The organism is Flagellimonas algicola, from assembly GCF_005937185.1.
In the GTDB taxonomy this organism is placed as follows: Bacteria; Bacteroidota; Bacteroidia; order Flavobacteriales; family Flavobacteriaceae; genus Flagellimonas; species Flagellimonas algicola.
The window spans coordinates 865070-922740 of the sequence record NZ_VCNI01000002.1 but is presented as its reverse complement, the minus strand read 5'-3'; the positions used below and the strand labels follow the sequence as shown (position 1 = coordinate 922740).

Here is a 57671-nt window from a genome sequence, read left to right as displayed (position 1 = left end):
TTGCCGGAGTTGGTGGTTTCCGATTGGGTTTGGAGGACACCGAGCACTTTAAAGTGGTCTGGAGCAACCAATGGGAGCCTTCAACAAAAATGCAGCATGCTTCCTTGGTGTATGAGGCCCGTTTTGGGGCCGAAAACCATTCCAACCAAAATATTGAAGAAGTGTCCACCGACGCGATTCCAGACCATGATGTTTTGGTAGGGGGCTTTCCGTGCCAAGACTATTCCGTGGCCACCACCCTAAAAAATTCCAAGGGACTTATTGGAAAAAAGGGTGTGCTTTGGTGGTCCATCCATCGTATTATATCCGAGAAAAAAACCAAACCCAAATACCTCTTTTTTGAAAATGTAGATAGGCTGTTGAAATCCCCATCCTCGCAACGCGGACGGGATTTTGGCATCATGTTGAAAAGTCTCAACGACTTGGGCTATGCAGTGGAGTGGCGCGTGATCAATGCAGCTGAGTATGGAATGCCCCAACGCCGAAGGCGCGTATTTTTTCTGGGTTACCACAAAACCTCCCCCCTTTTTGAATTTATGCGAAAAGTTCCAGTCAAGGACTGGATTTTGGAACAAGGAACCCTAGCTTCAGCTTTTTCCGTTGAAGCTACATCGCAACATGTCCAACGTTTTTCCATAGACCAAAGTTTGGTGGAGCTTTCCGAGCAATTTAATGCTGAAAAGGGGCTTTCCCCTTTTTTAAATTCAGGAGTGTGTGTTGACGGACAGGTGTCCACCTTAAAAACTGAACCGCTTCCGCAAAAAACGGGACAGGTGCTTGCCGATATTTTGGAAAACGGCAGTGCGGACGAGAGCTTGTTTATTGCTGAAGAAGAGCTGCCGAAATGGGAATATTTAAAAGGGGCCAAAAAAGAAATTCGAAGAACCAAAGCTGGTTTTGAATATAATTACAGTGAAGGCAGTATGGTTTTCCCAGATGCCCTTGATCAACCTTCCAGAACCATCATTACCGGAGAGGGCGGAAAGTCCCCATCCCGGTTTAAACATGTGGTACAAACATCAAAGGGATTGCGCAGGCTTTCCCCAGTTGAATTGGAACGGTTGAACATGTTTCCGGACAATCACACCCAACTAGCGGGCATTTCCGATGCCAAACGTGCTTTTTTTATGGGCAATGCTTTAGTTGTTGGTGTGGTGAAAGAAATTGGTGCCGCCCTGTTGCGGAAAATCCAGGAACTTGAAGAGTAATTTTGAAGACGACCTTGCCAAAGAGCGTTTGTTGTCCCAGTTTTTGGACATCCAATATCAAAAACATTTAAGGCGATATTTCTTTAAGCGCATTTCTGATACTGAAGCGCAGCTTCAGGGCATAGATTTGGTCTTTACACACAAACAAACAGGTCTCCTTTACCATATCGATGAAAAAGCCCAGCTCGATTACCCCAATGAAAACTTGCCCACTTTTGCCTTTGAACTTTGTTATGAAAAAGATGGGGAACCAAAAACGGGATGGTTTTTGGATGCCACCAAAAAAACTGATTTCTATTCCTTGATTACCGGGATTTATGCAGATGAAAAGGACAAATTTACCGCCTGCAACATCACTTTTGTAAACCGAGAAAAGCTATTGGATTTTCTTGCTTCGTGGAAACTAACCAAAGAGAAAATGGAACAATTGGCGCTTTCGCAACCCGATTACCATGGGAAAATGGAATTGAATATGCTGAATCCACAGACAGAAGGTTATCTTTTTTTCTCCAGAAAAAACAAAGTTGAAGAGCCGGTAAATCTCATTTTAAAATTAGAATTCTTAATCCGTATAGGAGTCGGAAAGCGGTTGGTTTAATTTGGCTAAGCCCAGACAAAAAAAATTTGCCTGTCAGCTGGTTTTAAGAATTATTCAGCCACCATATTGACTCCCTCGTGAACCTCCTTCTTCCATCTTGCGAGCTTTTCGGCAAGTGCTTTGACCAATTCAGGGTAATCAGCACTTCGGTCATGTTTCTCCTGCAAGTCGCTGGATAAATTGTACAGTTCCATTTTGTTTTCATTCCCCTGTTCTACACGAATCAACTTCCAGTCACCGCTTCGAACAAAGCTTTTGTTCGCATACTCAAAAAAGACATCGCGTTGCGGCAATTCTGTACCATGTAATAAACTTTCCTTTATGCTGATTCCATCTATGTTTGGGGAGCTCGGTTGCTCCCCGATTAAATCCAGGAGGGTGGGCAACCAGTCCATGGAGAGCACAAGCTGATGGTTGACCCTTCCCTGGTTAATTTTTTCAGGGTAGCTGAAAATTGCCGGCACACGACTCCCTCCTTCGTAAACACTTCCCTTAAAATCCCTTAAGCTGCCATTATTGCCATATCTATTCGCCCCATTATCCGACATAAAAACCACTATGGTATTTTCGTATTCCCCAATTTCCTTTAGCGCCTGGATGGTTTTGCCAATCCCTTCGTCCATAACTTCCACCATTTCTTTGTAGATGGATGGAATGCTGTCCTTATTCACCTGTTTGGTTCCTGCTGTGCCTACCTTCCTCAAAATGGAATCCACGCGTCTTTGATATGGCCCATGTGGCGCTTCATGGGGCAAATACAGAAAGAAGGGTTTTCCTGTCTCTTTTGGGTTGTTCGCTTTTATATATTTTATGCCATAGTCCGTGATCAAGTCCGTGGTATATCCTTTCTCGTTGTTGATTTCAGCCCCGTTCCACCAGTCCAGATATCCTTCTTGGTCTATGTGCGCATGATAATCCACATTCCCGCTTACAAAGCCCGTGAACTCATCAAACCCCTGCAAGGTGGGGTTGAACTCCTTCGCATAGCCCAAATGCCACTTTCCGAACATGCCGCAATTATAGCCGTGCTTCTTGAATTCTTCTGCCATGGTGGTTTCCCCCAGGCCCAAGCCCACATCTCTGTGGCTTTTAGCCGTGATAACTCCTCCAACACCGGTTCGCTGTTGATATTTGCCTGTTATAAAAGCAGCTCGTGTTGGACTGCACACTGCCCCGTTAGAATGAAAGTCAGTGAATTTTATTCCATTTGCAGCCAACATATCCAAATTTGGAGTTTGTACAATGGTGTCGCCATAGCTTGAAATACCGCCATAACCCAGATCATCCGCCATAATGACAACAACATTGGGGAGGTGCTTTTCAACCCTGTTGTTCTGTTTTTCTTTACAACTGCAAAGGAGAACGATCAAGCTGAAGTATATGAATTTATTCATGCTTCAATATATGGCGATATGTTTTACCTACTCATAAAAAACAGCGATTTCATCCAGTCTTTTCCTATGGATATCTGGCACATAGGCCGGGTTTTTGGGATAGCCCGCCGGAAGCAATAAAAAGGCCCTTTCATTGCTTGGTCTGTCCAGTATTTTGGTTAGAAAATTCATGGGGCTTGGGGTGTGGGTCAGGGTTACCAAACCAGCATTATGAATAGCCGAAATCAACATGCCACATGCGATTCCGATGGATTCGTTTACGTAGTAATTGTTGTATTTGTTCCCATTTTCATCAAACTCGTAGGCTTTTTTAAAAGCAATGATCAACCAGGGCGCAATTTCCAAAAAAGGTTTATGCATATCTGTGCCAAGGGGCTCCAAGTCCTTTTTCCAACGTTCACTCATCCGGTGTTCGTAGCTTTCCTTTTCCTCGGCTTCCGCAGCTTTCCTTATTTCAGATTTAAGGGTAGGGTTGGACACTGCACAAAAGGTCCAGGGTTGCTTGTGGGCTCCAGAAGGTGCCGTGGAAGCGCTTAAAATCAAATTATCAATGATTTCCTTGGGTACATCTTGGTCCGAAAATTCTCGAACGGATCTCCGTTTATCCAACCATTTATGAAAGGCCCTGCTTCGCTCAATGGATTCGGTGGCTGAATATGTCTCACCTTCATATAAAACATGTTTATAGCCGTTGAGGGTAATGTGGTCTGGTGTTGTCATTGTGCTTACCTTTTAATTGATTTCAGGTTCTGCTGATTTTTTCCAAAATATACTTTTGAACGGATTCTTTGTCCGCTTCGGTAATAGGCGGTTTTTTCTTTTTGTTCCAGAACATTATTGGTTGGTTCTATATGGGTCAAATGTTTGACTTATGTAAGTTGTACTTTTCCATTATTGTGCTGGTTAACTCTATTTGCAAAAACATCGGACTTCCGCCTCCATGTATTTCACTATTTTGATAGGTCTTCTCCCAATAGATTTGTTGTTCCTCATCCAAGTAAAGTGTATTCCACCCGGTATCATCTGAAGCAACTTTCTTTAAATTTTCGATGTTCAATTTCATGGATTTACTGCGAATATATTTTTGCTTCAGTCTTATTTGGACTCCAATTCCTCAAATGTTCAATTTCTTCTTCATTCAAACTCTCAATCATCACCCCAACACTTGGATAACCCTCAACAACTCTCATTCCGTCACCAATTCCCTTTATTTTGCGTTCAAGTGTTCGTCCATTAAAATCAAACTTGATAATATTTCCGATAACAAGCTTACCTTCTTGGATATGTCCTGCAAAAACAATTCCCCTTCCAGTAATCTTGAAAGTGTCATGTATTTGATATGTTGCAACATATTTCATTGCTTTCCCCCTATCTCCCCAATCTTCACCCCACAAATCTCCTCCGTTAACTGTTTGAGTTCATTCACCCGTTCCGCCAGATATTCCAGTTCGGCTTTGGTAATCTGGTATTCGTCCATTTTGTAGCGGGCATCTATATAGGCACGTTTTAGGAGTTCAAACAGGTGTTTTTCCTCGTCCGTGGTTTTGGGGAAGACGGCAAAACGAGCATCGCACATTTCTACTTTTATGCCCAAGGTCTCCAGATTGTGGTCTTTGGGGCGGTAATCCGTAAAAACCAGCAAAATAGTGGTGTAAAAACGCTCGGTGGCTTGGTGAAGTTCAAAGGCAGCCTTTGGAAATCTTTCTTTGCTCATTTCAAATTCAAAAGTTTCCAAAAACTCACTTGCACTAGTAAACCATTGGTCGAAATGATCTTGGGTCTTTTGGCGGTACTGCTCCGCAGTCAACTTTTTAGGGTTGGCGAGCTTAAACTTTTGGGAATCGTAGAGTACAATCCCCTCTTCTTTAATGTCCTTAAAAAAGTAGTTGCCTTGGGATAAAGAAGCGTTGAGTTGTTTTATGCCGTGGAAAATCAGGCTTACGGGCGTGGTCACCTTTCCGGTATCCACCAATTCCTGTTTTACCCTGCCCTCTATCCTGAATTTTTGTTTTAAATCTTCATGGGTTAGCACTACGAGAAGGTCAAAATCGCTGCGGTATTCGTAGGTGATGCCCTTTTCCACATATTTATCCTCCACCCAATTACCGCGGGCATGGCTGCCAAAGAGAATCACCATTTCCACCTCCTTAAAGGCGGAAAGCTGCTCGGTAAGCAGTTGCAGTTCTTCTTGTTTGGATTTGGGGAGATGGTTCACAAGGGGAATGTAAGGAATTATTTTGGGAGGGTGGGTTTCTCTTTAAATTCCACCGGTTTCGGTTTTGTGGACAACAAGTTTTCCTTCAACAAATTTGAAATAAGTAGAATGGAAATGGCTATACATTAAATCCATTTTTTTCTTTCCCTTTAATTTTGCCCTATACGGAACCAATGTAATATAGAAAAAGCCTTTTTCAATTGTCAATGGGGAAACTTCTACCAAGGTCAATTGGTTTTTGTTTTTCCTAAAATGGGCTTTACGATTTGCAAGACCCAGCTTGACAATTTCAGATCCACCTATTGTTTCTGGCACTCTCATCAGGTAATTCTCATTCTCGATATAAACGGTTTTTGACTCACTATCTTCTAATTGTTCAATGTAATTTTCTAATGCTTTAATGTATAAGGAATCGGTCTCTTTGGGTTGAAAAAAATCATTGACTTCATCAGATTGGCCAAAAGAAAAATATGCTAGAAAAAGAATCAAGTAAGAGGCTTTGGTTTTCATTTGTCCCTTTTTTTTTAATAGTAGTTAAATTGATATCCTACGCCCAAGTTTATTTCATTAAAGCCCCCTATCTTATTATATCGGATAAAAGTTGATAATCGTCTGAAGTTGCGTTTCACTTCCACCTGATATTCGCTCACGTTTCTGTAAATGCTCATTGTTGCCTTAAATTCAGCATAGAAAGGATCATGGAGCCATTTGCCGAAACCGACCAACGGCCCGTTGGACTTAACCATTTTGTTTTTATCCAATTCTACGTAATCTATAGTACTGAATCCAGCCAGAAGTTTTATTCCCCTAATATTTATGCTGCTTTCAAAGCTATAGCTCTGTGAGTCTATATTATTGTTGTGATTTACGTTTCTGAGGGATGCTTTTAGGTCCAAATCAAACCCACAATCCATAAATAAATGGACCAAACTAACGGAAGAATTTAAAAACCTATTTTCCTTCAGGTTGGTTTGATAAGCGAAATTTGTTTTTAACGTAGTGCCACCGAACATGGCGGGTGTTGAAAAATACAACTGGCCCCCAATAGGGTTATTTAATACCCCACTCATGGCATGAACACCAATATCTTGATAATCAAAATAACATATGTTACAATCTTCTTTGAGAAAGATTTCTAGTAACCGTGGTTTATCCAATTTTATTTCTTGTGTTTTGAATCCAATGTATGAAATGGTCAGCGTGTTCAAAGAATCTGGAACACTGATGTTAAAATTCCCGTCAAAGTCGGTTTGTGTCCCAATTTTTGTGCCTTTGACCAACACAATTGCTCCTGGCAAAGGTGTTTTATCACTTTTAGCTATGACCACGCCCGAATAGTCGGTTGTTTGTCCAAAGGCAAAATCAAAAATTAATAAGAATGCGAATAATATGAGATTTTTCACAATGGTTTGGTTAATCGTTCAAACCAAAAGTACCTGTTCGAGTCAATTTATAAAATCAAGAATGAGTGAAGTGGGTAATTGGTTGAGTAATCGATAAAAGTTAGAAAGATACTTTTATAATTCCTCCACCAACTGAATGTTATTCCCACAGGTGTCGTTTAAAACCGCAACTTTTAAAGTGCCCATTGCAGTGGGTTTTACGCTAAATTCCACGCCAAGTTCAACTAGCCGGTCGTATTCTTTTTGTACATCGTCCACATCAAACTGGGTATAGGGAATTCCAGCTTTCATAAGCTCTTCTTGGTATACTTTTGAGGGTTCAAAATGAAGGGGGGCGGGCTCCAAAAGCAGTTCGGGGCCATCTTGGGCATCTTTGGAGACCAAGGTCAACCAACGGTTACCGCCATCCAAGGGGATGTCACGTTTTTTGATAAACCCCAATTTTAGGGTATAGAATTGCAGTGCTTTTTCCTGGTCCAATACGGGTATGCTGATCACAGTAACTCTCATGTTTTTTCAATTTAGGTTAGAGCGGGCAAGGTGTGGAATAAAACTACTAAAAGCTTCTCGAAAGTTGCTCTTTTTGGTACTCGAACGGAGTTTTTCCTGTTTTCCTTTTAAAAAGGGTGCTAAAAGACCCCAAACTCTCGAATCCTACCGCAAAACAGGTTTGGGTTGCCGACATTCCGTTCTCCAGGTGTTGCTTGGACATTGCAATGCGTTTGTCCGTTACATACTTTGCGGGGGTAAGGCCGTAGTATTTTTTAAACAGGCGCAACAAATGAAATTTTGAAACAGCATGGGTTCTGGCCAATAGATTTAGGTTCACATTGGCTTCGTAATTCCGGTCCAAGTACTTTCGGGTCCGTATAACCGTGTCAATCTGAGATCGGTTGGCATAGATAATCCGGCCTACTCTATGTATTTCCTTCTCGTAAAAAGTCATACTTTACCTAGCTATAGACTCATAAAATTAGGCATTTCAGTGCTTTATTGGGTTCGCACCATCCTCACATGCGGAATTCCGTCCTCTAAATATTCCGCACCCGTTTCCTTAAAACCTAAACTGTTGTAGAATCTTAACAAATAGGTCTGTGCGGAAAGCTCTAGAGTCTTCTTGGGATATCGGGATTCCAAATCTTGGATGGAAGCTTCCATAATCACCTTGCCATATCCAAATTGCCGTTGGTCCTGAGCAACCACCACTCTTCCAATGCTTGGATTATCAAAGTAATCCCCAGGGCCAAACATTCGGGTGTAAGCTGCAAGTTTGCCTTCTTTTGTTCCCAAAACATGGATTGCTTTTTGATCCTTTCCGTCCACATCTTGATACACGCAATCTTGTTCCACCACAAAAACGGCACTGCGCAACTGCAAAAGCTGGTAGAGCTCATTGGTGGTTAATTGATCAAAGGTTTTAATCTGTATTTCCATCAATCCTGTACAATTACGCTTTTGGAATCACATTTATCAAACTCGGGTTGGATGTTTACATGGTTGATGCCATGTTTATGATATACATGCTCTTCAATATCCACCAATATTCTATCAAATTCCGATAGTTTAATGTCTTCCTTAAAATCGATATGCGCCTCCAAATGGATTTCCTCTTCGTTCAACTGCCAAATATGTACGTGGTGTACATTTTTTACCGGTTCCAAGGTACAAATGGACTCCACTATTTCCTTCACTTCAATGGTTGATGGGGTAAACAGCATCAAAACCTTGGTGGATTCCTTCAACAAATCGTATCCCATATAAATTAGATACAGGGCAATGGCCATGGTGAGCACGGCATCCACCCAGAAAATTTGGTAAAATTTCATCAATACACCTCCCAACAAAACCGCCACAGAGGCCATCATGTCCGTAAGTAAATGCAGATAGGCCGATTTCATGTTCATATTATCCTCAGAATCCTTTTTCAGCAGCAATACACTAAAGCCGTTACCCAAAATGGCAATCAAAGACAGCCAAATCACCAGGTTGGACTCAATTTCCTGTGGCTCAAAAAAGCGTTCCACGGCTTCAATCATCAATATTACAGCTACCACCATTAAGGTTGCGGCGTTGATGAAGGCTGCCAAGATTTCAGCACGTTTATAACCAAAAGTTTTATTTTTTGATGCCTTTTTTCGTCCCAACAAAGCAGCCACATAACTGATAATCAAGGAAAGGACATCACTAAAATTATGTAACGCATCAGACAAAAGTGCCAGACTGCCCGAAATAAGCCCGCCTATAACTTGCGAAACGGTAATCGCAATATTGAGAACTATGGATATAAGAAGATTTCTTCCCTTTAAGTCATTGTGGGAATGCGAATGCCCGTGATGGTGGTGGTGCCCCATTAATCCATCTTATCTGCAGGGAATTTTTTCTATGCGTCGCTCGTGTCGACCGCCTTCAAATTCGGTATTCAAAAAAGTTTCTACCATTTCCAAGGCTTGTGGTAGTGCTACAAAGCGAGCCGGAAGGCTTAAAATGTTGGCGTCGTTATGTTCACGGGCCAAAGCGGTAATCTCCTTGCTCCAACACAAGGCCCCTCTAACATTTTGATGTTTGTTGATAGTCATGCTGGCGCCATTTCCGCTACCGCAGATGACAATGCCCAGGTCTGCTTTACCCGCTTCAACATCATCGGCAACAGGGTGCACAAAGTCCGGATAATCTACGCTATCCGTACCATCGGTACCATAATTGGTGACTTCAATTCCTTTTGATTTTAACAGGCCAATAATTGCCAGTTTGTAGTCGGTACCGGCATGGTCATTTCCTATAGCTATTTTCATTGTTCAAGATTTAGATTGGTAAATACAAAGGTACGATTCTTTTGAAGTTGGGATGTTGATAAATATCAGCCATATTATACAGTTCCTTCATATTCAGAACTTTGAGAAAAATAGTCTTTTGTTGATCGTTGGTAAACAACTTGCGGGAATTAAATTTTTATTATTCAAAAAATAATGGCATTACATATTAAAATCGAAATTTCTGCGTTTAATCCATCAGAAAGTAATCAACCTTTAAGCAACAATTATTTCCGGTAGTCAACATAAAATTTGAATATAGTTTTCAAGAAATTCATGTTGAAAACACTTATCAAATTATGTTCATTAAAAATCTAATCCGTTGATTTTTAATTTTCTTTTCCATTGATAGTTTGTTCACAAACTTTCTTACCTGTTGAAGTCAATTTTTTTCAGATTTATTTATCCCACATTTCAACAAGCTATCATAATCATCATTTTTCTAAATTTTAAAAAAGAAAGAAAAAGGGAATATTAATATATGTTGATAAAACAACTGTGTGAAACGATTGTTTGCCATAAAATGATGCTGCCTTATTATAATTCGTAATTTTCAAAAAATTAAACTGTAGATGTCAAAGAAAAAGAAGAGAGCCAGTAGTCAACGCAAGAATGAGATTACCAAGGGCATTTTTACAGTACTGGAAAAAGAACCCTCTAAAAGCTTCAACTACAAACAGATAGCTTCTAAAATGGGTATATCAGATACCCGGGACCGGAACGCCTTAATCAAACGATTGGGGCAATTAAAGGCTACCAATAGAATCTTGGAAGTGGAAACGGGCAAGTTCAAGAAGAAACCTTCATTGCATACCTATTACACCGGAAAGGTGGATTTGACCACCAGCGGGAACGCGTATATCATTACTGAGGATTTTGATAATGACATATTTGTTCCATACAACAAACTCAACAAGGCCTTTCATGGCGATATGGTTGAGATATTTCTAAGACCCAGACGGAATGGAAAGAAGCCTGAAGGGGAGATTTCCAAAGTGCTGGAACGAAGAAAAAGCAGCTATGTTGGCATTGTGGATAAGCAAAAGACCTTTGCCTTTGTTAGACCTACCGATCCAAAAATGTATACTGATATTTTTGTTCCCCTGGATAAGCTGAAAAAGGCAAAAGATGGGGATAAGGTTGTGGTAGCTTTAGGTAATTGGCCAGATGATGCCGATTCTCCTTATGGTGAAGTTCTGGAAATTTTAGGAAAACCGGGGGAACACAATACTGAAATCCATTCCATTTTGGCAGAATATGGTCTGCCGTATGAATTTCCGTATGAAGTGGAGCAGTTTGCCAAAACCCTGGATACCTCCATCAAGGAATCCGAGATTGCCAAGCGAAGGGATATGCGGGATGTTTTGACCTTTACCATTGATCCCAAAGATGCCAAGGATTTTGATGATGCTCTTTCTTTCCAAAAGTTGGAAAATGGAAACTACGAAATCGGAATCCATATTGCGGATGTTTCACACTATTTGCAAACGGATACAGTTTTGGAAGATGAGGCGTACGAACGGGCTACTTCAGTCTATTTGGTGGACAGGGTGGTTCCCATGCTTCCTGAGGTGCTGTCTAATCTGGCTTGTTCCTTGAGACCCAATGAAGAAAAATATACATTTTCGGCCATTTTCGAGATAGATGAAAATGCCAGGTTGATCAATCAATGGTTTGGACGTACTGCTATTAATTCCAATGAACGTTTTGCTTATGAGGAAGCACAACATGTGATTGAAACCAAACAAGCTAAAATTCCAAAGGAGATTTCCATTAGGGAGGATGCATATACCGTTTCGGATGATGTAGTTGAGGCTATTTTGACTTTTGATAAGTTGGCCAAGATCATGCGTAAACAACGGATGGACGCTGGAGCTATTTCTTTTGATAAGATTGAAGTGCGATTTAATCTTAATGCGAAGAATGAACCGGAAGGCGTTTATTTCAAAGAATCCAAGGATGCCAACAAGCTCATAGAGGAATTTATGTTATTGGCCAATAAGAAGGTTGCCGAGTTTATTGGCAAACAAAAAAAGACCTTTGTTTATCGAATCCATGACGAACCGGATGAGGAAAAATTAATGGCTTTAAATGGGGTTATTTCAAGGTTTGGACATTCCATTAATCTCAAGGATAAAAAAAGCTTGAACAACTCCTTAAATCAGCTGCTGAAAGATGTAAAAGGGAAGAAGGAGCAGAACCTGGTGGATACTTTGACCATTAGAAGTATGAGCAAGGCCATTTACACCACAGAGAATATTGGCCATTACGGTTTGGGCTTTGAATACTATACCCATTTTACCTCCCCAATCCGAAGGTATCCTGATGTAATGGTGCATCGGTTGTTGCAACATTATTTGGATGGGGGCAAACCTCCAAAAGATACCTTGTACGAGGATAAATGCCGGCATTCCTCTGATATGGAGTTGTTGGCCGCCAGTGCGGAACGGGATTCCATCAAGTATATGCAGATCAAGTTTATGGAAGACCACAGGAACCAAAAGTTCCTTGGGGTAATTTCTGGTGTTACGGAATGGGGCATTTATGTGGAAATTATTGAGAACAAATGCGAGGGTATGGTTCGTATACGGGATATCAAAGATGATTATTATGTGTTTGATGAACGTAATTTTGCCATTGTGGGAGAGCGTACCAAACGAATGTACCAGTTAGGGGACGAGGTCTATGTGATGGTAAAGGAAACGGATTTAATAAAAAGACATTTGGATTTTTCCCTTGTGGGCAGGAAAAAGTGATTTTTTTGGAATACATTTTGTGAACCAATTGCGCATAATACTTTGAAACATGAAAGCTTTTAGAATACTGATGCTGTTCATTTCGTTTCAGCTGATGCAGGCACAGGAAGAGCAGCTTACTCAAGAACTGGAATCTTTTTCAGAGGTAAAGGGTTTTGATGGAATTTCCATCAATTTGATAAAGTCGGATGAAAATAAGGCCGTAATCAAAGGGGCTCATACACAAAAAGTGGCCATTGTCAATAACGATGGAGTGCTAAAAATTAGAATGGAAATTGACAAGATTTTTAGTGGCTACAGGACCTTTGTCGATTTATTCCATGCAGGAGAACTGGTGGTTATAGATGTCAATGAAGATGCTAAAATAAGCTCGCAGGAAACCATGGTTCAAAGTGTGTTGGATTTAAGGGCTCAGGAAGGGGGAGAATTGGAAATCAACTGTCAAACAGAACAGCTTTTGGTCAAGGCAATCACAGGTGGGCAAATAGCAGTAAAAGGTTTTGCGGACACCCAAGATGTGGTTATCAACACTGGCGGTGAATATAACGGAAAGGAATTCAAGACCAAATTTTCCACAATTACCGTGAATGCCGGTGGAAATGCCGCAATCTATGCTAAAGAATATGTAAAGGCTAATGTTAAAGCAGGTGGGGAGGTACTGGTGTATGGGGATCCTTTAAAGATGGATGAAAAAACAGTTTTTGGCGGGAAAGTAATTCGGATGGATTAGTATGGTAGAAGACATTCAAGCAGCAATACCCTTGGGGTTTTTATTGGCCTTTATGATTGGCCCCGTTTTTTTTGTGCTTTTGGAAACAAGTGCAACCAAAGGTTTTAGGGCCGGTATTAGCTTTGATTTTGGAGTGATTGTGGCTGATATTGTCTTTTTGGTGATAGCCTACTTTAGTAGTTTTCAGCTTTTGGAAAACCTGAGCAACCAACCAGGTCTTTTTGTCTTTGGAGGTATGATTTTGTTGGTATACGGTATCGTTATTTTTGCAAAGAAGGCTTCCAAAAAAGAAAATCTGAAAGCTTCAAAAGGCACTTACGCTGGGTTGATGATAAAGGGATTTCTTTTAAACTTCATCAATATAGGGGTGCTGGCATTTTGGTTGGGATTGATTGTGATTGTGGGGCCTAGTTTGGACAATAATCCAAACAGGATCTTGGTGTTCTTCAGCACTATGATTGTTGTTTATTTTATAACTGATGTCTTTAAGATTCTATTGGCCAAACAATTGAAAAAATATTTGACCAAGGAACGAATTGTATTGATCAAAAAAGTTCTTGGATTGGTAATCATTGTTTGTGGAATAGTCTTAATTATCAAGGGATTTTTACCCAAGGAAAAGTTTGATATCAAAGAGGGCATAGAACGCATTAGCGAATAAAAAAACCCAACCATTTGGTTGGGTTCTTGAGGCATCGAGCGGATTCGAACCGCTGTACAAGCTTTTGCAGAGCTGTGCCTAGCCACTCGGCCACGATGCCATTTTAGGGTGCAAATGTACTACTTTTTTTAGCTTACCCAAACCTTTAAGCAGGTCTTTCAGCCTTTAAAACCACGCTTACACTCTGTACATCTCCTCCTATGGGAGGATTGATTTTTGCGACCTCTATTTCCGCCTTGGAAACGGTGGACAATTCCAAAAAAACACGATCTAGAATTCGTTTGGCCACATGTTCCAAAAGATTGGAACGAACAGCCATTTCTTCCTTGACAATATTGTTGAGATAAACATAATCTGCTGTATCGCTTAACTTATCAGACGTAGAAGGTTCAGAAAGATTCACAAAAACTTCCAAATCTACCCGATAATCACTTCCAATAAGCATCTCCTCTTTTAAACACCCATGGTTGGAGTGTACCCTAATATTGTTAAGCTTTATTTTCCCCACAATTTTTGCTTTGGTGGGACAAAAATAAGCGAAAGCCCTTAATTAGTACATACACCTACAATTGCTGATGCCCTGGAAGAGATCCATACCAACGGTTACAACATGGGTACCTGTGCTATATCCCAAAATTTCATTGGTGATGACCTGATAGGAATAACCAAAGTAAAAATTGTTTTTTTTCAAACCAGCAATAGGGGCTATATACAAAGGTTTCCCCAACTGATCGTTCAAAAAACGATAGGTAACACCCACATAATAGTAATCTTCAAAATCATGAAAACGGAATTTGGCGTTTAGGTCAGTTACAGAACGACCATCACTTTCAAAATATTGATAAAAAACCGAGGGTTCAATCTCCAATTTGCTGTTTTTGTTTTTGGAAATACTATAACCCGCATAGGCGTAGTAGTTTCTCAAGGTGTTGGGTTCAAAAACAGGATTGAACTGTGCCAAATCCTTGGGCAAAATATTGGAAGCGTTCAAGCTTATGTAGAACTTGCTAAATCGATATAAGACACCTAAATCAAAATTGTGGTTAGTGGTAGCCTTGTCGTCGGTTGGAAGTTGACCATTAAAATCCGTAAAGTTTTCCACATCAATCCTAAACTGGTTAAAGTTATACGAAATACCGAAGGATAAAAAGACATCCTCGTATCTGTCCAAGGTCAAGTGGTGCGCAAAGGATATCCGAGCTCCTCGCTGCTTGGTTTCCCCATTACTATCATTGTACATAAGCATCCCAAGACCAGACCTGTTTCCTATTCTAGCATCTGCAGCCAAAGTTTGGGTATCTGGGGCATCCTCAATACCCACCCATTGCGTCAGACCGTTAAGTCTAACCTTGATATGATCCCCAATACCAGCGTAGGTGGGGGACATAAGAAAGGGGTTGTCCGCAATATATTGCGAAAGCTGCGGAATGGTCAATTCCTGTGCCACTGCCCCGAGGGAGAGCAGTAGGATGAAGATTGAGGTTATGCTTTTTCTTAACATGATGCTGTAGGTTAAAGGATCAATTTCGATATAGGGTAAAGTGTCCAACCAATTCACGGTCATCATTCTCGCCTTGGAGCTTGATGATGTACCAGTAATCTCCAGTTGGAAGCTCACTGTTATTGTAGATTCCGTTCCATCCGGCATCGCCATAACGCATACGATAGAGCTCTCTACCATAACGATCAAAAATGATCATTAGTACGTTAGGGAAGGCTTCAAGATTGTCTGGCAACCAGTTGTCGTTCATTCCATCACCATCCGGAGTAAAGAAGTCAGGCACCTCAATATCAATGAATTCCATATAAATTTCCATGGTCACCTCACATCCGTTTTGGTCAATAACCGTAACGGTATAGGTGTCTGTTCTATTGATAATGTAAGTGTTTTCCGTTCCATTATCCACACCATCAAAAATGAAGGTATAGTCTTCCAGACCTCCTTCGGCTACGGCCGTTATTTCATTAATGTTGTTGTTCTCCAACACCAAGGTCAATGGCTCAAATCCAGTAATGCTGAAATCGATGGTATTGATACATCCGTTCGCATGCGCGATGGTCAAGAAATGATCACCTGGCGCAATGTTCATAAAGTCGGATGTCAATTGTAAATCCGCAGGGTCCGTGGAATCAATGGCGTACATCACATCTGAAATGACGGAGGTATCCTCAAAGACAATATCCAAACGGTTTGTTGGCAGATTTCCATCACACTCATAAATTGGTGTAACTTCTGCGGCAAGGTTAACTCCAGGGTTGATTTCTACAATAATGTTGGTTTCACAACCTTGTGCATCTCTTACGAACACTACATGCATTCCCGCAGGAAGGTTCTGGAACAAGATTTGATCTTGAACATAATCCGTATCGGCATTCGAGTTCAAACTGGAGAAATAAGGAGCAGTACCTCCCGTGATGTCCAATTCAAAGGAACCGTCAGCACTGTTGAAGCAAACTTCGTGCATTACATTGATGGCCTGAGCCTGGATAGGTTCTGGTTGTAGGATTTCAAACTGGAAAGTTTCGAAACATCCATTTCTATCTTGTGCTATTACATCATAGATACCAGGTGCTAAATCTTCGAAAGTTCCTTCTGTATCAAATTGATCCAAGTTAGGGGTGATGGCATAGAAAATTTCACCGGTTCCACCAGATACTTCTACCGTAATTGTACCATCATCCAATCCAGAACAAGTTACGTCCGTGGATTCTTGTCGGTCAATCTGTAGGGGTGCAGGATCAGTAATATTGATAGCCGTACTGGTTACCTGACAATCCATGCTGATTACGTTCACAAAGTATGTTCCGGCAATCAATCCGCTGAATTCGCCATCATTTTGTGGTCCAGCTACAGAATTCGTCAGACCTGCATCAGTAAATAATTCATAGGAATAGTTACCAAGACCACCAATTGCCGTGGCCCTTATGGTTGCCGAGGCTTCTCCCGTACAGTTAATAGTCGCTGCACTGTCATCAATAACCACATCCAATGGAATGATAGGATCAACGGTCACTTGATTTGAAATCATGGCCTCACAGCCAAAGGCATCCCTAACGTAGTATTGGTATGCACCAGCGGGAACGGTAAATGTATGAGTGTTTCCTCCAGACATATTGGTATACAGCACCCCATCCGAACTGAACTCGTAAGGCCCTGTTCCTCCAGCAGCCGTTAGCTCAATTTGTGCTTGGGCAGTACATGTCAATTGTGAAAGCTGAATCAAATTGGCCATGACCTCGACAGGCTCGGAAATGGTAACCTGAACGGTCTCTACATCGCAACTCCATCCGTCAGAAACAGTAATGCTGTAGATTCCAGCTCCAAGGTTGTTGAAAACCGGATTCCCTTGCGCTCCAGTAGTTGAAACAATAGTAGTTCCTGTTGAGTCATAGGTGTTTAATTCGTACAGATAAACCCCTCTACCATTTAATACGTTTATAGCTGTTACAGTTGCATTAGTATCTCCGTAACACACTAATGTGGTTGGCGTGGCATCTATATCGGCCGTAATTGGCGTTGGCTGTGTCAATGTAATAGGCTCATTGATTGTACAACCAGCAGTATCGGTAATTTCTACATCGAAAAGACCGGCAGACAAGCCCTGGAACACAAAGCTGACTACATTGGACACATTGTATACCTGAGCGGTAGTAGTGTTGGTCAATTGGATATCATATGGGGCGAAACCTCCTGTAGGTGACACTTCTATTTCTCCTAAATTATTGGCACAGGTCACATTGGCCACCTCAATTGGTGTTGCGGCCAAGGCCATATCTGGAGATGCTATGGTTATTGTATTGGAATCCTCAACGCATAATGGATTGGCAGTTTGGGTAACACGCACATAATAGTTACCTCCTGGGAATCCTGCAATTGGCAATGGATTCGTACTTGTATTTGCTGATCCTGTTACCCCTGTTGTGGTTCCATCGGAGTTGAAAACTTCATAGTCATAAGCTCCAGTATATCCGGTCACATTGATTTCCAACGCACCGTTGGTGTCACCAAAACAAACGGCAGGCGCCGTTGGCGTAGCCACCACATCAATGGTATCGTATGGAGCGATATCATAAGGAACCGTATCCACGTAACAGCCTGTAGCATTGTCCGTAATTCTGAATGTATAACTACCAGGCTGTGTCAACTCGAAGGTTGCTGTTACATTGGTTGGAGTTGCCGTCAAAGTACCCGCTGGGTTTCCAACTGGCAACAACTCAAATGTATAAGTGTTAGCTGGATTTCCATCATCCGTAACGGTAACCAAAACCTCTTCAGGATTGGCACAGGTAATACCGATGTTTTGTGTAACCGCAGCTGTGAATACATTGATAGGCTGAATTGGAGCCACAACTGCTGTTTGGGCACAAGAGTTGGCATCGGTTACATAAGCTGTAATATTTTGGACAACTCCGGTATCCACAACATCAAAAGTGTTGGAAGCTTGGAAATTTACGTTATCTATACTATACAGATATGGACCTGTTCCACCAGAAGCTGTTACGGTAATTGTTGAGGTGTTAACTGCGTTGCTTGCGTTACACACAAATGCAGTAGCCGAAGCAGAAACATTTAGTACCGTAGGCTCGGTAACAGTCTGATCAAAGAAATCATCACAAGACCTACCAGAAATAACTCGGGCTCTATAATCACCTTGAGGCAGATTGTCAAAGACATTGCTTGCTTGTGCTACCCTGTATGGGACTGCCAAGTTTGTGATTTCGTATAGCTCATAGGTATATACAGGATTTGCCACCGTAGCAGGATCCAAAACCACGGTCAAGCTACCATCTGAACCTCCATTACAGCTCACTGGGGCCATAACCACATCGTCAATAATTGGTGTTACTGGAGCATCCAAATCCTGGGTCAATACTACAGTACAAGGGGTTACTGTATCCCCATCAGTAATGGTGAAAGTATATGTTCCGGCCTGGGTGAGGCCAGTAAATACACCTGTAGTATTGTTTGCTGTTGTTATTGCATCTGGGAACAGCACATCATACGTAAGGTTGGCGGAACCGCCAGTTACATTTATGGTGATATGACCACCCGGATCTACCGTACAATCCATTGGTTTAACCACTGTTGCCGTAGCAGACATGGTTTCGATTAAGACCTCTGGACCAATCGTGGTTGTACACGACCATTGATCGGCAATAAGTACTTCGTAGGAACCTTCTCCAAGACCAGAGAAAATTGGACTTGTTTGAGGCGAACCTACATTGCTGCCATTTCTGATTAATTGGTAGGTGTAGTTGTTTCCCTGTCCTCCAGCTGTTCCTACCACTTCAATTTCACCCTGAAGTGCAGTACAGTTTTCCTGGTTGATTTGTAAAGTCGCGGTTATTGGGAGTGGGTCTACCAGATTTACATTGGGCAATTGGAATTCGCACCCATTCACGTCAGCAACCCAAACCTGATAATCCGTTCCTGCTCCAGCACCACCGGCCAAGCCAGCGAACTGTGGAGAAACTTGATAACTACCAGGGAAGGTAGGCGCAGGGTTTGAAGCCAAGTCAACGAAATAGGTGTAGCCTCCCCAACCTCCGGCTGGATTTATAACTTCAATTATACCGTCGTTAAGCGCACAAGTAACTTCTGTGACCTGGGTGTTGGCGGAAATGCCCACGCTTGGTCCGGCAATTGTGAAAGACTCTGCATAAACACATACAGAACCAGGAGGATTGGTGTCCGTCACTTCAATATAGTAATTACCTGCGGCCAAACCTGTAATGTTGAAATTACCATCGGCATCGCCGCCAGCGGTAACAACATCATCTGCCAAATTACCTGGGGTATTGTTAATGTCGTAGTACAAGGTGTAGGTAGTGGCACTTGCATAGGTTACTGCCAATGCATCCTGCAAATCAAGTTCCACTGCTCCGTTGGTGTCTCCGAAGCAAGTAATGTTGGTGGTGCTTACGACAACCAAATCCAATATCTCTGGATCGGCTACCGTATGCGAAGTGGCCAAGACACATCCTGTAACCACATTTCTAACTTCAAAATTATGTGTGCCCACGGCCAAACCAGTGAAACTTCCTGAGGCTTGGAAAATTCCGGCAGGCAACAACCTGAACTCATAATTGGCAGGAGTTGTTCCAGAATTGGTTATGGATCCGTTGGCGGTGATGGTAATATCTTCGCCAGCTAAGCAAGTTGCGGCAGCATCTATGGCGATACTGGCGGAAACAAGTTCATCAAATGGAGCAATGTTTTCTGTCACCGTTCCAACACAACCATTGTCATCATAAACATTGATGATATAGCTACCACCAGCCGTATTGGTTTCGGTGTACACATTGCTTGGGCCCACTTGAACCACAACATCATCCCCTGTAGGAACGGTTCCCTGATCGTCAATGAACTCATAGGTCACATAATTTCCGCTACCTCCAGTTATAGACGCCGTATCAACAGTGATTGTGGCGTTGTTCATATTGTTTCCGGTTGTACAACCGAACTCTACCACAGTTGTGTTTATATTGGACAACACATCCGGTTGGGTAATGGTCTGAGTCTGCGTTGAGGCACACCCATTGGCCGCTGTGATTTCTATGGTATAGGTGATTCCAGCTGCAGTTCCCTCAAGCCCAGTGAAGGATGCCGTAGTGGCATTGCTAGTTGTTGGCGCCAATGGGAAGGTGGCCGAACTACCGGGTCCAGAAATAATTTCAAAAGTGAACGGACCAGTACCGTTATCAACGGCCGCAACATCTATGGTTCCATCATCATTTCCATTACAGCTAACATCTGCCGTTGAGGTAATGTTGAAGGAAGGCATCAAAGCTGGAGCAACCGGGATATTAAACACCCTGGTACAAGGTGTTGATGTTAGGTTGTCGAATACCGTTATTGTATAATTTTCAACTGTTGTTGTGCTAAACACAAACGGATTCGATGGAAGTGCCGTTCTTGCGACTACCGTACCAGTGCCATCCGTAATTTGATAGTCATAATCACCAGATCCCGCAAGGACCTCAATAGTTATTTCAGCATCCGGGCTAACGGAACAATCCAATAATTTGGTCAAGGCAACGTCTACCTCCAAAACAGGATGCACGGTCACCAAGTCAGTATCGGTACATCCGTTACTATCTAGAATTGAAATATTGTAGGTTCCGGCAGCAACGTTGTTGAAAATACCTCCATTATCCAAATACGTAGTTCCCCCATCCAAAGAATAGAATATCTGCGCAGCACCACTTGTCGCATTTATAGTGACCGTTGCTGGGTCAGAACAGTTATCCACATTGGTGGAATCAATGGTTGGGTCTGGGGTCAAGGTCAAGGCAACGTTACCCAAAGGAGTAGAACAACCATATTGATCTTCAATAGTAACATGATAGTTTCCAGCTGGAGAGTTGGCCGGTATCTCGATTGGATTATCTGAAGTAGATGTAATAGTTACAAATGGAACAGGCCCCGTTACCGTATAGGTGTAGGTTCCACCGCCACCAAGAGGGTTTTGAACCTGAATTAAACCGGGGTTGTCACAGCTAATGTTCTGCAAGACAACTGGGGTTCCAGTCAAAGGATCAAGCTCATCCAAAAGTTCATTTTCGGTTGCGCCCACACAACTGTCCAAACCACCGTCAACCTCAACTACCTCAATGAAGTAGTTTCCTGCGCCCAAACCAGTAACAGTTACATTTTGTGGCGATGTATAAGGAACATTTCCACCACTATTGGCCACCGCAACAGGAACACCTGTGGTCATATCATAAACCGTCCATCTAAATTCTGTTCCAAATGGAGCCTGGTTATCAGTTACTGTATATGTAATACTTCCATTATTGGCTCCGCTACAAGATGGAGTAATGGCGGAAGTAATTTCCAAAGGAATTGTGATCAAGTCATTAACGTTCACATTACTTTGTCTAACGCATCCACCACTATCCCTTACATAGAATAGATAAGTTCGTCCAGGCACTAGTCCAGTCCAAATGTATCTACCATGACCTGCGGTCACAGGATTACCAAGATTGTCCACACTGTCACCCGGGAACCATGTAGCGGTTCCAGGATTAAAATTGTTGGGATCGTCAGAATAGGCATATTCATAGCCTGGAGCACCCTCAGACCCTTGAACCGTAACCTGAAGTTCATTACAGTTTACGACCAAGGCCGAAATGGTAATATCCAAATCATCCAATGGATAAGGAATCAAAAATGGAGGGAAATCGGTTTGACAAACCGTATTGCCCAAACCATCCACGGTTCTCATGGAAGGATTAACAATATCTCCAGAATTATATCCAGTAATCACATCAGTGGTTCCGGGCACAGAGTTGTCACCTGCAGTCCACGTAGCACCTCCATCATCACTAAACTGAATAGTGCCCAAAGTAGTTGGGTATGCAGTAAATTGAAAACCAAAATCATTGGGATCTCCAGTACATGTGGCCGGAGTCACACCTGAAATCGTAGCAGTCAACTCATCAGGATTGGCAATATTTACGGGTGTATCTGTCACCAAACATCCTGTAGCATCTGTAACATTGATGGTATAGTCACCAGACAGCAAATTGAAATAAGTTCTGCTGGTTACCAACACATTGGTATCCGTTACGTTGCCCACACCGCCATTGTCCAAATCAATAATTTGGATAGTATAAGGGGCAATTCCTGAAGTTATATCAACTTGAATGGAACCAAAACCGTCATGACATTCTGGGTCGGTTGGGGTGCTGGTAATGGTTAGCGGAGTTGCTGGGTTAACGGTCACCGTTTCCATGAATTCACAGAAAGGCACTGTAGCCGAATTATCCCTAACATAAACATCGTAGTCACCATCATTGCCGACTGTTACCGTAAAGGTGTTGGTTGTGGTGAACAGACCTGTCGGACTGGTGGTGGTTGGCACGAATGCGTATTCCAAATTGGGAACTCCACCAGATGCAGTTACAGTAATACTACCATTTGCACAGGTACTGATATCAACCACATCAACAGTGGCTATCAGGGCATCGTTTATGGTAATATTTTGCAAGGTTCCTGTACACCCGAACCCATCCCTAACATTTATGGTATAGTTACCAGCAGCCAAAGTAGTAAAGGTGTGTGTTGTTGCATTGGCTGGTGTTGGGGTAATCCATGGCCCGCCATTTAGGCTAAACTGGTAATCTCCATTTCCAGCGGTAACATCTACTTGGATGGTTCCATCGTTGCTTCCACTATAACATGCCGTTGGTGTGGAGGTAAAGGTAATTGGTGTTGGAGTAACCACGGTTAAAGCTGCATCGATGGGGTCTTCACATAAATTTGTGTCCCTAGCCCTAACTATATAATCGCCCGCCGCAAGCCCAGTGAACACGTTGGAGCTTTGGTAAGCCGTCAAGATCGTTCCAATATTATCTTCCAACTGATACTCAAATGCTGGTGTTCCACCAGTAGCGGAGGCCGTAATTGTCGCCCCTCCGTTGGTACAAGTCAACACACTGGTAATGGAAGCTGTGGTAACTACGGAAGCGGGTTCGGATAAGTTTTGGTTGAGAGTTATGGTACAAGTGTTATCCAACACATCCCTTACTTCGATGGCATAGGCGCCAGCAGCAAGTCCATTAAGGGTAATTGGGCTTGTGGTCTGAGGAGCAGAAAAACCTCCACCATTTACTTGGTATTCAAAACCATTGACAGCATCAAAATTTTCTATTTCAAAAGTGATAGAACCGTCAGTTCCTGCATTACAGCTGATGTCAGAGAATGCAGTTATGTTTGCGGTAAAGGCGTTTCCTGGTTCCCCGGTTACCGCGGTCTGGGTAACACAATCACTACCATAATTTACATCAATGGTATGTGTCCCAACAGCTACCCCAGTAAACACATTGCTTGCTTGGGCAGTACCTCCGTTAAGGCTATAGCTGTACGTTGGGTCGTTGGGCAGAATGGTGATATCCCCCGTGCCATCACAGTTGTAAGCCACAGAAGTGGTCAACGTAGGTTCTACAGGGAGTGGAGCTATAATTACATCTGGAAGGGTAATAAAGCAGCCAATTTCATTGGCATCCCGCACCTGAATGGTATAGGTTCCGTCGGTTAAGCCAGTAAAGACATGACCTCCTGTCGTAGAAGCTGTCCAAGGCCCTCCATTAATATTATATTGGAAATCCCCAGAGCCACCAGTGGTAGGGGTAACGCTTCCTACGGAAATTTGCCCCAATTGTAAACAAGTATAGTTTTGGGTCTGTTGTGCCTCGGCCACCAATTGATTAGGCTCAGTAACGGTTACCGTACCCGTGGCTTCACAATTGTTCGCGTCTCTAATTCTTAAATTATATGTTCCCTGGGCTAGATTGATGAAGTTGCCAGAAACCTGGTAGTTGGTTCCGTTGTCAATACTATATAGGTAAGGAGCTTCTCCTCCAGAAGCAACCAATGATATGGTTCCGTCTGAACCGCCGAAACAGCTTACAGGCGTAAAACTTGGCGTAATTACCAAGGGCGCATCTTGGACAATGTTGATGTCGAATGAGGCTTCACAGAATCCAGCCGCACCATTATTATCGCGGACGTATACGTCGTAATCCCCCGCTCCAGTAACTGTCACTGGATTAGTAGCTGCAAAATCACCTGCTGTTGGAACTACACCATCGGCAACGACAGCATATACATAATTTCCATCTCCACCAGCAGCAACAATGTTTACATCAGTGTCCGTTGCACAAGCAGTAATATTGCTTGCGGTTGCAGTTACGCTCAATTCTGGGTTAATAGTTATGGATGCTGTGTCGGTACAGTTGTTCCCGTCCCTAACCTCAATGGTATAGGTTCCCGAGGTCAATCCGGCAAATACATTGCTTGCTTGTGCAGCACCCCCGTTTAAGCTATACTGATAATTACCATCGCCACCAGAAGTTACGTTAGCCGTTAATGTCAATCCAACAGCATCATCATAACAGGTGTCATTGGGAACAATGGCAAGAACTGGAGGAACGGCAGCGTTTAGTGTAAAGGTGGTATTGACCACACAACCATTTGCATCAGTTACTGTTGCGCTATAGGTTCCGGTTTGGGTTAGATTGTTAAATACTCCCGTGCTGTTTGTACCAAATGTTGATGTATCTGGATTGGTAAGCACAAATGTATTGCCCCCCCATCCGCCGGTAGAGGAAAGCGTCACATTTCCATCCGTAATACAGGTTGGTTGAACTTCTGAAGCGCTTAATGTCAAGGCTGCTGCAGGAGCGTTCACAGCAACATCTGTAGTAGCCGTACAATTTGTGAGATTGTCGGTTACAACTATTGTATACGTACCATCATCCAATCCTGTTAAGGAAATTGTTCCACCAGTTTGGTTAGTTCCAGAGAAATTTGCTGGGCCGGTTACAGAATAATCATAGTCAGTATTGAAATCGGAAACAATGAAATCGACTTCACCATCGGTATCGTTAATACAGGTAATGTTGCTCACCAAGTTCCCAACCACAGAGATTTGTGAAACAGGATCAATTGTAAAGGATTCGTCGTATACGCACCCTTTATTGTCTGTTACCCTGAAAGTGTAGGTGCCAGGAGCAAGCCCATCAAAATCTGCGGTGTTCCCAGAGATAGAGGTGGCCGCAATAGGTGCGGGCGCTGTAATCTCAAAAACGAAAGGCGTGTTTCCGTCAACAACGGTCACCGTCACATCAGACGTTAGTGCAGGACAGTTGGGAGTGCTAGCAGAAAAGGTTAAGTCCGAGGGAGGATTTAATGGGCCAAAAGTTATGGTGTTTGTAACAAATGTACAGTTGTTGGCATCTCTAATTGTAATGGCATAGTTTCCGTTGGTTAGGTTGGAGAATCGCTCTGCCCCAACTCCGCTAAAGAAATTGACCCCGTCAATGCTATATTCATAAGGAGCGGTTCCCCCAACTACATTTTGAGCTTCTATAATCCCGTCTTGTAGACAGGTGTAGTCTTGTATCAATACTGCATCGCCCGAAATACCGGAAGTTGGCCCGCCTATGGTGAAAGTTTCTGTAAAATCACAGGAAACAGCTCCTTGGGTTTGGGTAATGTCCAAAGAATAGGAACCTTGTGGTAAGCCAGTGAACAATCCAGAGGTGTTTGTTGCGGTAGAGGTATCCGGGTATGTCAAGGTATAGGATAAACTGTATCCATTTGAATTGGTTACGTTGACAGCGAAGGTTCCATCTTCGATTCCAAAACAAGTTTCATCGGTGGCTGCGGTTGTGTAAACCACTGAAGGTGCAATGACAATGGTTGCCGTATTTGAGATAAAAGAACAGTTGTTGCCATCAACAACCACAAATTTGTAATCGCCCTCTTCCCCGTTGACAAATGTAAAATCATTGGCTTGTTGATATGCGCTTCCAGGAATGTCCCCTATGCTAGCATACAAATCAACACCGTTATAACTCCATATGGCATAATTGTAATTTGGGTTTGGGAATCCACCTGAACCGGTTACGGTGATGACACCGGGAGTACAATCGATGTTTTTAGTGGTTACGGCCGTAAGGGCCAAATCGGTAACATCGTTGATGGTTACCTGTTCGTTATGCAGACAGCCATCGTCTGTTGTAACCTCGACATCATAAACCCCATCATTAAGGTTTAAGAAGGTGTAGTTATTGTCGTTGGAAGGACCAAAAGTGTCTACTATAGTTCCTCCTTGAGATATTTCGTAATAGTACTGTGCTTCGACGTTTAAGACGGAGATTTCAATTTCACCCAAACCATTACAATCGGTGTCTTTGGTTTCAATGTCCACTTGAAAATCGCGATCAAGGATTCCGATATTGTCCAGAACAAACACACAACCATCGGTAACACCCTGTTGTCTCATTTCAACCATGTAAGCACCATTTGAAGTAATGTCAAAACTTGGGTTGGAGCTGTAAGGAACCAATACCGTACTTGTGGATTGATCAATCAACCGATATTCATAATCGATGGGCATATTGGTCACCGTAATATTACCATCGGTATTACAAATGATGTCGCTAGAAGTATATTGAGGGTCTAACGGGTTTTTGTAAATATTAAAATGGAATCTTCTAAAACATCCATTTTGGTAGTTTACGACCAACCTATATTGTCCTGCATCGGCAGCCAAGAAATCATTTCCAGTTCCCACTGAATTCCAGGTACAAGAGTTGTCTGTGTTTGCACAATCTGGGGTTGAGGCGCCACAAGAGGTTGCGTCCAATTGTTCCCAATCAATACTATCCGCATCTGGGATGTTTACCTGAATTAGTTCTGTGTCGTTGAGTCCACAAAGAAAAACTTCTGGAAGTTCGGCACCATCGTTGGGACAGATAACAATTTCACCGTCAACGGTATTGGAAGTGTCATTGATCAATGTGGTAATGGGGTTGGTAAGTCCAGAACCTGCTGAAAACAATTCCACAATGATGATTTCGGCAAAATCCTTACAGGGATCTGCCACTTGCTTGTCCACCATATAGGTTCCCGGGGCATCTACTAAAAAGGTGCTGGGGTCTCCATCCGGATCCCCATCATTTATTACAGTATCGCCTGCATCAATAAGACTATTTCCATTTTCATCAAGATACCAGATATAGGCATCAAAGTTATCTCCAGCATCGAGAAGTACATCTGCACCACACAACTCTACCGTACGTGTAAAGTTACAGGCGGACAGGTCGTCCAAAAGAAAATTGGTGGCTCCTGGAGTGGTAAACCCACAATCATCAAAATCGGATACACTGGGGTCATCACTAATTTGATTGGCATTGATAACTCCTTCGTAGGTGGAGTAGGCTAGGTTCTCAATTATATCCGTACAAGCATCGATAAAGTCAAAACAGTTCTCCGCTACTTGGACCCGCATTCTTATTTCTGAAACAGGGTCGCCTTCTTCCACCAAATTATCAGGTATGCTGAACACCACCTCACGAGTAACATCATCATAGGTATATGTGACCCCGGCGGGTACTGTAACTGTGGTTTCATCCAAGGTAACGTTGGCCGGTAAAATATCTCTTATGGTGTAATTGGTGGCATCATCATTTCCTGTATTTACAAATGAAAGCACGTAATCCAAATACTGTCCAAGGTTAACACCTAAACCCGTGATGTCATTACCTCCTATATCTTCCACCTTCTTTTCCAAGACAATGGTAGGCTCAATGATTTCTACCGCAAACGTAACCAAGAACGAAGCAAACCAATCCCCGCTTGTCCCTAATCTAAGAGTGGCGCTTGTGTCTCCATTATCAATGATACTATTGCCTGGGTTGTTTAAATCAAAAACATCAGAATCAAATCCAATGGCATTGGTACTGCTTACATTCCTTGTAGTAACATTGGCTCCGTCTTCAGAAATTGTGGAGTTAAAAAAGTTGTTGTTGGGGTTAGCGGAGTCTGAGATATCCGTAAATGTGGCGCTGCTGTTGGAAACAATACCAAAAGTATCTCCGGAAAGCGAAGTTTCACCCTCCAAAGTACTCACACCGATACGGGCATTTACTGGTCCAACGGGAATGGTATTAAAACCAGCCACGGTGATATCCGCGGTTGAATTCCCAGATTGGGTGGTGATTCCTTCGTACCCATCAAAAACAGAAAGATATTTTCCGGGAAGCGTTGGGTTTTCATAAATAACAACCAAGGTCCATCCGGCACAACCATATGTGGTGGCACCCCTTGTGCCTCTAACATTACCTACAAAATAGTCACCTGTAGGGTCGGCAAGGCCTTGTAGAATGTTGGTTACGTTCTTGTAACACACATAGGGGTCGTTGGGTAAGATATTGTATCCGTTTACAATAATGTCATCTTCTTCCCCAACCGGATCGGCAGCTGTGTCGGCCTGTAGGTCTATGTAGGTGGCGCTTCCTGGCACCCTTAACTTTACTTGGGTAACATCATAATGGTTAGGGTCATCTGTATATCCGCTTTCATATCTACTGCGGTGGTCTCCGTCCCGCTCAACATCATAGTTTCCTGCCCAATACAGTCCTGCCCAATAAATTTGGGAACAAGCAGGAAGCGCAAGTGTGGAACTACTGGAGTTGAAGGTTGAGGGATCGGAATCGATATCAACATATTCTACGTGCAAGCTATTGTTACTCCCATTGCCGTTATAAGGCGTGTTCACGTCATGGCCATTGGAAACAGAGTTCATTACACTGTTGGACAAAAACGTATAATCCCCCTTAATGTTCAAATAGGTGTTTCCACCATCGTTAAGACGCGGTGTAAAAGGAACCTCTTGGGCTGCGGCGTTGAAACCTATGCCAACAAGACATAGGACACCTAGAAGTACTTTATAAAATCGATTGGTCATTTTAACTATGGGAGTTTGGTTTTACCCGCATGATCCACATTTCGTCATCATACGAGGCATTTAGTTTGGAATAGTATGAGGTAAGGGCATTGGTCCAGTTCTCATGTTTCTTGAGATAGACATACCTTAACTTGTTTTCTGGGTTGATAAAATAACTGGCATTTAGGCCACGGGAATTCAATTCCCTAACAAATCTCTTGGCGTTGGATGGCTTTTCGAAGACATTGGCTATAATGTAAAATCCAGACCCCAATCCATTTATTTTGTATGTTTTAAATGAAACCTGACCAGTTCCTGCGCCATTTGACTTGCTTACATTTTTGGTCAAGGTGTTATCTCCATATTTGGATGTTGAACTTTTGGAAGTTGAGGTCAAATGATCAATGGCACCTACGCCATTTACATTCATTACCCAAGCATCGCCTTGGTATGCGCCATTTAATTGGGAATGGTATGCGCCAAGCGCTTCTCCTTTGTTCTTGAATCCTTCCAGGTATACATAAATCATTCCGTTGCGTGGATTTACAAAGGAATCTGCGTTGATGTTTTGGCTTTGAAGCTGGGCAACAAATGCGTCGGCGTTATTTGGATTTTTAAACACATTGGCAATTAGATAATGCCCACTTTCCACATTGGGAATATTAAAAGGACGGAACCTTGTATTTTTCTTGACCGAAGTCCTAGTGGTCTTGTCTTTTTTAACTGTTGAGGTTCTGGCCACCGCCTGGTTTTTAGAATCGTTTAAACGAATGACTTTCTTTGCAGAGGTCGTGTTTGTAAGACCGTGATTGGCAAGAGGTTGTACTGTGCGCTTTGGGACGATATCCGCGCTGTCCATGTTGGCAAAGTAGACCTGTTTGGCCTTTTCTTCAAGGTCAGGTCGTTCTCCCCTGGTTTCTCTCCTTACCATTTTCATAACGGTTTCGAATCTTTTTTCAAGGTCGCCCACCCTAGCTTGTTCCATGGAATCTTGGCGGAGTAGCAGTTCGTCCAGAATGGCATCGTTTTCGGCCAGCTTGTTTTGTAGTCGGGCAATCTCCAAGTCTTTTTCCGTAAGGCTTAGATTTTCCTGTGGAATACTATCGGCTGAGACCAAATCAAGTTCGTCATCCAATAGCACGCGGTTTTCAGTTAGGTTGGGAGTAAAGGAATAAGCAAGGGAAACTTCATGACTTACCCCAAAGTTTTCAAAATTGCTGGACAATCCTTTTTCTACGGTGTAGCCAAGGGAAAGATTCTTGTTTAAATTGAAACCTAGACCAGCGGAAGCTCCATAGAAATCATCGTATCCTGCTTGGATCCATCCTAGTTTTGGAAGATCAAGGATTAGATTTCCACCAAGGGTTACATCATTTGGACCTGTTACCCGGGCTCTTGCCAAAGGCATTAAACGTCCCTGCTCAAGAATACCTGTGGCATTTTCAAACGTGTGGGTGTATTGCAAATGACCAGAGAAGGTCTTTTCGTCAAATTCGGTTACAGATTCACTGGATTTGAGGTTGTAATCGAATAGGTTTTCGGCATAACCCCCAAAATCAAAATTTCCGAAGGAAAGATTGAAACCGGGTTGAAACAAAACCAACGAACTACTTTCCAGGGAATTTAGGAAAGGGTCATTGTCCAGCGCATTGGCCCTATCCTGATTGAAAGAACTTTGATAATATGAAATATTTGCCCCAAAAGTGAAATTGCTTTTTTGGCTTAACCGAATTCCATAGGCGTAATTTGCATGCACACCAAAATTGTTGAAAAGCCCTTCCCTATTGGTAAAAAGGCTTACCCCTACACCACTTCTATCACTAACCCTTCCGCTATAACTCAGGAAGTATACCTGATTGTTGTCATCAAAAGATACCGATTGGTTTCTATGAAAAAGATTGACATAGGACTTATCCTCCCGAACGGTTGAAAATGTGGGGTTTATCAAAAACCTGTTGAATTTCAACAAGTTTTGTGACGGCACATCGTATACCACAAAAGGAGTCTCTTCCTGGGCGCGGACTCCAGAAAAAGCAAGCAGTAAGAAGGTTAGTATTAGTAGAGGTTTGTTGGTGCGCATTCGCTTTATCTAATGACTGTTATGGTTCCTTGTTTCAGACTTTCCCCTTCACGGGTTACCCGGTAGTAGAAAATCATGTTTAGTTTGTTGAATTGAGTGACGGACTGAGGCCAGTTGTTTTCATAATTGGTCTGGCTAAAGACCTCTTTGCCTCGTTCGTCATATATGGTCACAAGCACATCGTCTTGTCTTGAGTAGCTATTGGGCAATACCCATAAATCGTTGATTCCATCCCCATTGGCTGTAATAACATTTGGGATTGCAAATAGGTCTCTATAGGTTACGTTAATGACCCTGCTTACTGTACAGTTTCCAAAACTGGCTACCAATAGGTATTCACCTTCTTCTTGAAAGCCATAGGAATCTTGGGCTCCAAGAAGGTTGTTTTCAGCATCAAACCACTGATACGACTCAGCCCCGCTTGCAGTGATGGTTTCCGTATCGCCCTCAACAATAATAAGTTCCTCTGGACGATCTATACTCAATAGGGATTCGTCAAAAGCACGAACCTCAAGTTCATTGGAAACAATTGGACAATCATGGGTAAGAATTCGCAATTGATAAACTCCTACTTCAGTAGCCGTAATGTTTTCTGTTGTAGTATCTATAACCTCACCATCCCTTAACCATTCAAAAGTCTCACCTCCCAAGGTTTCGGACGTATCAAAGCGAATGGCATCTGCGCCTTCGCACAAAACGGTACCATTGGCAGATATGGACAAGGTGGTGCTGGCAGACATGGTAACAGCAAGCCCATTGGAGGCGGCATTGAAGCTGTCTACCGTACCTGTTAAGGAGTAACCCCCATTATTCTCAAAATTGGAAATGGTCATGGTTTTGGAGGTTTCGCCAGAAACAGGACTTCCATCATGCATCCATTGATAGGTAAAGGTGGATTCCAGTTCGGAAGTGACATCCGTCTTGGCCCCTGTATCGCTTACCGCATTGATGCGCAACAAGCTTAGGGTTACGTCTGCACTTTGACAAGAAGTATAGGCACCGGCATATTCCACCACAAATTCAAAGGATTCAGGAGCTTCAACCGTAGTTGTTGGAGAATCCACTGGGGATGCACTACACCCTCCTCCAGTTTCGATAACACGAACATGGTAGTCACCAATTTCACTGATTTCCAAACTTGAATTTGTAGCACTGGTGATGGGCGAACCATCTTTATACCATTGGTATGAAGGACTGGCCGCTGTAGATGAAGCCGAAAGTGTTGTTGTTTGAGAAGGCAACAGCACAATGTTGGCATCGTTTTCCCGTGTCACCTCAAAATCTCCTAAGTTTCTTATTGTTACTGAAGCAGAACGCTCCAAGCATGCAGATGGGCCATCTACTTCAACTTCGTATGATCCTTCAAAGCCTGATACTGAGGTGTTAATATCAAATGTTGTCTGTTCCAATGTCGGCCCAGATACAACAGACCCATCCTTGTACCAGGTATAGGTTAACCCAATTCCACTAATATTTGCTTCCAATTGATAGGCGTCACCGGCACATAGGCCTACATCGTCTGCTCCATTCAGCGCAATGCCTGAACTTGTACCCGTTGAAATTTCAATAGTGTTTGATAATGTGTTCGCAGAACCTGAACAAACAGATCCGTAATCCAATTCCACATAGTACATTCCGGGAGTAGAAACAGTAATGCTCGCACCTTTTTCTGCGAGCAATGTTCCACTTCTATACCAATTATAGATATAGGTGTCGGCATTGGAGATGTTATGTGGTTCCAATGTTACGTCACCTGCACCACAAAGTTGTATACTACCTCCTGGGGGAATGTCACCACTCCCATCCTGACTAATCAGTAATGGAGAACTAAAGTCCACGAAGTGCATTGGGTATGCATCAGAAGGAGGACTGGTCTTGGCCGGGTTGGTGCTTCTAACCCTCATTTTGTAGCTTTCTCCTCGAACATCATTAGGGACTTGGAACTCAAATTCAAAGTCGAATGTTGCATTTTTGTCGTCTAAACGAGCTAGCTCAACTGGTGAGCCGAAGTTTCCATTGGCATCGGAAAGCTCTAAAACAAATTCGTTGTCGGAAGCCACCAAAGGCGGGCTCCAAGTAAAGTTGACAAAGTATTCGTTAAAACTATCAGAAGCACAGGCAGCGGTCCAGGCTGAGTTTCCTGCTAGATTGGGATTGTCCGCTGCAACAGGTTTGTTGAGTACTTGGGCACTTATAGCGTTTGTGCCAAGCGACATTAGTGCGATAGCAATCGCAAAAATGTGGTTATATGAACTAGTTTTCCTCATCAGCGTTAGTTTTAAGAGGGTTATGGCAATACTGCCTATTGTTGTGCCCCTTAATGTTGTTCAGTTCTGAGGGCGCCAAAAGCGCCAACTATTCCATATAATGTTCTAATAACAAATATGCTTTTATTTTCGTCTAACAGAAAGATATTGTTGTAGGGGGCTGTAAAAGTGTTGTGAAATGGCTTTCTTTGTATACACTTATGCGGTTGGAATAGCTATAAACCCTACATTTTGCTACATTTGCGCTTCAATTTTAGAATATGTCGGAAGAAGAGCGATCATTAAATTTTATAGAGCATATTGTCGAGGATGATTTGAAGGATGGCTATGCCAAAAAAGACCTTCGTTTTCGTTTTCCTCCAGAGCCCAATGGATACCTGCACATAGGTCACGCTAGCTCTATTTGCCTCAATTTTGGATTGGGTTTGAGATATAAAGCCCCTGTCAATTTAAGATTTGACGATACCAATCCAGCCAAGGAGGAAAGGGAGTATGTTGAGGCTATCAAAGCCGATGTTGAGTGGTTGGGATATAGCTGGGACACGGAGTGCTATGCTTCTGACTATTTTGAGCAACTTTACAATTGGGCGGTGGAGTTGATTAAGAAGGGAAAGGCCTATGTGGATAGCCAAACTTCTGAAGAGATTGCTGATCAAAAGGGGACCCCAACGGAGGCTGGGAAGGAAAGCCCCTTTAGAAACAGGTCTGTTGAAGAAAATCTAAACCTGTTTGAGGCCATGAAAAATGGCGAATTCAAGGAAGGGGAGCATGTGCTTAGGGCGAAAATTGATATGGGCTCTTCCAATATGCTGATGCGGGACCCCATCATGTACCGCATTCTGCACAAAGCCCACCACAGAACAAATACCGATTGGTGTATTTATCCTATGTACGATTGGACCCACGGAGAGAGCGATTATATAGAACAAGTCTCCCATTCCCTATGTACACTGGAGTTTCTTCCGCACCGAGAGCTTTATGATTGGTTTTTAGACCAATTGGTAGATTCAAAGAAACTACGCCCTAAGCAGCGAGAATTTGCAAGGAGGAACCTGAGCCATACCGTAGTAAGTAAGCGCAAGTTGCTCAAGTTGGTAGAAAATGGCAATGTATCTGGATGGGATGATCCAAGAATGCCAACCATTTCCGGATTGAGAAGAAGAGGATATACTCCTGAATCTATTAGAAACTTTGCTGATACCATTGGTATAGCCAAGCGGGAGAATGTTGTGGATGTTTCTTTATTGGAATTTCATGTTCGTGAACATCTAAATAAAATTGCCCCTAGGGTTATGGTGGTTCTAAATCCGCTTAAAGTTGTTATCACCAATTATACGGAGGGAGACGAGGAATGGCTGGATGCAGAAAACAATCCGGAGGATCCATCCGCTGGAAGCCGAAAGGTTCCTTTTTCCAGGGAATTATATATAGAAAAGGAGGATTTTAGGGAAGAAGCAAACCGTAAATTTTTTAGACTGAAACTCGGAGGAGAAGTACGTTTAAAAAATGGATACATCATAAAAGCGGAAAGCTGCACCAAGGACGAGGAAGGAAATATCGTTGAGGTTCAATGTACTTATGACCCCAAAAGCAGAAGTGGTAGCGGAACGGAAGAAAGTTTGAGAAAGGTAAAGGGAACTTTGCATTGGGTTTCTATACCGCATGCCACAGCAGCTGAAGTTAGGTTATATGATCGTCTTTTCAATGATCCAACTCCAGATGGGCATAAGGACAAAGATTTCATGGAATTTGTAAATCCCAATTCCTTACAGAAGGTTACTGGGTTTTTGGAGCCAAGCCTTAAAGATGCAGAACCGGGTGATCGATTTCAGTTTCAGCGATTGGGATATTTTAATGTGGATTCGGATTCCTCTTCGGAAAATATGGTTTTCAACAGGACGGTAACTTTAAGGGACACTTGGGCAAAATTGGAGCAAAAAAACTAGTATAAAGAATAACTATTTTTAGTTGGGCAAACTATTGCCGTTGACTATTTTTATGAGGCATTTTAAGAGCTTTTGAGGCGGTTTCTGAATAAGCCAAACCATTGGCGTATTTTTAATTCAGATCTTTTGACAAAAGTGCTAATTTTAAGTTTCGAGCAGAAAAACAGAAAAATCCCAACTTAAGAACCTAAGTTGGGATTTTATAATTAAAAACTTTTACAGAAGAATGTTTTACGAATCCTTTTTGGGATTTGTTTTTTTCATCTGCTCCCCAATCATATTACTTGCCGTAAACGAAGCCACCATATTGTTCAACATATCACTTCCAGCTTGCGGGGAGTTAGGCAATAATATCAAATTGGTGTTGGTTTCCTCTCCTATGGACTGCAATGTATCATAATGTTGTGTAACCACGATTAGGGCGGATGCCTCTTGGGAGTTTATCCCAACCTTGTTCAATACCTCAACAGATTCTTCCAAACCTCTGGCAATTTCTCGTCGTTGGTCGGCAATACCCTGTCCCTGAAGTCTTTTACTTTCGGCCTCCGCTTTAGCTTTTTCCACAATAAGAATCCTCGCTGCATCACCTTCAAACTGCGCAGCGATTTTCTCTCGTTCGGAAGCGTTGATTCTGTTCATGGCCTCCTTTACCTGGGCATCAGGATCAATATCCGTAACCAGAGTTTTGATAATATCATATCCATATTCCAACATGGCATCTTGCAATTCTGATTTAACGGCAATGGCAATGTCATCCTTTTTAACAAAGACATCATCCAATTTCATCTTCGGCACTTCGGCACGCACCACATCAAAAACGTATGAGGTTATCTGGTCATGTGGATATTCGAGTTTATAGAAAGCCTCATAGACCTTTTCTCTTATAACTACATACTGAACTGAAACTTTCAGCTTCACGAAAACATCATCCAAGGTTTTGGTCTCAACTATAACATCGAGCTGTTGAATTTTAAGACTAACCCTTCCGGCAATTCGTTGAATGAAAGGAATCTTAAATTGGATTCCCGAATGTCTTACGCTGGTAAATTTTCCGAAAGTTTCGATTAGAACAGCAGTTTGTTGTTTAACAATGAAAACGAGGGAGATGAAAAACAAGAGCCCTACTATTATGAGAAGTGGGTACAAGAAAAAATTGCTCATGGATAAAAAGATTTTAGATTAGATGATTAAGGTACAAAACCCTTCAATATGATAGGTAGCCGAATTGACGCATTTGTTACAGGATTGGACAAATGGGGTTAAAAGGAAAAAGGAATCTTCAAGTTTGCGCCTAGTTGTATATCTGGGGCATTGTTGACCAACATATCTTGCTGTAAGTACAGGGAAATTTCCTTTTTTTTGGTAAAGGAGTAGATTAAGGACCAATAGCTGGGAAATTTATAAAGGTGTCGGGCGGCTTCGTGCCAACGGGCAATTCTGTCAGGACTGGAGGGTACATAATGATCCTCTTCCTTTTTGTTGTTGTACGGAGTCTGTATACGATAGTTCAACCCAAAGGAGTGGCGTGCACCTTTTGGTGTTTGTTTGGAATATTCCAAATGGCCTTCAAAACTTCCAAAGATGGAGCTGGTTCCTAGATCAACTTGATTACGGTTGAAACCAACAGCCCTTTTTCTTAAAATATTGAGACCCATACCAACCAAGAATTGACCTTTGCGTTTTGGACTGAAATTTTTTGTTCCTCCAACAGAGGCCCCTAGATCTAGGGAAGTGTTTATCGAGCTGAGGTTTAGCCCAGCATGTGCTCCAAAGTTGAGGATTATATGATGCTTGGCAAACAAATTGGAATAGGTGTAAAACGCGGTTTCTATTCCTGAGAATACGAAGGACCCTTCTGTTAGCTCAAAGGAATTGCCTTTACGGTCAATGTACTGGATTTGTGCATGATCCATTCCCAGCGCCCTCCGACCAAAGGGATCCTCACCTCCAGCAACATTGCTATGGAAAAACTCGATAAACTGGTCTCCAGTTATGGTCGAAAATGGAAATTTGCCTGTAGTCAATAGAAAGGATCGGGTTGAAACTTTAAGTTCGTTTCGTTCGTTCAATGGAATGGCTAAGGCTAACCGGAAATCCTTGATTACCCCATCATATTGGAAGGAATAGTACTCGGATGGACTCTCCGAAGGATTGAAACCGAAACCCCGACTGTAAAACGGAAGAGCTTCCATTCTTGCTTGGTCGGGTGACAAGCTTGGGATAAAAACATCAACAGCTTGCCCCCAAATATTTCCGCTACTTAGGTGAATATCCAATAGCGGTGCGTTGTCTGGACGGGATTTAAAATTATGAGGCAAAGTGTAAAACAGAATTCCAAAGGGATGGGTGGCCAAGGTATTGGGTTTGGAAATACCATTTTTTAGGGGGGAATCACTGGCTGTGTTTTGGGCTACAGTTATCTGAAAGGGGTACATGACTATAACGCATACAAGAAGAAGTACTAAGTGTATGTACTTGTACATGAGGCTTTTAGAAAGGTTGGTTATCTTCCTAAAAGTAGGAATTTATTTTTCCGCCGGCTTAGTTAAGGGCTTTTATCCCGGATTCAATACGGTTTATCGATTTTTTCTTGCCCAAGAGTGCTAGGATGTCGAATAAATGAGGACCCTTAAGGTCACCTACTAAGAGCAATCGTAGCGGACCCATGATCTTTCCAAAGGAAAGTTCGTTGTCCGTGATCCACCCTTTGATGTTGGATTCCAATGAAGATGCGCTCCAATCATCTGTTTCGGAAATGAGGTTGGCAACTTGTGTCATTAGACTGGATGTATCCTCCTTCCATTGTTTCTTAGCAGCCTTTTCGTTGTAGGATGCTGGAGGCTGGAAGAAGAAATTCCCAAGCTCCCAAAGGTCTTTAGTAAAGTCGGCCCGTTCCTTGATAAGTGCAACCACCGCTGTAACGTAAGTGCTATCGGGTAGTTCGGCTGGTTTCATTTGGGCTGCTAGGATTGGCATGAAATCAGACGCCAGACGTTCATTGCTCTTTTGCTGTAGATAGTGATGGTTGTACCATTTCGTTTTTTCCGGATCAAAACGGGCGCCGGACTTGTTTACTCTATCTAGACTAAAACTATCTACTAATGCGGCCAAATTGAAGATTTCCTGTTCGGTTCCCGGATTCCATCCCAAGAGCGCCAGAAAGTTAACGACAGCCTCCGGAAAGTACCCAGCCTCTCTATAGCCTTCGGACTCGTTCCAGGACAATGGAAATATTGGGAATCCACCTTTCTCCCCATCTCGTTTGCTGAGCTTCCCTTTCCCTATAGGCTTCATGATCAAAGGAAGATGTGCGAACTCAGGTGCTTTCCATCCAAATGAAATATATAAGAGATGATGCAGGGCCAAGGATGGCAACCACTCCTCTCCACGAATAACATGGGAAATTTCCATTAAATGGTCATCTACTATGTTGGCCAGATGATAGGTGGGCATCCCATCACTTTTGAACAGGATTTTGTCGTCCAGAACATTGGTATCAATTTTTATGGTACCCCTTATGCTGTCCTGAAGCTCTAGAAGTTGATCTTGTGGTGTTTTAAAACGGATGACATAGTTCTCTCCTGAGTCCAGTCTGCTTTGCACCTCTTCTGGCGAAAGAGAAAGGGAGTTGGTAAGTTTTAATCGGTTGTGCCAATTATAAATAAATGTTTTGCCTTTGGCTTCATGGTCTTTTCTGTGTCCATCAAGAGCTTCTGGGGTATCAAAGGCGTAATAGGCATTCCCTTGATCTAGTAACTGACGTGCATATTTTTTATAAAGATGTTTGCGCTCGCTCTGACGATAAGGCCCAAATCCAGCCTCTTTGCCAGGACCTTCGTCAAACGGAATTCCACACCAATTTAGAGCTTCAATAATGTAAGCTTCAGCACCTTCTACATATCTATTTTGGTCCGTGTCCTCAATACGAAGGACGAAATCTCCGTTATATTTTTTAGCAAATAAATAATTAAACAAGGCGGTACGAATACCTCCTATATGTAAAGGGCCTGTTGGGCTTGGGGCAAAGCGAACCCGAACTTTGGTGGACATAGACATTTTGTTTGCATGCAAAGATAGTTCGGTTTAAAGGACGAAAAAAGGCTTATTTGAATCCGTTTTAGGCTTTTTGTATGGGTTTTAACAAATAATTTTCGATCCTATAGTGTTGTATCGGGTATCTTGGTTATAAATATGATAGAGTTGAGTGAGTATCAGTACATATTGGATAAGCTGGAGGACTTCACAAAAAAGTTCTATACAAAGCGCTTGATAAAGGGAATACTGCTTTTCTTGTCCCTAGGGTTGTTGTTTTGGATTCTGGTTTTGTCCTTGGAATATATGTTGTGGTTGAATCAGCAGGGGAGGCTTGTGCTTTTGGGTGTTTTTATAGTGGCCGAACTTGTTCTTTTGTATCGGTTTGTAGTTGTTCCGTTGATTTTCTTGTTCGGCCTAAGAAAGGGAATTTCCAATAGGGATGCCGCAAAGATAATTTCCATACACTTTCATGATGTTGGCGACCGGCTTCATAATCTGCTTGATCTTGCGGATGACAAAAACTCCAGTGAACTTTTGTTGGCTAGTATAGATCAGCGTGCAAAAAGCTTGAAGCCCATTCCTTTTGCTCGTGCTGTTAAAGTTATGGAAGGATTTGGATATTGGAGGTACTTGCTTATCCCAGCGGTGATTCTTGTTTGTTTTTGGATCCTTGGGGACATAGGTTCTTTTATGAGCTCCCACTCTAGAATTGTTAATTATGATGTTGCGTATGAAAGACCGGCGCCTTTTGAGTTTGTGCTGTTGAATGATAAGCTTGAGGTTTTGGATGGGGAACCTCTGGAGATTAAACTGAGGGTTGTTGGAGATGCGATTCCGGATGATGTGTTCATGATGGCTGAGGGTAAGGAGATTTTGATGAAGAGGGATGGAAGTTCATTTATTCATTTGGTTAATTCGCTGGAAGAGGATATTAGCTTTCACTTTAGCGCCAATGGTTGGGATTCCCGGGTCTATGAAATACGCAGATTGGAGCGTCCAGTTCTTAGGGATTTTGTTATGAAATTAAGGTATCCTTCTTATTTGGGCATGCCGGATGATGTAATTTCAGGTACGGGCAATGGGGTAGTTCCTGAAGGAACTAAGATCGATTGGATAATTGAGGGAAGCAATGTCCAGGAAGTGAGTTTTAGTTATGCGGACACCTTGATTTCGATGAATCAGGGGGATCAAGGATTTCAATGGAAGAGGCAAATTTTTGAGGATTTTAGTTATGAAGTTTCTACCTCAAATGGAGACGTTAGAGATTTCGAGCGTCTTGGATATGAAATTGAGGTAGTAAAGGACGCTTATCCTACATTGGATATTAGGCAAGTGGTAGATTCTTTGAATCCAAATGTGTTATGGTATAGTGGTTTGGCAAATGATGACCATGGAATCAGGGAGATTCGGGTGGTATGTACTTCGATTAGAGGTCAAAAGAATCTGCAGAAGCGGGTTCTGGAGCGACCCAAGACGGCGGTAAGGGAGTTTTATTATACGTTTCCTTCTGGACTAAAATTGGAAAGCGGAGAGGATTATCTTATTTATTTTGAGGTGGTCGATAACGATGGTATTCGAGGAGGTAAGGTTTCTAGAAGTGGGAGCTTTAGAACCAGGATGTATGATGATAAAGAGCTGAAAAACAAAGAGTTAGAGAATAGTAGACAAAATTTAAGGGGTCTTGAACGGTCTTTGGAAGAGTATAAGAATAATGGGAAGGCGGTAAGAGAGTTTAGCAAGAAGGATGTTGTTAACAAGCAATCTTCTTTTGAGAAGGAAGGGGAGATTAGAGAGTTACTCCAAAAGCAGCAGGCACAAGAACTGATGATGGAGAAGTTTGCTAAGGACTTAAAGCAGGGTGTTTCCGAATCTGAACGGAATGATGAGTTTAAAAGAATGTTGGAGGAGCGACTTAAACGTCAAGAATTGGAGGCCAGGAAAAACAGAAGGCTGTTGGAGGAACTTAATAAGATAGCGGATAAGATTGACAAGGTAGAGCTAAAAAGTAAGCTTGAAGAATTGGGTAAGAAGCAAAGTTCTGGTTCCAGAAATCTTGAGCAAATTTTGGAACTCACTAAGAGATATTATGTGACGGAGAAAATGAAACAACTTTCTCTAGAGCTTGGTAAGCTATCCAATAGACAGATGATTCTTTCTGATATGAAGTTAGGTGATAAATTGGACGATAGACTTCAAAGGCAATTAAATAACGGATTTGAAGAGCTGTCCAAGGAGGTGGATGAATTACGGAAGGATAATCAGGATCTGCGGAAGCCTGTTGGTTTTGATGTTTCACCTAAGGATCAAAATGGGGTAAAGAAAGATCAACAGGATGCTTTGGAGGAGATAAATAAGCATCAAGGTATAGAGCATAGCTCGGATGGTGTTAATGTTCAAAAGGCAGAGGACAATATCCGTAAAAAGCAGAAGTCCGCGGCTCAAAAGATGAGGGAGATAAGTGAGGCGCTGGGTGAAAGTTCTTCTGGCGGGGGTGGATCGGATATTGTTGAGGATGCAGAGATGTTAAGACAGGTATTGGATAATTTGGTGGTTTTCTCGTTCAAACAAGAAAAGTTGTTTGACAAGGTTAGTGAGTCTGATGCTGATATCTCACGCTTTTCAGAAACTGTTAGGGATCAGAAGGAACTTAGGAGACTTTTTGAACATGTCGATGACAGTTTGTTCGCGCTTTCGCTGCGCAGGGTGGAACTTTCTGAGTTTGTTAATGAGGAGATAACGGAGGTTTATTACAATATTGATAAGGCGTTGGAAAGTATAGCCGACAACCAGATTTATAAGGGCGCGTCTTACCAGCAATATGTTATTAATGCTACAAATTCTTTAGCTGAGTTTTTAGCTGATGTTTTGGGAAATATGCAACAGAGTATGAAGCCTGGTCAGGGAGGAGGCCAGGGGAGTGATTTTCAACTTCCCGACATCATTAAAGGCCAGCAAAGCATAAAGGAACAAATGAATGGTTCCTCAGGTCAGGGTAAATCGGGCCAAGATGGAGAGCAAGGAGGGGAAAGTGAGGGGAAGAACGGTGGAGAGGATGGTGGCAAGAACGGGAAGCAAGAAGGGGGCAAAGAGGAAGGCGAGGAAGGTGGAAATGGATCGGAAGGGAATGGTTCGAGACCTGGCAGCCAAAACTCATCTGGGCAGGGCGATGAACTGGGATTGAATAAGATCTATGAGATTTATAAACAGCAGCAAGCACTTCGGAAGGAATTGGAGCAGCAGTTGAATAATTTGATTGAGAATTCAGATAGGAATCTGACAAAAAAGCTGGTCAGACAGATGGAGGAGTTTGAAAACGATTTGTTGGAAAATGGGATTACGGAACGAACCCAAAATAAAGTGAATCAAATTCAACACGAGTTGCTTAAACTGGAAAATGCGGCATTAAAACAAGGGGAGAAAAAGGAAAGGGAAAGCAAGACAACTGAGGATGAGTTTTCTAACCCTATCACCACAAAGCCATCTCTCTTGAATAAGGGAACCAATAACGTTGAGATTTTAAACAGACAAGCCTTACCTTTACGGCGAAATTATGAAAATAAGGTAAAGGGTTATTTCAACAATGATTGAGTTTCATTATAAGGCTGATTTTGCACTGGAAGAATCATTGAGGTATGTTGATTGGATTGAAAGGGTTGTTGTTTCTGAAGCTTTTGTCTGTGGTGAAATTGACTTTATATTTTGTACTGACGAAGACTTATTGGAGCTTAATCAGGAGTATTTGAACCACGACACTTTTACCGATATTATAACATTTGATTATACAGATGGGAACATGATTTCTGGAGATATTTTTATATCTGTTGACAGGATAAAGGAGAACGCGAAAAAGTTTGATGATGTGTTTGGTAATGAGCTAAAAAGGGTGATGGCACACGGAGTGCTGCACCTTATGGGATATAAGGATAAGGGCGCTCAGGATAAGATAGTGATGCGGAACAAAGAGAACGATAAGATTAAAATGTTCCACGTGGAACCATAGGTATGTTTGAGAAGGAATATGACGTAATTGTTGTTGGAGGCGGACATGCGGGGGCGGAAGCAACGGCCGCCGCTGCTAACATGGGGTCAAGGACTTTATTGGTAACAATGAATCTACAAACCATTGGCCAGATGTCTTGTAATCCGGCTATGGGAGGTATCGCCAAGGGACAAATTGTAAGGGAAATTGATGCGCTGGGAGGCTATAGTGGAATTATAACGGACAAGTCTGCAATCCAATTTAAAATGCTCAACAAGTCCAAGGGTCCTGCCATGTGGAGTCCTAGGGCTCAGAATGATAGAATGAGGTTCGCGGAGGAATGGAGAATTGCCTTGGAAGGAACTCCTAATGCAGATTTCTATCAGGAAATGGTGTCCGGACTGTTGGAAGAGAATGGTAAAATCGTTGGAGTTAGAACTTCACTGGGAATTGATATAAGGGCGAAGGCTGTGGTGCTAACAAACGGGACCTTTTTAAATGGATTAATCCATATTGGAGAGAAACAATTTGGTGGAGGAAGAGCTGGGGAAAAGGCCGCCACTGGTATTACTGAACAATTAGTTGATTTTGGTTTTGATAGTGGAAGGATGAAGACAGGAACACCTCCTAGAGTTGATGGAAGATCTCTCGATTATTCCAAAATGATCCCACAGCCCGGAGATGCAAAGCCAGAAAAGTTTTCCTATTTGGACACCCAAAAATTGACTTCTCAGAGAGACTGTCATATGACCCACACCAGTGCGTTGGTTCATGATTTGTTAAGGGAAGGTTTTGATCGGTCTCCAATGTTCAACGGAAGAATAAAAAGTATTGGACCCAGGTATTGCCCGTCCATTGAGGACAAAATTAATCGCTTTGCGGACAAAGATTCCCATCAGATTTTTGTGGAACCGGAAGGATGGAATACCGTTGAGGTTTATGTAAATGGTTTCTCAACTTCGTTGCCTGAAGACATTCAGTATAAAGCCCTAAAGTCGGTAAAGGGATTTGAAGAGGTCAAATTCTTTAGGCCGGGTTACGCCATTGAGTACGACTATTTCCCTCCAACACAATTAAGGCATACCTTGGAAACCAAGTTGGTGGACAATCTCTATTTTGCTGGACAGATTAATGGCACCACAGGTTATGAGGAGGCAGCTTCCCAGGGACTGATGGCCGGCATTAATGCACATCTTAAAATCAACGAAAAGGAACCTTTTGTGCTTAAAAGAGATGAAGCTTATATCGGGGTATTGATTGATGATTTGATTACGAAGGGAACCGAGGAGCCTTATAGGATGTTTACATCAAGGGCGGAATACAGAACTTTGCTACGTCAAGACAATGCCGATTTAAGACTTACTCCAAAAAGTCATGAGATTGGATTGGCAACGAAGGAAAGAATGCAAAAAATGGAACAAAAAGAAGCTCAGTCGGATAAGTTTATTCAGTTTTTTAGAAAAACCAGCTTTGTTCCAGAAGAGATAAATCCGATTTTAGAATCATTGGATTCTTCCAAAGTGAAACAATCGGACAAGCTGTTCAAGGTTTTTTCTAGGCCTAGGGTATCCATGGATCACATGCTACAATTGGAGTCTGTTTCAAAATTTGTGGATGAGAACGATTTTAATTCCGAAATTTTGGAGCAAGCAGAAATACAAGTAAAATATTCTGGCTATATAGAAAAGGAAAAAAACAATGCTGACAAACTACATCGATTAGAAAACGTTCGAATTCCCGAAAACTTTGATTATTCTAAATTAAAATCGCTTTCATCGGAAGCCAGAGAAAAATTAAAAACGATAAAACCTGTTACAATTTCTCAAGCTTCTAGAATAAGTGGGGTTTCTCCCTCTGATATTAGTGTTCTTTTGGTTTTCCTTGGAAGATAGGCTAAAGTGTTCCACGTGGAACAAAATATACCCTTAATTATTTTTGTGATTCACATTTAGCCAAGAACTTCAAAAGCATGTTATTCGATACAAACCTCCTTATAGTGTATCTTCGACATCCGGGAAAAGAATTTTAGCCTTCGACCTTTTATGAAGTTGTTTCTAAAAACCAAAGATTATTCCGTATCCAATGAGGAGTTTGATTTGCTCTATGATTCGAAGTTGGATATGCTGGTTACACAACCACAACCAGAAAATCTATTTCGATATTACGAAAGTGAGGCCTATATTTCCCATACAGATGCGAAGACTTCCTTTGTAGATAGATTATATCAGTTTGTAAAAGGGTTTAATCTAAAAAATAAAGTTCAAGTGATTGAAAATCAGGATATTAATGTCGGGAAGCTCCTGGATTTTGGTGCTGGCACAGGGGATTTTCTTACCGTTGCAAAAAAGAGCGGATTTGAAGTTTCTGGCATAGAACCTAATCAAAAAGCTAGGGACAGAGCCAAGCAAAAAGGAATTGAACTTAGTGATAGCCTTGCGAATTTAAATGACAGGAAGTACGGGGTAATTACCCTATGGCATGTATTGGAACACCTTCCAAATTTGGATGGACAGCTAGTGGAACTTAAGGAGCTTTTACAAGAGGATGGGTTATTGGTTGTTGCCGTACCCAACTATAGGTCCTTTGACGCCAAACACTACAAATCGCATTGGGCCGCCTATGATGTGCCAAGACATTTATGGCATTTTTCGAGAACCTCTATTTCTAAATTATTTGAAAGGCATCAAATGGAGGTTGTTAAAACGTATCCAATGATTTTTGATTCGTTCTACGTATCCCTGTTATCAGAAAAATACAGAGGAAACAATTTTTATTTCCTTCCCGCATTAGCCGTAGGTCTATGGTCTAATATAAGTGCGTGGTTTAACAAGGAGTATTCATCAGTGATTTATCTCATTAAAAAGAAGCAATAGCCTTTTTAAGCTAATTTACTGACGTTTTATGCCTAAGGGCTAACCTATCTGCCCCTAGTCAAAAAATAAACGCACAGAATGTATATTAAGACGCCCGCAAAATAATCTAACCTTATTGATCTCCCATAAACCAATAGATATTCTCTATAGGTTTAAATTGGCGCTGGAATGAGTTATCAAAAAGATAATGACGCCCATTAAAAAAGCTTTTCTATTTTAGCGCATCCTTAAAAGAGAAAGATGAAAAAATTATTGATGGTTGTTTTGGCGATGAGCGCAATGGCCTGTCAGCAGAACAAAATTGGATATGTAGATAACGTTAAGTTACTGGACGATTATCAGGAGAAAGTAGATATTGAGGCAAAGTACAAAACAAAGGTTGATGCCTTGACCAAAAAAAGGGACAGTATTTCCCAGGCCTTTCAATTGGAACTTCAGGAGTTTCAGGCCAAGTCCCAAAAAATGTCCCAGAAGAATGCCCAAGAAGAATACGGCCTATTGCAACAACGAGGACAATTTATGGGACAACAGCTGCAACAAGAAGAACAGCAATTGCAATTGAACAGTCAAACCGAGATGGACTCTTTGGTGAGCAAGGTTAGAAAAGAAGTTAAGAAGTACGGAAAGGCCAACGGCTTCACGTATATTCTTACTGGCGGAACCGGTGGTGCTGTGCTTTACGGGCAAGACCCGCAGAACCTTACGGATGCTATTGTCAAAATTTTGAACGACAAGTACAAAAAATAAAGACCTAAGATTAAATTAGGATGCAGCCCGTTCTTTAGAACGGGCTTTTTTTATTGGAAATGCCGAATACCAAGGGCACCATAAAGTTCCTTTGCATTGAAAACTTTACCGTCCTTGATAGTAAGCTCCACCCGCCGGATGTCACTGATGTTTTCAACCGGATTTCCGTCTACCAAAATAAGATCGGCCATTTTTCCTTTTTCAACGGATCCCAACAGATCTTCCATACCCACATTTTTTGCGGATACAATCGTGGCAAGTTGAAGTACTTCGTTGGCAGGAATTCCTGCCTTCACATAATTTTCCAGCTCCTTGTGCAAGGCAAATCCTGGCATAGCGTCCGTACCAGGAAGAAGCGTGACCCCATTGGAATGCAGGTTCTCAAGAATTTCCAGGAGTTTGGCAAAAGAATCCTTGTACTGTTGTTCTTTCCCTTCGGGAATAGGAAGCCCCCCAGAATAATAACCGCGTTGAACTTGGATGGGGAGACGGTCTAGTATTGCCTCAAATTGAGGGTCTGGCTCTCCAGCTTTTGTAGAGAACATGCCCTCAAAAATGGAAACTGTAGGATCTATTTCTATTGCTTTCTTTTTTAAAAGTTGGACAAATGCTTTGAATTCAGCTCCATCTAAATCCAAATTATGGGTGTTTTCTGCAACAGCAGAAAACCGCAAAGGGGTTCGGGTATCAATGGTATCGGACAAGAAATTCAAGGCGACCATGTTCACGTGTTGAATCTCATCAAAACCATCTTTTATGGCATCTTCGGCCAACATATGAGCCGGAATATGCCCGCTTAGCTTCATCCCCAGCTCATGAGCTTTTTTGGCCAGCGGTTTTACCCAAGAGGGATCAATGGAACTATAGAGTTTGATTTGATGATAGCCGTTGTCCTTGTAGTTTTGGATAGCTTCCTCTCCTTCGGCAACGTTGGTAATGGTAAGGCCAGGGCCAGCAAAAGGCCCTTTCTGATCTATGAACCCAGCTAAGGTGACCACCCGGGGCCCAATATTGCTGTTTTCATCAAATTGCTTTTTGATTTCCAACAGCTCCATGGAATTGGCCATGTCCCTAACCGAGGTCACTCCAGCGGCTAAATGCAATATGCCATCTTCCTTTTGCACATGGCAATGGTTATCAAAAAGTCCTGGCAAAAGCGTTTTTCCAGTTCCATCGATTATTTTGGTTCCTTCGGAAAGGTTTGGAGCCACACTGGAAATGGACTCAATTTTATTCCCATTGACCACAACCTGTTGGCCAGGAACGACACGCCCATTTTTTGCATCAAACAGGTTCACATTTTGAATCAGGGTTTTAGCTTCGGGAGTTGAGGTTAGCTCCTTTGCCAAGGAAGCAAAAAATGCATCCTCCTTTTTCTTCTGAATCTCCAATAAGGATTCAATCATTCCGGAATGTTCTTCGGAAATGATACTCAACCAAGAAGAAACAGAGGCAAAAATCCGATTGTCCTCATCAATCCATTCATAGAATGGGGTAAACCCAAAACCTGTGATTTCTACCAGGCGCAACGGAATGGAATCCACAGTAATGGCTTCAATATTTGAAATGGTGGCAGTTCCACTGGGCAACAATTCCACGGTATGGTTCTCAGCAGAGAGCAAGAGACGAATTAACAATTCGTTATCCCCAAGGGTGCCGTTTACACTGGAGTAAAACGGATTGCCGTCTGTTGCTTTTTCACCAGCTTCGGAGGTGCTTTTCCATTGTGCGGCGCCATTAATATAGGCGTAGTTCTCTACTACGGTATCTTTTAAATAATTGACCCCTGTAATTTCCAAATAGGAAATGTTGCCTGCTTGATCCAATCTTATTTTTTCCAAAATCTCCGGGCCTCTTCCCCGATCATTAAACTCAAAAGTATAGACATAGTTACCAAGGGAATCCATAGAGCTGGTATGGGAGCCGGCAAGGTTATCGCGCATATACACTTGATAGGTTTTGGAGGCATATTCCTTTTTTGTGTCGGATTCCTGACAAGAAATCAAGAACGCTAGCAGAAGTAAGGGAAAACAAGTTTTCATGAGGTTGATTTAGGTTGTTATTGTAGTATGTAAACCAAAAAGATGGCCAAAATAAGATAAACCACTATGGTCTTGGCCCCTTCATAATCCTTGGCAATTCGTTGTCCAAGAAGCAGCATCAATAAGGTGATCGAGGAAAGGACCGCGCCGCAGAATGCCATAGAGCCACTTCCAGAATATAGAAATTCATAAATACCAATGGCACACAAAATCCCTGAAGCCAATTCACCAAAAAGAACCACTCCAAGGAGAACGGGCACCATTGCTTTGAAGACCGTTTTGGAAAAGTGTCCGGTAAGCCAACTTAGATTACCCTTCCAATCCAAAATTTTGTCAAATGCACTCTGTAAAAAGGTAATGGTGAGGCCTGCGAGCAAAAGAACTTGTGCCGCATTGGATGTAAAGTGTTCCATGATATGTTGGTTTTATGCTGCTTTGGTATGAAGCAGACGTGTTAGTTTTATAGATAGGTCGGTAAAGATAATCTTGGCATTCCCATTGCGTTCCACATGAAAAATGGCCTTTTCCAGTTCCTCAACTATGGCCAAGATGTTGTTTTCATGCACAAAGGGTGCAAACTTGTTGAGATCAAACCCCTCCAAATGGATTTTTAGATAAACCAAGTCATTGGCATTGTAATTCAGCAGTAGGGCTTGTCTCATTACGGTGAGGCAATAGTGCAAAAATTGCTTTTGTACTTCCCGTCCGGTTTTGGCCACTTCATCACTCCACATAATGAGTTCTTGAATTGCCGCTTTATTGCCTTTTGCCTTAAAGGCGCTTCTTACCCATTGAACAAACCAACGTTCAAAAACTAGATCTTCGGAATCTTTGTTAAGCAGGTCCAACGCCTTGTTGAAGTTTCCATTGGCTTCTTGTGCAATCGAATTGGCCTCAGCATCGGCCACACCCTTTTCTAGTAAAGCGTTTAGAATCGCAGCTTCAGGTAGGGGCGGAAAATGTAAAATCTGACAGCGTGACCGAATGGTGTTGATGATCAACTCCTCATCCTCCGCAATTAGAAGAATGACTGTTTTTTCTGGGGGTTCCTCAATCAGTTTCAGTAGTTTGTTGGAGGCAGAGATGTTCATTTTTTCGGCCATCCATATTATCAAAATCTTGTATCCCCCTTCATATGATTTTAATGAGAGTTTTTTAACCACATCCTGAGCTTCATCAACCCCAATTTGACCTTGCTTCTTTTCTATGCCGATCAAGCGGTACCAATCAAAGAGATTCCCATAGGGCTGATCCTGTACAAACTGTCGCCATTCTTCCAGATAATGATCACTCACCGCATGGGATTTAATCTTATCGGAATTGGACACTGGAAACGCAAAATGAAGATCGGGATGGGTAAGTGAATGGCATTTGGTATTGCAGACCGCATCGCCCCCCTCATTTTCTCCGCCAATGTTTCCGCAAAGGAGATATTGAGCGTAAGCAATGGCCATGGAAAGTGTTCCGCAACCTTCCGGGCCAACAAAAAGTTGGGCATGCGCAACCCTTCCGGTTTCTGCTGTGGTCACCAGGTGTTTTTTTATGTGCTCGAGCCCCAAAACGTCTTTGAACAGCATAAGCCAAAGATACATTTTTTAGGTTCTGTGTGGTTTCCCATCTTTTTTGTTGAAAGTTTAAAAATATGGCCCATGCCCAAGGCGGGGAAAGTAGGAAATCTTTACATTTGGGCTTACCTTAAACCAAGTTAGATGAAGACCATAGACGATTATAATTTTGAAGGGAAAAAAGCGCTGATCCGTGTTGACTTTAATGTGCCGTTGGATGGGGATTTCAATGTTACCGATACCAGTAGAATTGAAGCAGCCAAACCAACCATTCTTAAGGTTTTGGAAGATGGCGGAGCTGCTGTATTAATGAGTCATTTGGGTCGGCCAAAAGGGCAGGCCAATTCGGACATGTCATTGTCCCATATCGTTGAAAAGGTTTCAGAAATCATTGGGGTGCAGGGAAAGTTTGTCAATGATTGTATTGGAGATACTGCGGAAGCTGCTGTGTCTGAGTTACAGGATGGCGAGGTATTGCTTTTGGAAAACCTTCGGTTTTACGCGGAAGAGGAAAAAGGGGATTCTGGTTTTGCGGAATCGCTTTCCCAGTTGGGAGACATTTATGTAAATGACGCCTTTGGAACGGCGCACCGGGCGCATGCCTCAACAACCATTGTGGCCAACTATTTTCCGGATGCCAAATGCTTTGGTTATCTGTTGGCCAAGGAAATCAAAGCCATTGAAAAGGTGATGCAAACGGGAGAGAAACCTGTTACCGCCATTTTGGGCGGGGCTAAAGTTTCGTCCAAGATTACCATTATCGAAAACATTTTGGACAAAGTGGACAACTTGATCATTGGTGGTGGAATGACCTATACGTTTGTCAAAGCCAAGGGAGGCACAGTTGGCGATTCCATTTGCGAGGACGATAAAATGGAATTGGCCTTGGACATTTTAAAGCAGGCCGATGAAAAAGGAGTAAAGATTCATTTACCGGTGGATGTCTTGGCTGCGGACGCTTTCGATAATGGGGCCAACACCCAATTTTTAGATGTGAACCAGATTCCCGAAGGTTGGCAAGGTCTTGATGCTGGACCCCAAACTCTGGAGAACTTCAAGCAAGTTATTTTGGAATCCAAGACCATACTTTGGAATGGGCCTGTAGGTGTTTTTGAAATGGAAAGCTTTGCCAAAGGAACAATCGAAGTTGGCAACGCTATCGACGAAGCTACCCAAAGCGGGGCGTTTTCTTTGGTTGGCGGCGGAGACTCTGTAGCGGCAGTGAAGCAATTTGGATTTCAGGACAAAGTCAGTTATGTATCTACTGGAGGAGGTGCCATGCTGGAAAGCTTAGAGGGTAGAACCCTGCCTGGAATTGCTGCAATATTGGGCTAACCCACACGTTATGAATTAATAGGAGAAATCCTAAAAGTGTTAGGTTTTTGGCCGAAAACTTTAATTTTTCGGAAAAAAACCCCATTTTCGTTTGCCCCAAAATCAAACCCAATCCAGCATGAACCAAGTTTTTAGAAAAGCTGTTGTAGTGGCGCTGATATTCTCGGCTCCATTGATTAATGCCCAAGAGGCCAAGTCCACAGCAACCACCCAAACCGATTCTGGGGAGCAAAATACGCAGATTACCGATTCCGTTTCTACTCCCAACACATCCTCATTTGAAATAAAAAATATTGAAAAACCCATTGATGGGGTTCAGGTGATTGAAACCAATGGCGAAAGGAAGTATGTTTTGAAAGACAGGGAAGAAGCCAGAAAATATGACAGTCTTTGGTTAAGGGAATTGCATCAGAGCGCCCAACTGTTCAGTGAGTTGGAGCTGGAAATTATTAACCCGACCGAGGAAGAAATTGAAATGGTAGACCTGCCAACGGACACACTCAAAGCCAGATTGGCCTTGTTGGATGAAAAGACACCCTTCAATATTTCCTACAACTCTTCTTTGGAATCTGTTATCAAATCCTTTTTGGTTAGAAAGAAGGACTTGATGCAGCGCATGATCACAGCAAGCCAATTTTACTTTCCATTGTTTGAACAGGAACTGGACAACCATGATATTCCATTAGAAATAAAATATTTAGCCATTGTGGAATCTGCCCTAAACCCAAAGGCGCGTTCCCGAGTTGGCGCAAAAGGTCTCTGGCAGTTTATGTATGGTACGGGAAAAATGTATGGCTTGGACGTTAGTAGTTACGTAGATGAACGCCATGACCCCATTTTGGCCACCAAGGCGGCCAGTAAATATCTGTCCAAATTGTATGACATTTTCAACGATTGGGATTTGGCCCTAGCGGCCTATAATTCGGGCCCCGGAAATGTGAACAAGGCCATTAGACGCTCGGGTGGATATAAAAACTACTGGAACATCCGCAGAAATCTTCCCCGTGAAACCGCGGGCTACTTACCTGCTTTTTTGGCGACGATGTACATTTTTGAGTATGCAGAGGAACATGGCCTGCATTACAAAAAGGCAGAGCGACCCTATTTTGAAACCGATACAATCCATGTAAAGCAACTGATAACCTTTGACCAGATTTCCAAGCTGGTGGACATAAGCACCGAAGAATTGGAGATGTTGAATCCTTCGTACAAGCTCAACATCATTCCAAAGGTAAAGGGGAAAGACTATGTGTTGCGCTTGCCAGTCACCAAAATTGGGCAGTTTGTCAGCAATGAGGATGAGATTTATGCTTTCGTAAAAAAGGAACTGGACTCTCTGGAAAAACCCTTGCCGCAATTTGTAGAGACCAAGAACCAGATTCGCTATAAAGTTAGAAGTGGGGATTATTTGGGCAAGATTGCGGAGCGGTATGGTGTTGGGGTGAGCCAGATTAAAAGGTGGAATGGATTGCGAAGCAATAAATTGAGGATTGGGCAGCGACTAACCATTTTCCCGAGAAAACCCTATATCCCCAGAAAAACTACTTCTAAACCAACAACTGCAAAGGCTAGTTCAGGTTCAGTGGCCAGCGGCAATAAGGTTCATACAGTGCAAGAAGGGGACTCCCTTTGGACCATTTCCAGAAAATATCCTGGAGTTTCCATTGAAAATCTTCGAGAATGGAACGGTCTTAGCGGGAACAATCTTAAACCCGGCACAAAACTAAAATTGTGCGATTGTTCTTCGTAAATTGAACACGATATGAAAAAATTTGGAACACTATGCTTCACCATTTTTCTTTTGGTGGGGATATCATGTGGGGATTCTGGCCCCAAACAACGCTTTTTGCCACCCTCAACTGGGGGAATCAACTCTTTGATGGTTGTAATGGACACCGAACTTTGGAAGGGCGGTATAGGAGATAAGGTCAGGGAGCATTTTGCAGCACCTATACTTGGTCTTCCTAGGGCAGAACCTAAGTTTACCATTACTCAAATACCCCCTCAAGTATTTAAGGGTGCTACCGCTTATTCGCGATCTGTACTTTTTGTGGAACAAGATTCGGTATCCGCAGCCCATATAAAGACGAACATGTATGCTAAACCGCAAAAGATTGCCGTGGTTACTGGAGAAACGTATAACGATTTGGCCGGTAATTTGGACTCGATTGCGGGAATGGCCATTGCCGCTTTTAAAAAGGTTGAGATAGCAGAGGCCCAGCGCAGGTTTACCCGGTCTCTTACCAAAGAAACAGCTTTTGAAGACGAATTCGGAATCAGTTTAAAGGTTCCTTCGCTGTATACCGTTGGCAAACATGAAGATAATTTTGTTTGGATGGATATCCAGATTCCCAAAGGATCCATGAATATTTTGGCCTATGAAATGCCGTGGGACAGTTTTGCCACAGACTCCACTTTTGTACAGGATATTGTAAAAATGAGGGACAGCATTGGAAAGAAATATATTCCAGGACCTTATGATGGTACTTATATGATAACGGAAAAGGCTTTTTCGCCCTATGTTTTTCCAGCTCTAGTGGGTGGAAAGAAGGCTGCAGAAACGAGGGGAACCTGGGAAATTGAGGGATATCCAATGGCAGGGCCCTTTGTCACCTACATCATCAATGATAAGGAGAACAACAGAAAAATGGTGCTGGAAGGGTTCGCTTTTGCCCCAAATGAGGAAAAGCGCGATTATATGTTTCAGCTGGAGGCCATCTTAAAGACGGTAGAGTTCAAATCCGGACCTTGAAAAATTAGATAAAACAGAAACAGAAAAGCCCAGTATGCCGGAACATCCCGGGCTTTTTTGTCCTCTAAATGCTTAAACGTAATTTTTAGTCAAAGGCGAATCCTGTAGCAATTCTGTAAACAAAAGCATAAAGCACTATAAAGAACATGATGAAACAGAACCAGGAAAAGGCCTTGAAATATTTTTCCAAAAGAATATGACCTAAATTTCGGAATCCTTCTAAGTAGATTTCTTTAATGAGTAATAGTTTTTTCATAAGTATAAGTTTAAAGATTTAAAGACATTACAAAGATTGTGCAAGCTTAAACGGATGTGCAAACAATAGGGTGAACGGTCATAAAAACTTGATTAATGCAATCAAATTCGTGGAAAACCCTACTAACGTAAAACTTTCATCGATTAATGGTAAAGGGAAGATTGTTGTTTTATCGAGGGACTTGATCGATAAAGTGCATGGATGGAATTTTAAACTAAAAAAGGCCCCGTCTCCGGGGCCCAATATTTGGTTGATTAGTTGTTTTGTTACATGTTCACAATGATAAATTCCGATCGGCGGTTTTCGCTGTGCTTTGTTCTGCCACACCGTACTCCATCTGAGCAGTCGTTGAGGAGCTGCTCTTCGCCGTAGCCCACAGCACTTTCTATCCTGCCGGGATCTATCCCGTGCGCAATAATATAATCCCGTGTGGATTTGGCCCGTTTGTCGGATAAATATTTGTTGTACGCGCGGGTACCAATGGCATCGGTATGGGATTCAATTTTGATGACCATATCGGGATATTCGGTCATGACCGCTACCAGCTTGTCCAATTCTTGCGCTGCCTTAGGTTTAATGCTGAACTTGTCAAAATCAAAATAGATGGTCTCTACTTCCAATTTTAGGACTCCCTCATCTTCTGCTATGATTTCTTCCAAGGGTTTAAGCGATTGAATCAATGAGACATCTTCATTTTCTTTGGTATCTACATTGGTCGTAGCATCAAAATATCCTTTTTTCAAGGTTTTTAAGGTATATCTGGATACCGGTTGAAGGTTTTTGAAGATGAAGCTTCCGTCTGGTTGCGTCCGCAATTGCGCAACCTGGATGTCGTCTTTATCGAAGAGCATCACTTCGGCCTCTGCAATGGCCTCACCAGTTAGATCATCCAGAACATTTCCTGAAATGGCATTTAGGTTAAGGATGTTTTTAAAGGAGTAGATATCATCATCTCCCTTACCTCCTTTTCGATTGGAAGCAAAATATCCTTTTTCGCCACTTTCTTCTATAATATAGGAGAAGTCGTCTCGGTTACTGTTTATGGGTTCCCCAAGGTTGATGCCCACACTAAAGACCCCATCAACATGATCTGACTTATAAATGTCCAATCCGCCAAGCCCCATGGTGCGGTCTGATGAGAAATAAAGCGCATCATTGGTGATGTATGGAAACATTTCTTTTTTGCTGGTGTTCACGGTACGCCCCAAGTTTTGAGGCTCGGAGAACCTACCTTCTCCAAGAATATCCGCCACATATACATCAGTGCCACCAAATCCACCGGGCCTATCCGAAACAAAATAGATTTTCTTCCCATCCGGGCTTACGGAGGGGTGACCTGTGGAGTAATCTTCGCTGTTAAAAGGCAATTCAAAAGCCTTGGTCCATTCGCCGTCCACTAATTGGGATTGGTAAATTTTAAGGTGGTTGATTCCATTTTTACCCCGCTTTAATTTTTTACCATAGTTGTTACGGGTAAAATAGATGGTTTGCTGATCTGGCGAAAAGGAAACAGAAGCTTCGTGATATTTGGTGTTGATTTTCCTAGAAAACTTTTTAGGCTGGGTCAGATTGTCGTTTTCTACATCCGCTTTTGCCACATAAAGGTCCAAAAATGGTTGATTGTTCCAGCGATATTTCCTGGTGGTCAGAAAGGAGGAATCCAAAGAAGAAGCAAAAACCACCTCAGAATCATTATGGAACATGGGTGAAAATTCGGAATATTTAGAATTAATGGCCAAATTCTTGACCTCTACCAACCGTGGACTGCTCCATGTGGTTGGATCTTTCCCTAGTTCGTTCAAGGGCTCGCTTCTCTTTTGCCTAAACAACTTGGTTAGTTTGGCTGCCCTGCGGTAGCGCCCTGTGCCTTTAAGGGCGTGGGCATATTTAAAGAATTTTTCTTCGGAAATATCATCTGTAAAGGTCAAATACAACTCGTGGTACCACTTATAAGCTTTTTCCATATTGCCCGAGAAGTAATGTGAGTCCCCTGCCCTTGACAATAGTTCAAATGTGTGCTGTGCTTCACTTTTTTCCAGAACAATGTCGTAAACTCGGGCAGCTTCGGCATACCACATTTTATCAAAGAATTCGTTGGCCTGCTTAATGAGCTTTTCCGTTACTCCTTTTTTGCGTACAAATTTGGAAAGGGATTTATTGCTCATCCCCTCCAGCTGTTTTAAAAATGCGGTTTGGGAGGAATAAGTTCCACGAACGCTTTGGGTTTCCTTGTAAAGATCTTCATCCTCAAATTGCAAAAAGGACACAGATTGGGCATTAAGCCCCAAGGCCAGCATTAGGAATAAAATAAAAATAGGTCTTTTCATAGTCCCTCCTTCTGAACTACACACCATTTGGTATGGTTGCTACATAGGCCTTTAACCTATTGGTAGCATATCTAACGCTAAAATAGAATATGGTATTAGCGCGAATAAGTTTTTGTTGTGAAAGGGGGGAATTATGGCATGAACTAGGCAAATATGTTGTTTTTCATCGACAATCCCTTATAGATACTGGGAATTTGTGAGTAAGAAAAATCTGCCCAATTGAATGGATTTAAGCTTCAGGTTCCTTGCCGCTTTCCAATTTTTCGTCTTCTTTGGAAGCATCTTTGAATTCTTTAATGCCGCTTCCCAAACCTCGCATGAGCTCCGGAATTTTTTTGCCTCCAAACAACAAAAGAACAACTACCACAATAAGTACAATTTGCCATGGGCCTAGCATACCAAGAAAAAAAGTTTGAGCAATCATAATCGCAATGCCTTTAAATGAATGGTAAA

General features: G+C 42.3%; 40 protein-coding genes and 1 tRNA gene (1 of these 41 cut by a window edge). 14 read left to right on the top strand and 27 right to left on the bottom strand.

What is annotated here, in order from left to right; translation table 11 throughout:
• Both dcm and FGG15_RS13015 read left to right on the top strand, forming a co-directional pair.
• A protein-coding gene (gene dcm / locus FGG15_RS13020) for a DNA (cytosine-5-)-methyltransferase (protein ID WP_138836910.1) crosses the window boundary here: on the top strand, positions 1-1208 show its 3' portion. 25 nt of this gene lie to the left of the window's left edge; 1208 of the gene's 1233 nt are visible here — the last part of the coding sequence; the start codon falls outside the window, past its left edge; it ends in the stop codon at positions 1206-1208.
• Positions 1198-1806 (top strand): hypothetical protein, encoded by a 609-nt coding sequence (locus FGG15_RS13015; RefSeq protein ID WP_138836909.1) that lies wholly within the window; start codon positions 1198-1200, stop codon positions 1804-1806. Before dcm ends, FGG15_RS13015 begins: the two co-directional genes overlap by 11 nt.
• Positions 1807-1856: 50 nt before the next feature.
• On the opposite strand, the gene FGG15_RS13010 is transcribed toward FGG15_RS13015, so the two are convergent.
• The 12 genes from FGG15_RS13010 to FGG15_RS12955 form a co-directional block, all read right to left on the bottom strand.
• Positions 1857-3200 carry a sulfatase family protein gene (locus FGG15_RS13010; RefSeq protein ID WP_138836907.1) on the bottom strand — a complete coding sequence of 448 codons (1344 nt, stop codon included), beginning with the start codon at positions 3198-3200 and terminating at the stop codon, positions 1857-1859.
• A 27-nt stretch (positions 3201-3227) separates the two neighbouring features.
• Complete coding sequence (locus FGG15_RS13005; protein ID WP_138836905.1) at positions 3228-3920, bottom strand: nitroreductase family protein; 693 nt, start codon at positions 3918-3920, stop codon at positions 3228-3230.
• Between the two features lie 136 nt (positions 3921-4056).
• Entirely contained in the window at positions 4057-4263 is a 207-nt protein-coding gene (locus tag FGG15_RS13000) for an Imm27 family immunity protein (protein WP_138836895.1), read from the bottom strand.
• Positions 4264-4267: 4 nt separating this feature from the next.
• A complete protein-coding gene (locus tag FGG15_RS12995; RefSeq protein WP_138836893.1) occupies positions 4268-4558 on the bottom strand; it encodes a hypothetical protein in 291 nt (96 codons plus the stop codon).
• Positions 4555-5415, bottom strand: a complete 861-nt coding sequence (locus FGG15_RS12990) for a HEPN domain-containing protein (RefSeq protein WP_202619559.1) — start codon at positions 5413-5415, stop codon at positions 4555-4557. Before FGG15_RS12990 ends, FGG15_RS12995 begins: the two co-directional genes overlap by 4 nt.
• A gap of 42 nt (positions 5416-5457) precedes the next feature.
• Positions 5458-5925, bottom strand: coding sequence for a hypothetical protein (locus tag FGG15_RS12985; RefSeq protein WP_138836891.1), 468 nt, complete (start codon positions 5923-5925; stop codon positions 5458-5460).
• 14 nt (positions 5926-5939) lie between these two features.
• Complete coding sequence (locus FGG15_RS12980) at positions 5940-6818, bottom strand: carboxypeptidase-like regulatory domain-containing protein (protein ID WP_237561819.1); 879 nt, start codon at positions 6816-6818, stop codon at positions 5940-5942.
• Between the two features lie 114 nt (positions 6819-6932).
• Entirely contained in the window at positions 6933-7328 is a 396-nt protein-coding gene (locus tag FGG15_RS12975) for a VOC family protein (RefSeq protein ID WP_138836887.1), read from the bottom strand.
• A gap of 46 nt (positions 7329-7374) precedes the next feature.
• Complete coding sequence (locus FGG15_RS12970) at positions 7375-7764, bottom strand: helix-turn-helix domain-containing protein (protein ID WP_138836885.1); 390 nt, start codon at positions 7762-7764, stop codon at positions 7375-7377.
• A gap of 44 nt (positions 7765-7808) precedes the next feature.
• On the bottom strand, positions 7809-8252 hold the full coding sequence (locus tag FGG15_RS12965) for a GNAT family N-acetyltransferase (RefSeq protein ID WP_138836883.1): 444 nt from the start codon (positions 8250-8252) through the stop codon (positions 7809-7811).
• Entirely contained in the window at positions 8252-9169 is a 918-nt protein-coding gene (locus FGG15_RS12960; protein WP_138836881.1) for a cation diffusion facilitator family transporter, read from the bottom strand. Before FGG15_RS12960 ends, FGG15_RS12965 begins: the two co-directional genes overlap by 1 nt.
• Positions 9170-9178: 9 nt before the next feature.
• Positions 9179-9610, bottom strand: a complete 432-nt coding sequence (locus FGG15_RS12955) for an RpiB/LacA/LacB family sugar-phosphate isomerase (protein ID WP_138836879.1) — start codon at positions 9608-9610, stop codon at positions 9179-9181.
• Positions 9611-10200: 590 nt separating this feature from the next.
• Here FGG15_RS12955 and rnr point away from each other — a divergent pair.
• The 3 genes from rnr to FGG15_RS12940 are packed head-to-tail and all read left to right on the top strand — an operon-like array spanning position 10201 to position 13775.
• The gene (rnr, locus tag FGG15_RS12950; protein WP_138836877.1) at positions 10201-12384 is read left to right on the top strand and encodes a ribonuclease R; all 2184 of its coding nucleotides are present in this window, start codon (positions 10201-10203) and stop codon (positions 12382-12384) included.
• Positions 12385-12433: 49 nt separating this feature from the next.
• On the top strand, positions 12434-13114 hold the full coding sequence (locus tag FGG15_RS12945; RefSeq protein ID WP_138836874.1) for a head GIN domain-containing protein: 681 nt from the start codon (positions 12434-12436) through the stop codon (positions 13112-13114).
• A 1-nt stretch (position 13115) separates the two neighbouring features.
• Entirely contained in the window at positions 13116-13775 is a 660-nt protein-coding gene (locus tag FGG15_RS12940; RefSeq protein ID WP_138836872.1) for a LysE family translocator, read from the top strand.
• Positions 13776-13804: 29 nt separating this feature from the next.
• Here FGG15_RS12940 and FGG15_RS12935 read toward each other — a convergent pair.
• The 6 genes from FGG15_RS12935 to FGG15_RS12910 form a co-directional block, all read right to left on the bottom strand.
• Positions 13805-13875 (bottom strand) — tRNA-Cys (locus FGG15_RS12935).
• Positions 13876-13920: 45 nt separating this feature from the next.
• Positions 13921-14283, bottom strand: a complete 363-nt coding sequence (gene folB / locus FGG15_RS12930) for a dihydroneopterin aldolase (RefSeq protein ID WP_138836869.1) — start codon at positions 14281-14283, stop codon at positions 13921-13923.
• Positions 14284-14325: 42 nt separating this feature from the next.
• Positions 14326-15276 (bottom strand): PorP/SprF family type IX secretion system membrane protein, encoded by a 951-nt coding sequence (locus FGG15_RS12925; RefSeq protein ID WP_237561852.1) that lies wholly within the window; start codon positions 15274-15276, stop codon positions 14326-14328.
• Between the two features lie 19 nt (positions 15277-15295).
• Positions 15296-29035 carry a T9SS type B sorting domain-containing protein gene (locus FGG15_RS12920; RefSeq protein WP_138836867.1) on the bottom strand — a complete coding sequence of 4580 codons (13740 nt, stop codon included), beginning with the start codon at positions 29033-29035 and terminating at the stop codon, positions 15296-15298.
• 1 nt (position 29036) lies between these two features.
• A complete protein-coding gene (locus FGG15_RS12915; protein ID WP_138836865.1) occupies positions 29037-31094 on the bottom strand; it encodes a PorP/SprF family type IX secretion system membrane protein in 2058 nt (685 codons plus the stop codon).
• A 5-nt stretch (positions 31095-31099) separates the two neighbouring features.
• Entirely contained in the window at positions 31100-33361 is a 2262-nt protein-coding gene (locus FGG15_RS12910) for a T9SS type B sorting domain-containing protein (protein WP_138836863.1), read from the bottom strand.
• A gap of 260 nt (positions 33362-33621) precedes the next feature.
• Between FGG15_RS12910 and FGG15_RS12905 the strand changes: the two genes are divergently transcribed.
• On the top strand, positions 33622-35307 hold the full coding sequence (locus FGG15_RS12905) for a glutamine--tRNA ligase/YqeY domain fusion protein (protein WP_138836861.1): 1686 nt from the start codon (positions 33622-33624) through the stop codon (positions 35305-35307).
• Between the two features lie 231 nt (positions 35308-35538).
• On the opposite strand, the gene FGG15_RS12900 is transcribed toward FGG15_RS12905, so the two are convergent.
• From FGG15_RS12900 to gltX, 3 genes are all read right to left on the bottom strand, one after another.
• Positions 35539-36468: an SPFH domain-containing protein gene (locus tag FGG15_RS12900; protein WP_138836859.1), complete on the bottom strand. Its 930-nt coding sequence runs from the start codon at positions 36466-36468 to the stop codon at positions 35539-35541.
• Positions 36469-36566: 98 nt separating this feature from the next.
• Positions 36567-37790 (bottom strand): hypothetical protein, encoded by a 1224-nt coding sequence (locus FGG15_RS12895; protein WP_138836857.1) that lies wholly within the window; start codon positions 37788-37790, stop codon positions 36567-36569.
• 58 nt (positions 37791-37848) lie between these two features.
• Positions 37849-39357 carry a glutamate--tRNA ligase gene (gene gltX, locus FGG15_RS12890; RefSeq protein WP_138836855.1) on the bottom strand — a complete coding sequence of 503 codons (1509 nt, stop codon included), beginning with the start codon at positions 39355-39357 and terminating at the stop codon, positions 37849-37851.
• Between the two features lie 141 nt (positions 39358-39498).
• Here gltX and FGG15_RS12885 point away from each other — a divergent pair, with 141 nt between their 5' ends.
• From FGG15_RS12885 to FGG15_RS12865, 5 genes are all read left to right on the top strand, one after another.
• Positions 39499-42930: a hypothetical protein gene (locus FGG15_RS12885; protein WP_237561818.1), complete on the top strand. Its 3432-nt coding sequence runs from the start codon at positions 39499-39501 to the stop codon at positions 42928-42930.
• On the top strand, positions 42923-43342 hold the full coding sequence (gene ybeY / locus FGG15_RS12880; protein ID WP_138836853.1) for an rRNA maturation RNase YbeY: 420 nt from the start codon (positions 42923-42925) through the stop codon (positions 43340-43342). Before FGG15_RS12885 ends, ybeY begins: the two co-directional genes overlap by 8 nt.
• A 2-nt stretch (positions 43343-43344) precedes the next feature.
• Positions 43345-45213, top strand: a complete 1869-nt coding sequence (gene mnmG / locus FGG15_RS12875; RefSeq protein ID WP_138836851.1) for a tRNA uridine-5-carboxymethylaminomethyl(34) synthesis enzyme MnmG — start codon at positions 43345-43347, stop codon at positions 45211-45213.
• 150 nt (positions 45214-45363) lie between these two features.
• Positions 45364-46194, top strand: coding sequence for a class I SAM-dependent methyltransferase (locus tag FGG15_RS12870; RefSeq protein WP_138836849.1), 831 nt, complete (start codon positions 45364-45366; stop codon positions 46192-46194).
• A 240-nt stretch (positions 46195-46434) separates the two neighbouring features.
• Positions 46435-46941: an OmpH/Skp family outer membrane protein gene (locus tag FGG15_RS12865; RefSeq protein WP_138836848.1), complete on the top strand. Its 507-nt coding sequence runs from the start codon at positions 46435-46437 to the stop codon at positions 46939-46941.
• Positions 46942-46991: 50 nt separating this feature from the next.
• On the opposite strand, the gene FGG15_RS12860 is transcribed toward FGG15_RS12865, so the two are convergent.
• From FGG15_RS12860 to FGG15_RS12850, 3 genes are read right to left on the bottom strand one after another with little or no spacing between them, the layout of a single operon-like run.
• Positions 46992-48983 (bottom strand): amidohydrolase family protein, encoded by a 1992-nt coding sequence (locus tag FGG15_RS12860; protein WP_138836845.1) that lies wholly within the window; start codon positions 48981-48983, stop codon positions 46992-46994.
• 17 nt (positions 48984-49000) lie between these two features.
• The gene (locus FGG15_RS12855; RefSeq protein ID WP_138836843.1) at positions 49001-49396 is read right to left on the bottom strand and encodes a DoxX family protein; all 396 of its coding nucleotides are present in this window, start codon (positions 49394-49396) and stop codon (positions 49001-49003) included.
• Between the two features lie 12 nt (positions 49397-49408).
• Positions 49409-50560: a DNA polymerase III subunit gene (locus FGG15_RS12850; RefSeq protein WP_138838288.1), complete on the bottom strand. Its 1152-nt coding sequence runs from the start codon at positions 50558-50560 to the stop codon at positions 49409-49411.
• Between the two features lie 132 nt (positions 50561-50692).
• Between FGG15_RS12850 and FGG15_RS12845 the strand changes: the two genes are divergently transcribed.
• From FGG15_RS12845 to FGG15_RS12835, 3 genes are all read left to right on the top strand, one after another.
• Complete coding sequence (locus FGG15_RS12845) at positions 50693-51883, top strand: phosphoglycerate kinase (protein ID WP_138836841.1); 1191 nt, start codon at positions 50693-50695, stop codon at positions 51881-51883.
• Positions 51884-52001: 118 nt separating this feature from the next.
• The gene (locus FGG15_RS12840) at positions 52002-53633 is read left to right on the top strand and encodes a lytic transglycosylase domain-containing protein (protein WP_138836839.1); all 1632 of its coding nucleotides are present in this window, start codon (positions 52002-52004) and stop codon (positions 53631-53633) included.
• 12 nt (positions 53634-53645) lie between these two features.
• Positions 53646-54635, top strand: a complete 990-nt coding sequence (locus FGG15_RS12835) for a DUF4837 family protein (protein WP_138836837.1) — start codon at positions 53646-53648, stop codon at positions 54633-54635.
• An 85-nt stretch (positions 54636-54720) separates the two neighbouring features.
• Here the strand turns inward: FGG15_RS12835 and FGG15_RS20210 are convergent, their stop codons facing one another.
• The 3 genes from FGG15_RS20210 to tatA form a co-directional block, all read right to left on the bottom strand.
• Positions 54721-54891, bottom strand: coding sequence for a DUF6747 family protein (locus FGG15_RS20210; protein WP_202619558.1), 171 nt, complete (start codon positions 54889-54891; stop codon positions 54721-54723).
• 266 nt (positions 54892-55157) lie between these two features.
• Positions 55158-57218 carry an OmpA family protein gene (locus FGG15_RS12830; protein WP_138836835.1) on the bottom strand — a complete coding sequence of 687 codons (2061 nt, stop codon included), beginning with the start codon at positions 57216-57218 and terminating at the stop codon, positions 55158-55160.
• A gap of 229 nt (positions 57219-57447) precedes the next feature.
• Positions 57448-57642 carry a twin-arginine translocase TatA/TatE family subunit gene (gene tatA / locus FGG15_RS12825; RefSeq protein ID WP_138836833.1) on the bottom strand — a complete coding sequence of 65 codons (195 nt, stop codon included), beginning with the start codon at positions 57640-57642 and terminating at the stop codon, positions 57448-57450.
• Positions 57643-57671 lie beyond the last annotated feature (29 nt).

What these genes read in the sequence shown, in the direction of transcription:
- FGG15_RS13000 (WP_138836895.1), bottom strand. Translation starts at nt 4,263, where the DNA reads ATGAAATTGAACATCGAAAATTTAAAGAAAGTTGCTTCAGATGATACC.
- FGG15_RS12995 (WP_138836893.1), bottom strand. Translation starts at nt 4,558, where the DNA reads ATGAAATATGTTGCAACATATCAAATACATGACACTTTCAAGATTACT.
- tatA (WP_138836833.1), bottom strand. Translation starts at nt 57,642, where the DNA reads ATGATTGCTCAAACTTTTTTTCTTGGTATGCTAGGCCCATGGCAAATT.
- FGG15_RS12940 (WP_138836872.1), top strand. Translation starts at nt 13,116, where the DNA reads ATGGTAGAAGACATTCAAGCAGCAATACCCTTGGGGTTTTTATTGGCC.
- ybeY (WP_138836853.1), top strand. Translation starts at nt 42,923, where the DNA reads ATGATTGAGTTTCATTATAAGGCTGATTTTGCACTGGAAGAATCATTG.
- FGG15_RS12945 (WP_138836874.1), top strand. Translation starts at nt 12,434, where the DNA reads ATGAAAGCTTTTAGAATACTGATGCTGTTCATTTCGTTTCAGCTGATG.
- gltX (WP_138836855.1), bottom strand. Translation starts at nt 39,357, where the DNA reads ATGTCCACCAAAGTTCGGGTTCGCTTTGCCCCAAGCCCAACAGGCCCT.
- FGG15_RS13010 (WP_138836907.1), bottom strand. Translation starts at nt 3,200, where the DNA reads ATGAATAAATTCATATACTTCAGCTTGATCGTTCTCCTTTGCAGTTGT.
- mnmG (WP_138836851.1), top strand. Translation starts at nt 43,345, where the DNA reads ATGTTTGAGAAGGAATATGACGTAATTGTTGTTGGAGGCGGACATGCG.
- FGG15_RS12895 (WP_138836857.1), bottom strand. Translation starts at nt 37,790, where the DNA reads ATGTACAAGTACATACACTTAGTACTTCTTCTTGTATGCGTTATAGTC.
- FGG15_RS12860 (WP_138836845.1), bottom strand. Translation starts at nt 48,983, where the DNA reads ATGAAAACTTGTTTTCCCTTACTTCTGCTAGCGTTCTTGATTTCTTGT.
- FGG15_RS12915 (WP_138836865.1), bottom strand. Translation starts at nt 31,094, where the DNA reads ATGCGCACCAACAAACCTCTACTAATACTAACCTTCTTACTGCTTGCT.
- FGG15_RS12905 (WP_138836861.1), top strand. Translation starts at nt 33,622, where the DNA reads ATGTCGGAAGAAGAGCGATCATTAAATTTTATAGAGCATATTGTCGAG.
- FGG15_RS12910 (WP_138836863.1), bottom strand. Translation starts at nt 33,361, where the DNA reads ATGAGGAAAACTAGTTCATATAACCACATTTTTGCGATTGCTATCGCA.
- FGG15_RS13005 (WP_138836905.1), bottom strand. Translation starts at nt 3,920, where the DNA reads ATGACAACACCAGACCACATTACCCTCAACGGCTATAAACATGTTTTA.
- FGG15_RS12960 (WP_138836881.1), bottom strand. Translation starts at nt 9,169, where the DNA reads ATGGGGCACCACCACCATCACGGGCATTCGCATTCCCACAATGACTTA.
- FGG15_RS12925 (WP_237561852.1), bottom strand. Translation starts at nt 15,276, where the DNA reads ATGTTAAGAAAAAGCATAACCTCAATCTTCATCCTACTGCTCTCCCTC.
- FGG15_RS12970 (WP_138836885.1), bottom strand. Translation starts at nt 7,764, where the DNA reads ATGACTTTTTACGAGAAGGAAATACATAGAGTAGGCCGGATTATCTAT.
- FGG15_RS12850 (WP_138838288.1), bottom strand. Translation starts at nt 50,560, where the DNA reads ATGCTGTTCAAAGACGTTTTGGGGCTCGAGCACATAAAAAAACACCTG.
- FGG15_RS12955 (WP_138836879.1), bottom strand. Translation starts at nt 9,610, where the DNA reads ATGAAAATAGCTATAGGAAATGACCATGCCGGTACCGACTACAAACTG.
- FGG15_RS12900 (WP_138836859.1), bottom strand. Translation starts at nt 36,468, where the DNA reads ATGAGCAATTTTTTCTTGTACCCACTTCTCATAATAGTAGGGCTCTTG.
- FGG15_RS12985 (WP_138836891.1), bottom strand. Translation starts at nt 5,925, where the DNA reads ATGAAAACCAAAGCCTCTTACTTGATTCTTTTTCTAGCATATTTTTCT.
- FGG15_RS12870 (WP_138836849.1), top strand. Translation starts at nt 45,364, where the DNA reads ATGAAGTTGTTTCTAAAAACCAAAGATTATTCCGTATCCAATGAGGAG.
- FGG15_RS12975 (WP_138836887.1), bottom strand. Translation starts at nt 7,328, where the DNA reads ATGAGAGTTACTGTGATCAGCATACCCGTATTGGACCAGGAAAAAGCA.
- rnr (WP_138836877.1), top strand. Translation starts at nt 10,201, where the DNA reads ATGTCAAAGAAAAAGAAGAGAGCCAGTAGTCAACGCAAGAATGAGATT.
- FGG15_RS20210 (WP_202619558.1), bottom strand. Translation starts at nt 54,891, where the DNA reads ATGAAAAAACTATTACTCATTAAAGAAATCTACTTAGAAGGATTCCGA.
- FGG15_RS12840 (WP_138836839.1), top strand. Translation starts at nt 52,002, where the DNA reads ATGAACCAAGTTTTTAGAAAAGCTGTTGTAGTGGCGCTGATATTCTCG.
- FGG15_RS12965 (WP_138836883.1), bottom strand. Translation starts at nt 8,252, where the DNA reads ATGGAAATACAGATTAAAACCTTTGATCAATTAACCACCAATGAGCTC.
- FGG15_RS12845 (WP_138836841.1), top strand. Translation starts at nt 50,693, where the DNA reads ATGAAGACCATAGACGATTATAATTTTGAAGGGAAAAAAGCGCTGATC.
- FGG15_RS12920 (WP_138836867.1), bottom strand. Translation starts at nt 29,035, where the DNA reads ATGACCAATCGATTTTATAAAGTACTTCTAGGTGTCCTATGTCTTGTT.
- FGG15_RS12830 (WP_138836835.1), bottom strand. Translation starts at nt 57,218, where the DNA reads ATGAAAAGACCTATTTTTATTTTATTCCTAATGCTGGCCTTGGGGCTT.
- FGG15_RS12865 (WP_138836848.1), top strand. Translation starts at nt 46,435, where the DNA reads ATGAAAAAATTATTGATGGTTGTTTTGGCGATGAGCGCAATGGCCTGT.
- FGG15_RS12885 (WP_237561818.1), top strand. Translation starts at nt 39,499, where the DNA reads ATGATAGAGTTGAGTGAGTATCAGTACATATTGGATAAGCTGGAGGAC.
- FGG15_RS12835 (WP_138836837.1), top strand. Translation starts at nt 53,646, where the DNA reads ATGAAAAAATTTGGAACACTATGCTTCACCATTTTTCTTTTGGTGGGG.
- FGG15_RS12855 (WP_138836843.1), bottom strand. Translation starts at nt 49,396, where the DNA reads ATGGAACACTTTACATCCAATGCGGCACAAGTTCTTTTGCTCGCAGGC.